The following is a 57,671-nucleotide window of genomic DNA, read 5'->3' on the forward strand; positions in this document are numbered from 1 at the left end:
TAGGCTAAATGAATAACAAGCTTTAAAATCAAAATAAAAGAGGTGAAAGATATGCTGAAGAAAATAATGAAAAAAATCAAACAGCTTTCCCAAGGCAGCAGTGAGCGAAGACATGGTCATTATCGCCGAGGCAGCAGTAGCAGCAGCCGCGGGTATAAAAGATATCCCATGAGCGGAAGTGACCGCTACAAGAGAAAGGGGCGTGGCAGCAGCAGCTAATTCCGTTTCATTGACTTCAATGCAGCCTGCAGGTCCATTGAAATTTCTTTGATATCTGAATAAGGTTCTTGGATGGTTAATAACCTTTTCAGTATATGCACGGTTTCTTTTTCTAACGAAAGCTCTTCTGTCCAAGGAAGAGCCTTTTTATTTTTGGAAGCGTACGTCGTATAAAGTACATATAAGAGCATTTCACCCAAGTCGTAAAAATCCTGCCTTTTCATCTGTAAAATAGAATCTTTTGCGAGATCACCCGAATCGATCATTTTAGACAAACCAAAGTCTATCAAAATGGGCTGATGGTTCTTAAGTAAAATATTTGGTATACGTATATCTTGATGGAAAATGTCATGGTCATGTAGATAGGATACTAAACCGACCAACTCATCAAGAAATAATAGAGACTCTTTCTCATTGAACGTTTTATGTTTCAAGAAAATATGGTCTTCTAAATTATCTCCTTCAATGAAATCCATCACAAAATAAACATTTCCGTCTTGTGAAAATTTCTCGTGAAATTTGGGGATGTTTTTGTGATTTAACATTTGTAATATCGAGATTTCATTTTCAAACTGTTTCAGCTCTTTTTTGCTGCGGTGTTTAGTTTTCCGGAGCTGCTTGATCACTATATTTTCATTCATTTTCAAATCATTGCAAAGATAAATGATACCGTAGCTTCCTGTTCCGATTACAGCTTTTACCTCGTAGCGGTAATTCAAAACCACTCCTTTTTTTATAGGAATATCCACAAAAAATTGGTAGATCTTTCTAAATGAACGCAAAATTGAAACTTCCCTCACCACTTTCATATATTCGAGTCAACCCAAAAGATCATTATTAATTAAGCTGGAAATATGAATGATCATGGATAGTTTAACACTGATTTTTGATAATACGGTAATGAAAGTCTTTTCTTCGGGGCGTTCTTTTATACGATGGTTCAAAGAGCTATTAAAAATTTTTCTTAAATTTCATATTATGAAATTATATGGATTTTTAAAATTATTAAGTTTACTATAATGAATTTTTATATATTCTGATCGCTTTTTTGGAGGTGCCTGTACAGTTGGCACGATGAATTTGGCCAATACGTATATATCCGAGTATTATCCGCGGGAGATAAGGACCACCGGATAGGATGGGCCTTGGCTTTTGGTAGAATTGGAGCGATTGTTGCTCCAACATTAATAGGATTATTGATGGCAGCAAACTATTCACCACAAACTGCATTCATGGCCTTAACAGTTCCGAGCATAATGGCTGCCTTGGCGTTACTCGTTGTGAAAGAGAGGTATGGCAGCTATGATAAACCACAGGTTGAGGAAAATATAAAACTAAAAGCAACATCGAATGTATAATATTGTTCTTTAGTAGATTGCCTATATGTCAGAGGCCGGTCATGCAGACTATTCACTGACATATAGGCAATTTTTTAGTAAATAAAAGAATTCACGAGTAAACATGTTGAATTCACGAGTAAACCGGCTAAACTCGCGAGTAAAGCTGCAGAACACGCGAGTAAAGCAGTTAAATTCACGAGTAAACCAATCAAATCACGTGTAACCATCCAAATTAATGAGTAAAACAGCCGAATTCACGAGTAAAACAATAAATAAACTCCCATTTTATAGTATTTGATTGGAAAGTTATGTATAGTTAGTATTATATTAAAATTGAATATTCTGAAAAAAAGGAGCGGTGTTATGAGTTTAACAATCACTGATTTGTTCATCGGCCAGGTTGCTAGTATGCAAAGGACATTTAATGAATCTGACGTAAAATTATGTAATGAATTAACAAAAGATTACAGTCCGATTTATCAAGTGAATAAAGAAGCATGGAAAAGTAATTTCAGCAAGCCGGTAGTACCTGGTTTGTTAACGGAAGGCCTTATCACTCAAGTGATCAGTGAAAAACTCCCTGGTAGTGCCTGTATACTTTTACAAAAGGAATTGGTCTTTTATCATCCAGTACATGTAGGCGATATGATTTCAGCGGAACTGGAGGTCATTGATATTAATTTGAATAGAGATTGGGTTACGCAAAAGGTGACTTGCTTTAATCAGGAAGGAATTGAAGTCATTAAGGGTCAAGTTGTAATCTTTGTTTTAAGTAATCAAGGTATTAGGTGATGTGAATGGAAAATGTTAAAAACGTAATAAGGAATTGGGGATCAATTGAAGTTGATGAAAATGGAACAATTATAGACGCCACTGCTGATTTTTATGAGTATTTTATGATGATGCCGACTGATTTGATAGGAAAGTCCATTACGAGAGTCATTCACACTTCTTCCACCTTTTCTTTGAAAGGTCTGGCCCACAAACATGTGTTTGCTGGTGTGATCAGCGGACACTCTTGTTTTATAAGGGTATTTCGACGAGAAGCTGATACCATCTATACCATAATAATCCGCCAAGACGAACTGGAATACAATGATTTAGTGTATTTTGCCAACACTTTGGAGAAGAATAAAGCCAAGAAAAATTCCGTGGTTCAAAGTCGATATAGCTTCGAAGAGATTGTTGGAAAGAGTAAGGAGATAGAGAGGGTAAAAGAGCTGGCCGCCAGAATAGCTACTAGCAGTTCAACAGTACTGCTTACAGGGGAAACGGGAACGGGAAAGGAACTTTTTGCCCAAGCGATCCATAGTTTGAGTACAAGAAAAGCACAGCCTTTTGTGCCGGTAAATTGTGCCGCGATTCCAGATGAATTATTTGAATCGGAGATTTTTGGTTATGAAGCTGGCGCTTTTAGCGGGGCGAAAAAAGAAGGTAAGCCTGGAAAAATAGAATTAGCCCAAAATGGTACGTTGTTTTTAGATGAGATTTCTGAATTGCCTTATCAGGCTCAAGGAAAGCTATTACGAGTTTTACAGGAAAGGGAAGTGGAAAGACTAGGCGGGACGGGGACTAAAAATGTTGATATACGTATTATCGCAGCGACGAACAGGGATTTAAGAACCCTTATTCAAGAAGGGAAATTCCGCCAAGATTTATATTATCGACTTTATGTTTTTGAATTGAAAATTCCTTCTTTAAGGGAGCGGCACGAGGATATTCTTCCTCTGGCATATCATTTCATCGAGTATTTCAATAACAAGTTAGGGTCCAATGTGAAAGAAATTGATCCTAAACTCCAAGATTGGCTTATCCAATATGAATGGCCTGGTAACATCCGTGAAATCAAAGCGATAATCGAACGCGGAATGAATATCGTAGATGGAGGGACTCTAACTCTGGATTCTTTATATTTTACACCTAATTTCATATTGGAGGTTCCCTCATCTATGGATAATTCTATGTCCGGTACGTTGGATGAAGTTGTAGGTAATGCTGAAAAATCCGCCATTCAGCGAGCATTAAAAGATTCTGAAGGGGATCGTTCTTTAGCAGCTCAAAAGCTGAAAATTCATGTTGCTAGTTTATATAGGAAAATTGCCAAATACAAATTGAAATAGTAGAGCAACCAATGAAATGTAAATAGGGTAACCATTAGGGCACACTTATAAAGTGTGTATTTTTTTTGTGATGTTTCGCAAATTTAATTTGCAGAATTGCGAAAAAATGCAAACTTGCAAAAGCTTAATTAAACTATAGCCAAATTTGTAGCCAATGCAAGTTGGCACACAACTTGCAATAATAGTTTGTCATGTAAGAGATTTCATGTTTCGTAGAATGTCCAAAATATAGGTATCGGATAATTAAGTAATTAAACAAGGAGGTAATGATATGCTGAATTTTTCTTTTACGGAAGAGCAAGATTATTTTCGTAAAATATTGAAAGAATTTGCGAAGGAAGAGTTGCTTCCACATTATACAAAATGGGATCGCGAAGAGATTACTCCAAAACATTTGTGGAAAAAGCTGGGGGAACTTGGCGTGAATGGTCTTCGGATTCCAGTGGAATATGGCGGAAGCGGTGCGGACTGTGTGACAACGGGGATAGCTGCTGAGGAGATAGGTCGTGGTGATTTCAATCTCACTTACGCGGTGATGTTGAATGCATTAATCGGTGAAATTATCAATAATCACGCTAGCGAGGAACTGAAAAAGGAGTGGCTTCCCAAAATTTCAAGTGGTGAAAAAATTGTTGGCATTGCGATTACGGAGCCATCCGCCGGTACGGATGCAGGCGGAATTAAAACAACAGCAGTACATAAAGGAAATAAGTATGTGCTTAATGGAGAAAAGTCTGGAATTAGTGTAGCCATGTGTGGAGATGCCTTTGTTTTATTTGCAAAGACGGAACCTGAATGGGGAAATCGAGGGATAAGTGCCTTCATGGTTCCTGCCGATATTCCAGGAGTTGAATGTAGAGGGTACAAAGACATGGGGAATATCCCCATTGGAAGAGGTTCGATATATTTAACCGATGTAGAGATTCCGGAAGAGTATATGATCGGTCTTCAAAATAAAGGGTTTTCCCAAGTGATGAATGGGTTTGATTTAAGTCGGCTGTTAATAGGGCTGCAATGTGTGGGCACCGCATCACAAAGTATCGATGAAACCATCGAACATGTGAAAATCAGACATTCATTTGGTAAACCGTTGGCGACATATCAAGGGGTCTCCTTCCCCATTGTGACGCACTATACCCAATTAGAACTGGTGAAGTGGCAAGCCTATCGAGGACTTTGGCTTCGTGACCAAGGGCTGAATCATAGTAAAGAATCGGCTTCCGTTAAGTGGTTAGGTCCCAAATATAGTGTAGAAGCTATCCATGAATGTTTACTGTTGAATGGTCATTATGCATATACGAAGGAAATGCCTCTTGAGCAACGTTTGCGTGACGTGATTGGGTTGGAAATTGGTGATGGTACTGCACAAGCTAATATGATGGTCATTGCAAAGGACATTATAGGAAAGGAGTTCCGTTCTCATTAATCCAATTAATTAATAATTTTACATTCAGTTGAAACCGAATTGATTACAGAAGAGATAGAAATCACATAAAGTCGTATTGGGTACCGAATAAGTTCGTAATGAACAGAGGATTGATGTGATACAAGGCAAATGATCTTTAATAGACTAGGACAATGAAGGGAATGAAAACGATGGAATTAACAGATGTAATCTTTGAAAAAAAAGGTGGAATTGCAAAGATAACAATGAACAGACCTAAAGTTTACAATGCCTTTCGTGCCAGAACCATTCAGGAATTAATATGGGCCTTCCGGGACGCTTGGGATGATAATCGTGTTGGTATAGTGATTCTGACTGGTGCAGGTGAGAAGGCATTTTGTGTAGGTGGAGATCAAAAAGAAAAGGGAGAAGAAGGAGGATATAATCATTCGGGTGGTTTAGGTGGTGGAATGGGACTGGAAATCGAAACGCTGCACCAAACAATCCGCAACATTCCTAAGCCGGTCATTGCAGCTGTTAATGGGTTTGCCATCGGAGGCGGGCACGTCCTTCATGTTATATGTGACCTAACAATTGCATCTGACACGGCAAAATTTGGCCAGAGCGGGCCAAAGGTCGGTAGTTATGATGCTGGTTTTGGTTCAGCTTATTTAGCACGAATTGTCGGAGAAAAGAAAGCAAGGGAAATCTGGTATTTGTGTGAACAATATTCTGCACAAGAAGCAAAAGAAATGGGACTTGTGAATAAAATCGTTGCCCCAGAACAACTGCACGAGGCAGCAGAAGATTGGGCAAGAAAGATCCTTGATAAGAGTCCTACTGCGCTAAAAATGCTCAAATATTCCTTTAATGCAGATAGTGCCAACATTCAAGGGATTTCACAACTTTCGATGGGCAGTTTAGCGATGTTTTACAATACACAAGAATCGGAAGAAGGAAAAAATGCCTTCCTAGAAAAGAGGCCTGTAGATTTTAAAAAATTCAGAGGTTGAAGAGGGGGATGAAAATTAGTGAAAATGGAGACGATTTTGACTCAGGAATATGTGGGGAAATATCAAGGCGTTTGGCCAAACCGAACGATCTTGGATTATTTGAATGATGCTATAGTAAAGCATCCAGATAAGATAGCGATTATCGATAAAAAAAGTAGTTTTACTTACAAGCAGCTTGGTAAGTTGGTCGATCGAATCGCATTGGGTCTCTTGCATATAGGATTGGGTAAGGGGGATGTTGTCTCTTTTCAACTGCCTAACTGGAATGAATTTATAATCTTACACTATGCTGTTACAAGAATCGGTGCCATTAGCAATCCCTTGATACCGATTTATCGTGATAGGGAAATTGGCTATATGGTTGGGATGGCAGAATCTAAAATGATTGTTGTACCAGATTATTTCCGTGGGTTTTATTACCCTGACATGATTGAGAGACTAAGGCATCAATGGCCATCAATGAAACATATATATGTGATTGGGGACAATGCTCCGAATGGGATGAAACTGTTCTCCTCCTTATTTGAGGAACCTTGGGAAGATCGGATGGATTCATCCATTTTGGATGAAATCACACATGACCCCAATGATGTGACTGAAATTATCTTTACCTCGGGAACCACAGGAAGTCCAAAAGGAGTTATGCATACACATAATACTCTTTGCATATCTACGGATTATTGGATTGACCGCTTACATTTAACATCCAATGACGTTCTTTTCATGGCATCAACGTTCGCTCATCAAACAGGTTTTGGTTATGGAGTTAGGCTCCCTACACATATTGGAGGTACGGGAGTCTATCAAGACATTTGGAATCCGAGAGAGTTTATTGAATGGGTTGAGAAGGAAAAGATAACGTTTACGGCGGGAGCCACTCCTTTTCTGCAAGATACGGTTCAAATAGAAGGGATAGAAAGGTATGACCTCAATTCGCTACGAGTCTTCGTAGCTTTAGGTGCCCCGATTCCCAGGCATTTAGTAAAGGAAGCCGTGAAAAAAGTACCGTTCAAGATATTGTCAGGATGGGGGCAAACGGAAGATGGCTTGGTAACCTTGACGAGACTTGAAGATCCAGAAGAAAAACTGACGAATACCGACGGAATTCCGTTTCCGGGAATGGAGTTAAAGGTAGTGGATTTTGAAGGGGAGATCTGTGCCCCGAATATAGAAGGCTCTTTATTAGTAAGGGGTCCGGCTCTTTTTGTCGGCTATTTTAAACGGATTGATGATACTTTAGCTGAGCATAATGACGGATGGTTTATTACCGGTGATCGAGGATTCATTGATGAAGACGGATATATCCGGATTTCTGGAAGAAACAAAGACATAATCATACGTGGCGGTGAAAATATTCCAGTCGCTTATGTAGAAAATGTATTGTATGAACACCCGGATATTTCTAGCGCTCAGGTTATTGCGGTTCCAGATTCTCGTCTTCAGGAAAAAGCATGTGCATGTATCAGCATGAAAACGGGGAAGAGCCCGATAACGATGGATTCCATGCAGGAATTTCTCTCGGAAAAGGGTTTGGCCAAACAATATTGGCCTGAATTTCTTGAGATAATGGATGACTTTCCTCGAACGGCTAGCGGGAAAATTCAGAAATTCCGGCTCCGGGAAATGATAAATGAAAAGGTAATCGACAATATTTAAGCAGTTTATATAAATCCATATTGACTAAATGGTGAAAGTGGAGGGGAATATGATGAATAAAAGAATGGCATTTATCACAGGTGCCGGAAGTGGAATCGGCAGAGAGATTGCAAAAAAATTGGCTTCTCGTAATTTTAACATCATCGTGGCTGATATTAATCTTAAAAATGCAGAGGAAACGGTTTCTTTAATCGAAAAGTCGGGCTTTGAAGCCAGAGCGGTCCATTGTGATGTAACGAAATTAGAAAGTGTTAAAAAAGCCGTTGAAGAATCAGTGAAGCTTTATCATAGAATAGATATATTGGTTAATAATGCAGGGTGGGATAAGGTGGAACCTTTTTTAAAAAGTGATCCCAGCACTTGGAAAAGGATTATCGATATTAATTTACTTGGGCAGATCCATACTTGCAAGGAAATTTTACCTCTAATGATTGAAAACGGTTACGGAAAGGTAGTAAATATTGCATCCGATGCAGCTAGAGTCGGATCAAGTGGAGAGGCAGTTTATTCGGCTGCTAAGGGAGGGGTGATTGCCTTCACAAAAACGATAGCAAGAGAAATGGCACGTCACAAACTCAACATCAATTGTATTGCGCCAGGTCCTGCTGATACGCCCCTATTTCAAGAAATAGGCTCTTATAATGAAGGTATAGCAGGCGCCTTGGAAAAAGCGATTCCATTCCGCCGGCTAGCACAACCAGAGGACATTGCCAGTGCTGTTGCCTATTTCGTTTCGGAAGATGCAGGGTATATTACGGGGCAAACTCTTTCCGTAAATGGTGGATTAACAATGGTTTAAGCGATCATGGTAAGGTGGTAATGCAAGATTGAAAGGCTAGTAATCCTAAAGCATTGGGTCGAAAACTTTTTCTAATACGTTTGACAATTGGATTTATCGTGTTAATATAAAGGCAAATGAAATTTAATATACAATTTGTACCACTAGGGGTGCTTTATAGGTAAAAGTTGATTTTGCCGCAGAAGCTGAGATTAAAGTATGACTTTAAGACCCTTAGAACCTGATCTGGTTTATACCAGCGTAGGGAAGTGGGGTCTGGAACAATACGTTTTTGTATTATTTCAAGTACAACCACTTTCTTTACGTTTAAGAAAGTGGTTTTTTGTTTGCAAAAAAAGGGGTGATAAAAGGTTTTTTTCCGTAACATTCATTGAAAAATAGAATTTGGAGGTAATGGACATGAAGTTTTCAGAGGAACTTCGTCAGGAAGTTGATCACATTTGGGAAGCTAGTTTTAATCACCCGTTTGTTACAGGTATAGGAGATGGCACATTGCCATTGGAGTGTTTTCGTTTTTATGTCATGCAAGATGCCTATTATTTATCTCATTTTGCTAGAGTTCAAGCCTTAGGGGCAGTCAAAGCTACAGATTTACATACAACAAGCAGGCTTGCCGGCCATGCACAAGGAACATATGAAGCGGAGTTGAAGCTTCATGAGAATTTTTCTGAGAGATTAGGCATCACAAAAGAAGAAAGGGGAAATTTCAAACCTGCCCCGACCGCTTATGCTTATACTTCCCATATGTATCGTGCGGCTTATTCGGGACATTTAGGAGATGTTATTGCAGTTATCTTGCCGTGTTACTGGCTCTATTATGAAATAGGTGAAAAGCTGCAAGGGTGCTTACCCGATGAGCCGATTTATCAAGAATGGATAGCGGCTTACGGAGGAGATTGGTTCCGCACTTTGGTGGAAGAACAAATTGCGAGGCTTGATGAGATTGCTGAAAAAGTAACAGAAGAGGATAAGGAGAGAATGAAAGAGCATTTTATCCTTAGCAGCCAATATGAATACTCATTTTGGGAAATGGCTTATCGTTTAGAGACATGGCCTGTGCATAAGGAAACACTAGAAGTATAAAGGAGAATGAAACAATGAAAAAAGGATTGAAATTAACGGATATATTAGTCACGATCGTGATTGCGGTAGCATTTGGAATCGTTTATATCCTTTGGGGTTCGATTTATTATTCCGTTAAACCATTAGGATTACATCTGGATCAACTTATTTATGGAATGTGGTTTATAGCTGGCCCCGTCGCCTTTTTAATTTTACGGAAACCGGGTGTGGCACTTTTGGCAGAGATAGCTGCAGCTTCCGGAGAATTCTTTCTAGGTTCACCATGGGGGCTGACCGTACTGTTATATGGGGTGGTCCAAGGTTTGTTCGCGGAACTGGTGTTCATGGCGTTCAAATATAAAAAATTCAATATGTCGGTGGCCGTTTTAGCTGCGATAGCTTCCTGCCTGGCATCAGTCATCATGGATTTTGCTTATGGGGAAATAGGTGCTCTCTCTCTTTGGAATTTATCGTTATTCATGATAGCGAGGTTTGTGGGGTCCATATTCTTTGCAGGTGTGACTGCCTATTATTTAGTTAAAGTACTGGAAGCAACAGGAGTAACTAATCTTGTTCGTCCGGTTTCAAGTAAAGATTTTGCAGAACTGGATCAAAAGTAGAGGTTGAGGGCCATGGAACCAATCGTTTCAGTTGAGAAGTTAAGAATGAAATTTCCCGGTGATGAATCTCTGATATTCAAGGACCTTTCCATATCGTTTGATAAAGGAGAAAAAGTGCTATTGTTGGGACCATCAGGATGTGGTAAGTCCACTCTATTGCAAGTGTTAAGCGGATTGATTCCGAATTCCTTCGAAGTCCCGATGAAAGCGGAGGAATTGAAATGCCCTTCTTCATGGGGATATGTTTTTCAAGACCCAGATAGTCAGTTTTGCATGCCATTTGCCGATGAGGAAATTGCCTTCGTCCTTGAGAATCTTTCCGTCCCTAAGGAAGAAATGAAAGAGAAGATCCAAAATCATATCCGTAATGTAGGATTGAACCTTGGCCATACAAGTATAGAAACATTATCAGGCGGGATGAAACAGCGTTTGGCAATCGCTTCAGTATTAGCCCTTGAACCAGAAGTACTATTTTTAGATGAACCAACCGCCATGCTTGATCCGGAAGGTACAAAAGAAATCTGGAACTTGTTGAAGGAAGTCGGACGTGACAAAACTGTTATTATCGTCGAGCATAAAATTGACCATGTTTTAGAATTCATCGAACGAATCGTGCTTTTTAACGGTGAAGGTCAAATTATAGCTGATGGTCCAAGAGACACCATTCTTTCACTATATAAAAATGAAATGAAAGAACATGGAATTTGGTTCCCTGGTGTTTGGGATGAATATATACATGAGAATGCACCCATTCGGGAACACCAATTTACAGATGGTTTACCCCTTATGCATGTGCAAGGATTTAGCGGTTTTCGGAATAAAGAGGAAAAAATCAAGGTTGAAGAGCTGAAGGTCCGTTCAGGGGAATGGATTGTAATCAGGGGAGAAAATGGCGCGGGGAAGAGTACACTTTTGCATGCACTGATGCAGTTCATAAAAACGAATGGTAAGTATGAATTAATGGGGACCCCCATTAAAAAGGTGAAAAATCCAACGGATCATATGACGTTTGTCTTTCAAAATCCCGAGTTTCAGTTCGTTGCAAATACTGTATATGAAGAGATTGCTTATTCATTGCGAATTGACAAAAGGCCGCAACAAGAAATAGATGAAAGAGTCCGCTCATTGCTTAAAGTGTTCCGCCTGGAGGCACATCGTGATAAACATCCATTTCAATTATCTATGGGTCAAAAGCGACGCTTAAGCGTAGCCGCCTCAATCGTAATAGACAAAAAAATCATTCTCCTGGATGAGCCAACCTTTGGCCAAGATTCGAAAAATACCTTTGCATTACTGGAATGGTTTGAGGAATATCGAAGGCGCGGAATAACAGTGATCATGGTAACTCATGACGATCATATTTCAAAAAACTTTGCAACCAGGATATGGACGGTTAAGAACGGAAATGTAATAAGTGATGAGAACATCACGCAAGCCGGATTTTTGGAGACACAAGTTTTATCACTATAAAAGGAGTGTCATGTAGATGAATGTTTCAAATGCAGAAACATGGCTCCATAGAATTAATCCAAGTCTTAAACTTGGTGTACTGATTGTATTATGCATCGTGGCGTTATTCATTCATGACCTGAATTATATGATGAATATCACTATTGGCGTATTACTTTTATTTTTGTTTTTTACCGGGCATTCGATAAAACGCATCTTACTTTTGTCGATTCCCTTTTGTTTCATTTTTATATCGACCTCTTCCGCAATGATATTATTCGGGCAAGGTGAGACGCTTTGGTTTGAGTGGGGCCTAATATCGATTACGGAGGAAAGTTTCATGAGGGGATTACTGGTAGGCTTTCGAGCTTTGTTCTTTGCGGCCCTTGGTTTAACTTTTTCCTTAACGACTAGACCAGTGAACTTGTTTTATTCCTTAATGCAGCAAGTTAAGCTTAAACCGAAATATGCCTATAGTTTCATGGCGGCATTAAGGCTGATTCCCATCATGATGGAGGAGTTCCAAACGATACGAAACGCGATGAAGGTACGCGGCTTCGAAAGGGGAAAAGGGATAAGATCGGTATATTTTAAAATGAAAGCCTATTCCATCCCGTTGTTATCCGGAAGTATCAGACGTGCTCACCGAATCGCGGTTGCGATGGAGGCAAAGCGATTTACAGACACTCGGGATCGAACATACTATTATGAATTTGGTTTTTCAAAAATGGACCATGGTTTCATTCTGTATTTTATCATTTTGCTGTTGGCCGGCTTTTATCTATCGATTCAATTCCCGTTTGTTTCTATTTAATTTTATGAGATTGTAACTTTACTAGTTAGGGGTTCTTAGTATGAATGCACATGAATTGCATATTATTTCTACTGGGAAACAGCCAATTGAAAAGTTTGTGGAAATCGCTTCAAACATTCAGGAACATGTTGATTTCTTTTATCTAAGGGAAAAGCATATGAGTGCATCGGAACTCTATCAAGCAGTGACCCTATTACATGATAAAAAGATTCCGCTTTCTAAGATCATCATTAATGACCGGGTGGATGTAGCCTGGGTACACAAAGTATTTGGTGTGCAATTGGCTTTCCATAGTTTAGATGCGGGAGTCGTAAAAGGAGCTTTTCCAGGGATGAATGTTGGCTGTTCGATCCATTCCATGGATGAAGCGAAAACCGCATTTAGCAAAGGGGCCAATTACGCGATTTATGGACATGTTTTTGAAACGGATTCAAAAATCGGCCTTCCTCCTAAGGGAGTTGAGGAGCTTCATGCAATTACAAGAAATGTCAATCTTCCGATAATTGCGATAGGCGGAATAACACCTTTCAATTGCCAAGTCGTGCTGGATGCGGGAGCACGTGGAATTGCCGTCATGTCAGGTGTGCTTGAAGCTGAAAATCCAATTAGAGCTGTTAAAGAATATTCGAAGTCTTTGGGAAAGGAGATATAAGATGAATTCCATATATGATGCAATCATTGTTGGGGGAGGAGTAATAGGTGGATCCATTGCTTTTCAATTAGCAAAACGAGGTAAAAAGGTCCTTTTATTGGAAAAAGATAGACTTGCCAGTAAAGCATCCAGTGCTGCAGCCGGGATGTTGGGGGCACAAGCCGAGTTAGATGCTGATAACCCGCTTTTTACATTGGCAAGCCGAAGCAGGGGGATGTTTCCTGCACTGTCGGAAGAATTAAAAGACATAAGTGGAATAGACATCGAATTAGTGAACAAGGGCATGTTTAAGGTGGCGCTAACGAATGATCAGGTAGCCGAGCTGAAGAACAAGATCAGAGTCCAGCAAGATGCGGGACTTGAGGCTGAATGGCTATCGACTGCCGAAATAAGGAAAACGGAACCGCTTCTATCGGATGAGATTATGGGAGCCATGTTCATTCCGAAGGATGGACAAGTTTCAGCCACTAGGCTTTCGCTCGCTTTTACTAAATCTGCAGCTGCCCTTGGTGTAGATATAAAGGAATTTGTTCATGTCACCGATTTAGTTACGGAAAACGGATGTGTAACGGGAGTGGTCACGAACATTGGTGGATTTTCAAGTGAAAATGTCATCGTAGCAGGTGGGGCATGGAGTGCTTTCCTCCTTGAAAAATCAGGGATGAAACACGACAGTTATCCTGTAAAGGGAGAGTGCTTTTCCGTCCTGACCGATCGTCCATTGCTTGAAAAGACAATCTTCTCACATGGCTGCTATCTAGTGCCCAAAGTTGGCGGAAGAATCATTGTCGGGGCAACGGTTAAAGCGAACACTTTCGATCAAAAGGTAAGTCTTGACGGGATTTCTACGTTAATTGAAAAGGCAACGCAATTGCTTCCGGCGATTAAAGGAACCGAATTGGAAAAGACATGGGCAGGTATACGCCCTCAAACTGGGGACGGCTTGCCGTACTTTGGTGAACATCCAGCATGCAAAGGACTTTTCGTTGCAACAGGGCACTTCAGGAATGGCATCCTGCTTTCTCCAATTACAGGTGTACTTATAGCGGATATTGTAGAAAGGAAGACAAATCCCGAATGGTCTGCTTTTCGATTGGATCGTTCGATACAGACCCTTTTTTCTTAATGGAGGTGGATGAATTGGAATTGATTATTAACGGGGAAAAAATACAGATTCCTGCTGATGAATCAACAGTTACAGGGCTTTTGCAACACTTTAATTTACATCAAAAAGTAGTGATTGTTGAACTAAATGATGAAATATTAGCAAAAGAAAGTCTAAGTGAAACACTTTTGTCAAATGGAGACAAGGTAGAGATTGTACATTTTGTAGGAGGCGGATGATATGTTAAAGATTGGTTCTTATGAATTTTCTTCAAGATTATTATTAGGTACTGGAAAATATCCAAACTTCGATGTTCAAAAGCAATCAGTGGAGGTTTCGGAGACGGAAATTTTAACATTTGCGGTCCGGAGAATGAACATTTTTGAAGCCAGTCAGCCCAATTTTTTAGAAAAGCTGGATTTGAAAAAATACACACTCCTTCCCAATACAGCAGGAGCTAAAACAGCCAAAGAAGCAGTGCGTATAGCCCATCTTGCAAAGGCATCTGGCTTATGTGACATGATTAAGGTAGAAGTCATTGGCTGTCAAAAAACACTGCTGCCTGATCCGATTGAAACATTGAAAGCTGCTGAAGAATTAGTGAAACTGGGATTCATCGTATTACCCTATACTTCGGATGATGTGTTGCTCGCTAAACGCCTGGAAGAAGTGGGGTGCCATGCAATCATGCCTGGAGCTTCACCAATTGGCTCTGGTCAAGGCATTATAAACCCACTGAACCTACGATTCATCATGGAACAATCAGAGGTTCCAGTAATTGTTGATGCAGGGATTGGAACGCCTTCTGATGCGGCAATCGCCATGGAATTAGGGGCGGATGGCGTGTTGCTTAACACTGCTGTTTCCGGAGCGAAAGACCCGGTCAAAATGGCGAAAGCAATGAAACTTGCCATTGAGGCAGGTCGATTAGGGTATGAAGCAGGAAGAATCGAAAAAAATGATTACGCGATAGCAAGCAGCCCAGTTGAAGGATTGAGCATTGGATGAATGAACGTTATTCACGTCAAGAACTTTTTGGCCCTATAGGGGAAGAAGGGCAATTGAAAATTCGCAAAAAACACGTTTTGGTGATTGGAGCGGGTGCTCTTGGTACGGGCAGTGCGGAAGGACTTGTACGAGCAGGAATTGGGAAACTCACCATTGTGGACAGAGATTATGTAGAGTGGAGCAACCTTCAAAGACAACAGCTTTATAGTGAAGAAGATGCACTAAAAAGAATACCGAAAGCAGTGGCGGCTAAGAATCGTTTGAATGCACTGAATTCGGACGTTATCGTAAAATCGCATGTGGCGGATGTTTCAGTTGATGAACTGGCGAAGCTTGTTGAAGGCGTGGATTTAATATTGGATGCCACTGATAATTTCGATACCAGGATGCTTATTAATGATACTGCGCAAAAATATAGCATACCCTGGATTTACGGGGCCTGTGTTGGGAGTTATGGGATAAGTTACACGGTGATCCCAGAGGTGACACCATGTTTGAATTGTTTGCTAGAAACGGTTCCAATGGGAGGATTGACATGTGATACGGCGGGAATCATCAGCCCTGCTGTTCAAACGGTCGTTGCCCATCAAATGGCGGAAGCATTAAAAATCCTTGTAGAAGATTATGAGTCACTAAGAAACAAAATCATTTCATTTGATCTTTGGAAAAATGAACATTCATCCATAAATGTAGCTCAATTAAAAAAAGCTACTTGTTTGTCATGTGGGTCAAATCGAACGTATCCACACCTCTCCTATTCAAATCGAACAAAGACAGCCGTTTTATGCGGAAGGGATTCTGTTCAGATTCGGCCGGCATTGAATCTTGAAAGAGACTTAGCGGAACTCGAAAACAATCTTCTCGCACAAGGTGGTAAGATTGTTAGGAATCCTTATTTACTTTCATTTACTATCGGAACCCATCGGTTGGTCGTTTTTAAAGATGGGCGGGCGTTGATTCATGGAACAAAAGATATTGCAGAAGCAAAAACGTTATATCATCGTTATTTTGGCTGAACTGTATTGAAAAAGGGAATGGCACGGACTTGAAACGTTTAAACCCGTGAAAGGCTGCCAAAAAAGATGCCCATATAATAGGAAGGTATCGAATCCTTCATGTGACTTATTTGTTTCACAAATATAAAACGAAAGCGGTGTCTGCCTTTTCAGGGCGGCACCGCTTTGTTATGGAACAATTATTTAAGCAGCTTACATATCATGACTGCTATTATGCTTCTGACGGGTGTGCTGTCTGTTTTTCACCTTATGAGAACCGCTTAACGGTGCAGGTTGACCTGGGTTATTTCCTTTAGGAGCATTTTTTCGAATATCTTTACCATCGTTTTTGTTCATGTGCTATCCCTCCTATCTCTTAAGATAATCAGTCCGAGAAATTTTATTCACATACATATATTTGCAAACCTCGTACATGCTATTGATGGACACTAATTAAGGAGCTGAACCAAAATGCAGGATAAACAAGATAAGCGAAGGACTTTCCAGGAAGCCCAGCAAAGTTATCAACAGGTATTTGATGTATATTCATCCATTGAGAAGAACGCACCGGATTACGGAACGGAATTGAAACATGTGAAGCAGGAAGTGAACGAGGCCTATCAGCAAATACAGTCTGCTTTAGTCACGGCTTCCGAACATCAGAAAGAACAATTGAAAAAATTCGAACAGGATATTCAGGCAATCGTCAATGAGGTCAATTCAGAGAACTATTGAGTGACAGGTTCTATCGTCGTGAGTTCATGCGCTTTACTAATGAGTTTTGCGCGTTTACTTGTGCATTTCCTGATTTTAGAACGGAATAGGCTTTTTGAAAAATGCAGTACAACTGCCATTTCAAAAAGCCTATCCTATTTAACGCCTAGAAATGAGGGAAATCATTGGTTTTTCTTTCTTTTTTTATTATTTTGCCTTTGCATTTCAGATAATGGCGGTTCATTTCCCAGTTCATCATTGAATCCAGCTCCATTACCTTGCGCTTTTGCAGCATTCATACCTGGTATAACATGATTTGCCTTTTGTTTTGTCATTTCGACACCTCCACCCATAGAATGCGATAATGTCGAATGATTATGTATGAAGTGCTAATATGTTTTGCTGGAATAATTTATCTGGCCACAAATAGGGGGATTTTCAATAAAATGGATATCAGCAAGGCTTCCTAAATGCACTTTAATATGTAGGGGATTTTTTTCTATAAGAGAAACTTATCAAAAACAATAACTTTCTTGTTATTTACTTATACTCATTTCTATATTAGTATTAAGTTGAAGGAAGAGTTAGGGTGGGAGAACAGAGAGAAAATTCGACAAACTAACTTTTTATTTATATTTATGGTAAACATGGTTTCAGTGAACCAGGTTTTACTTTCATGTGCAGAATAAGTTCTGACAGTTTAATAGGGGGTAATATTCATGACGAAAAATGACGTATACCAAGCGCGTAAGTCCTTTGAAATTGAAGGGAAACGCTACAACTACTACAGCCTAGACGCTATTGAAAAAGCAGGGGACGGCAAAGTATCACGCCTTCCATATTCCATTAAAGTTTTACTTGAAGCGGTACTTCGCCAAGTAGACGGAAGAGTAATCACAAAAGAACACGTTGCGAACCTTGCTAAATGGGGAACAAGTGAGCAACAAGATATAGATGTACCGTTCAAGCCATCTCGTGTAATCCTACAAGATTTCACTGGTGTTCCAGTTGTTGTTGATTTAGCTTCTTTACGTAATGCTTTCGCAGCACTTGGTGGAGATCCTGACAAAATCAACCCGGAAATCCCGGTTGACCTTGTAATTGACCACTCTGTACAAGTTGATAAAGCAGGTACAATGGATTCCCTTGATGCCAATATGGATCTTGAATTCGAACGTAATGCAGAGCGTTACCAGTTCCTAAGCTGGGCTCAAAAATCATTCAACAACTATCGTGCAGTTCCACCGGCAACTGGTATCGTTCACCAAGTTAACCTAGAGTACCTTGCGAACGTGGTTCATGCTGTTGAAACTCCAAACGGCGACTTCGAAGTATTCCCTGATTCTGTTTTCGGTACAGATTCACATACTACAATGATCAACGGTATTGGTGTTCTTGGTTGGGGTGTCGGCGGTATCGAAGCAGAAGCAGGTATGCTTGGACAGCCTTCTTACTTCCCAGTTCCAAAAGTGGTTGGTGTTAAACTGACTGGCCAACTTCCTAAAGGTACAACAGCTACTGACCTTGCATTGAAAGTAACACAAGTTCTTCGTGCACACGGCGTAGTTGGTAAATTTGTTGAGTTCTACGGCCCTGGAGTAGGATACCTTCCACTTGCTGACCGTGCAACAATCGCTAATATGGCTCCTGAATACGGTGCTACAGTTGGTTTCTTCCCTGTTGATGCAGAAGCGATCGATTACATGCGCTTAACAGGCCGTGATGAAAAACAAATTAAAGTGGTTGAATCATACTGTAAAGAAAATGGACTGTTCTACTCTCCTGAAAACGAAGATCCAGCATACAATGATGTTGTGGAAATCGACCTTTCAGCAATTGAACCAAACCTTTCAGGCCCTAAACGCCCGCAAGATTTGATTCCACTTTCTCAAATGAAATCATCTTTCCATGACGCTATCAATGCACCTATGGGCAACCAAGGTTTTGGCATGGACAATTCTGAATTGGATAAAGAAGTAACTGTTAAATTTGCCGACGGTAAAGAAACAGTAATGAAAACAGGTGCGATTGCAATTGCTGCAATCACAAGCTGTACGAACACTTCTAACCCGTATGTAATGCTTGGAGCAGGTCTTATTGCTAAAAAAGCAGTTGAAAAAGGTTTGACTGTTCCGGATTATGTAAAAACATCATTGGCACCAGGTTCTAAAGTTGTTACTGGTTACCTTCGTGATGCAGGTCTTCAACCATACCTTGATCAATTAGGATTCAACGTAGTTGGTTACGGCTGTACAACATGTATCGGTAACTCAGGTCCATTAGCGGACGAAATTGAAGCAGCAGTTGCTGAAGCAGATCTTCTAGTAACTTCAGTACTTTCTGGTAACCGTAACTTTGAAGGTCGTATTCATCCACTAGTGAAAGCAAACTATCTTGCTTCTCCAACTTTGGTTGTTGCATATGCACTTGCTGGTACTGTGGACTTCGATCTTAACAATGATTCACTTGGTAAAGATAAAGATGGTAACGATGTATATCTTGCTGATATCTGGCCATCACAAGAAGAAGTTAACGCTGCTGTTAAAGCGACAGTTACACCGGAATTATTCCGTAAAGAATACGAAACAGTATTCAACGATAACAAACGTTGGAATGAAATCCAAACAAGCAACGAAGCAATTTATGCTTTCGATTCTAAATCAACATATATTCAAAATCCTCCATTCTTTGAAGGATTATCACCAGAACCAGGTTCAGTTAACCCACTTTCTGGTTTGCGCGTAGTAGGTAAATTCGGTGACTCAGTAACAACTGACCACATTTCTCCTGCAGGTGCAATCGGTAAAGATACACCAGCTGGTATCTACCTTCGTGAAAACGGTGTGAAACCGCGTGACTTTAACTCTTACGGTTCTCGTCGTGGTAACCATGAAGCGATGATGCGCGGAACGTTCGCAAACATCCGTATCCGTAACCAAGTTGCTCCAGGTACAGAAGGTGGATACACAACTTACTGGCCAACAGGCGATGTAATGGCTATCTATGATGCTTGTATGAAATACAAAGCTGATGGAACAGGTCTTGCAGTCATCGCTGGTAAAGACTATGGTATGGGAAGCTCTCGTGACTGGGCTGCAAAAGGTACTAACCTTCTTGGCATCAAAACAGTCATCGCTGAAAGCTTTGAACGTATTCACCGTTCTAACCTTGCATTAATGGGTGTTCTTCCACTTCAATTTAAAGAAGGCGAAAACGCTGAAACGCTTGGATTGACTGGTAAAGAAGCGATCGCAGTTAAAATCGACGAAACAGTTAAACCGCGTGATATCGTAACAGTTACAGCTACTGATGAAGCTGGAAACGTAAAAGAATTTGATGTACTTGTTCGTTTCGATTCCGAAATCGAAATCGACTACTACCGTCACGGTGGTATCCTTCAAATGGTATTACGTAATAAATTAAAAGGCTAATTTCAGCTAGGAAGCGGTAAACCTACTTGTCAGGTTTACCGCTTTTTTTGTGTCAAGTTTATGAAACAAAGTGATATCATGATATGATTTAAAGAAATTCACTTTTCCGGAGGTCCTTTTATTGTTAAGATGGAATAGGGAAGTTGTTCTATTTCTGGAAATGGACTAATATTTTTATTGTAATGGGACTAGGGGGACGAGTATGCTTAAAAAAATTATTGCTTCGGTGGCCTTACTGTCACTTATTACAGTAGCGATCGTGCAGGCTATGGATAATGAATCAAAGAAAAATGACGAAAAAGATGCTTTGGGCGGATTGAAAATTGGAGCTAACGCACCGAATTTCTCCCTGAAAACTTTGGATGGGAAACAAGTTGAATTATCTGATTATAAGGGTAAAAAGGTAATGCTGAATTTTTGGGCTACGTGGTGTCCGCCTTGCAAGAAGGAAATGCCGGATATGGAGAAATATGCACAGCAAGCGGGTGATGATGTCGTCGTACTTGCTGTCAATATTGACCCGGAAAATGATGTACAATCCTTTGTAGACGATAATGGAATTACTTTTACCATTCCGCTGGACAGTCAAAGTGCAGAAAATCCAGTGAATGAGCGCTACAAGATTCTTAGCATACCAACAACTTACTTCATCGACAAAGAAGGCATTATCAGGAATAAGGTAATTTCAGCCATGCAACTAAAAGATATGGAGCGAAATATAAATAGTATGCAGTAGGGCAACCTTTATGAAGTTCCATCGGTATTGAAGAAATTAGCCGACACTCCTTGCGAATAACTGGCTAGTCGAGATCCTGGAGACGCTTTCGGCGAGGAGGCTTGGCAGACAGTCGGCGGAAAGGGAGCGGATTTCTGCAAACAACGGGATCGTATTTTAAGACCAAAACGGTAGGTAAATTGGCTTATCTGCGAAATTTGACTACAGTCCGACGGAACCTTTATGAGGTTCCGTTTTATTGTATGTTAACAAAGTTGTCATAATTTAATAGAAAAATCAAAAAATTTAAAAGATTATGGTTAATGTTAATGAAAAAAGGGTTAAAGTAGAGAGAGTGGCGAAATGAAATTTTTATCAGGTTAAAAATCTGATAATTACGACAATTATAGGGATGGAAACCATATAGTCATAATTTTACGTTAATTTGGCAATACTGAATAGTATATTAAAAATAAGTAGGTGAAAAGCATGAAAAAAAGAAAAAGGACATTTGAAGAATTAATTAAAGAAAACAAAAGAGAATTATTGATGGATGTTAAACAAATGGAAAGACTTGAGGAACGTCTTGAAAAAAAACATATGCAAAAAGCTGAATAGGTTTTGCAAAAGATTTTTTCAAAAGAGCCAGTGCTATGAAGGTCCCTTCAAAGCGCTGGCTCTTTTTTCATGACTTTTTCAAAAACTGGCATTCATGAATTTCGTCTTTTATATCCATGATAAGAGGAGGAGGCGATAGAATGGGTAATCCAAAAAAAGATTCCAAACACTTTAGACCGAGCCATCTGGGGACACAACCAATTGCAGCAGGTGGGAATAACGGGAAGAAAATGCAGGACAAATCAGGGAAACATCCTCAAGTCATTCAAACTAAAGGTGAGTAATCAAGGGGTTTAATAAAGTGATCGTAATAATATTATGTAAACAAAAAAACATGAGGTGAAATTAATGGGCTCTTATAAACACAATCAGGATAACCGTTTGGATAATGTTGAAAAAATTCAGGATGCGATTCAAAATACAGAAGAAAACATATCCGCTGCAAATGAAACGTTATCATTCTCTTCAGGTGAGGAGAAACAGGCAATTGAGGCCAAAAATGACCGAAGAAGAAAGAGCATCGAAGGAATGAAGGAAGAAATGCAAGATGAGCAAGAAGCACGGGAAAGCGGTTATAGAAACGATAATATTTAATCAACTAAGTAAAGGGGAGAAAGAGGAGCAAAATCTTTCTCCTCTTTTCTTTTAGTTTTTCATGGCAGGGAAGCAGTCAATCAAGACAGCTTAAATGAAATTTGCACATTTGTTATGGTAGAATGTTTATTGCAATAGAAATGAAAGTGGGGAAACATAATGTTCATAGCTGAAAACGAAATTGAAGTGCGGTATGCAGAGACAGATCAAATGGGTGTTGTTTACCATGCGAATTATTTTATATGGATGGAATTAGGCAGGACAAAATTGATAAATGATTTAGGATTTTATTATGCTGATATGGAATCGGATGGCATCCTTTCACCTGTTATGGATATTCAGGCTTCGTATAAAACCCCTGTTAGATATGGTGATAAGGTAAAAGTTAAAACCTGGATTGAAAAATATGACGGCTTAAGGGTCGTTTATGGGTATGAGATCGTTAATGGAAAAAATGAAGTGGCGGCTACAGGTCATTCTTCCCACGTTTGCGTTAAAAAGGATAGCTTCCGCCCGATATCCATTAAACGGTTGTATCCTGAATGGCATGAGGCCTATGAGAAAAATAAAAAGCAGGATGAATTGGTTTAATTACAAACATTGAGGTGAATAAGAAATGGCTTTTGGGATTAAACGGGTAGACGTAGTAGCCTGGAAGCAGAAAATCGATCAAGGCCAAATAGCTTTTTTAACGCATTATTGGCTGGATGACCGATTTCCTGGATGCAAGACGGTTACAAAAGTGGGGTGTAATGATTTACGGCGTTTATCGGAGTGGGGTATGAAATACGGGCTTAAAAAAGAGTGGATTCATCACAGGAAGGATGGATATTCTCATTTCGATCTTTTAGGGGATAAGCAAGCGGAAATTCTTAGGGCGGAAGATATTAAAGAGCGCCTGCTTGATTGAACAAGAAAAACAGCAGTTTACACCGCTGCTGCATGGGTCAAGCACTCTTTTCGTAGTGAAATTCAGGTTCAGTCAGTTTTTCATTAAAAGTAATAAGTAAATCGTGACCATCAAAGTACCATAAATCCTTTTCTTCTACATAAAAATTAATTTCATTCATAGTGGTTACGACTGCTGCAGTTTCAGGTTCTTCTTGCATGATACCTAATGAAAAGCCGCTTTGGACGGTACTATGCCCGCCATATCTTACGAAAAAGCGCAAATGAGTGCCTTCTTGAAGCCCCAGCTCATTAACATACCACTTAGCTGCTTGATCGGAAATGGTCAGTTTCATACTAATTCTCCTTCCTAGAGGTTCGTTATTTAAGTATAAAGTAATTATGAAGTAGATGCGAATAATGTGCGTTTAAGAAAGGAAACAAACATGGATATTATATATAATATTTGTTTCATAACTCGAAAAAGATCCAACGAAAATGAAGTGTTGATGCTATTTCGCCAAAAGAATCCCAATAGGCATAAATGGAATGGTATAGGGGGGAAAATAGAACAAGGTGAAACCATCGGTGAATCGATGGAACGCGAAATTCTTGAAGAAACTGGATTGAAGGTAAAGGGGATGGCCTTTCGAGGGATTGTGACATGGAATCAAACGGGTGGAATGTATGTTTACCGAGCTGAAGAGGCAGGTGGCGGGCTATCCGCCTGTGATGAAGGGGAACTTGCCTGGAAGCCATATCAATGGGTTATGGAGGCAAATGAAGTTGTGTCCAACATAAAGTATTATCTAAAAGATATATTACAGGATGAACCACCACAAGAATTTGCCTGTACCTATGAAAATGAACATTTAATATCAGTCAAAAAGAAGCCGTTGCCTGATTTTGCAAAAGAATGGACTTTAACCAATTGAAAACCGCCCATGTGCGGTTTTTTTGCCTATTTTGATTCCTAAGCTAAATATTACAAAGTGGTAGAAGAATATTCGGAATATTGGTATATTTGATGGGGTAAGCAAGATTCTGAAAAATTATATATGTGATGATAAAACGAAATGCCATCTTATTTATTTCCTTATAAAGAGGGGGATGATGCTGATTTGCGGAAAACGGAGCTGTTAAAAGGGAGTACGGAAATGGTGTTGCTTTCATTATTGGCTCAAAAGGATATGTATGGGTATGAGATGATCGAACAGCTCAAACAGTTAAGTGATGGTTATTTACATTATAAAGAAGGCATGTTATATCCAGCTTTAAAAAGGCTGGAAGAGAAAGAGTATTTAAATAGTTACTGGCAGGATTCCATAGAAGGACCGAAAAGGAAATATTATTATGCGACGAAAGTGGGTATTGCTCAGTTTCAAGATCAATGGGAAGAATGGAACGCCTTTCAAGATTTAATTCGTAAGGTCGTTTCGCACACATATGAGCACACACAAAAATAGCTGCAGATTCCTGCAGCTATTTTGTATTTTCTTTTTCTTTTGCTTCAGCCTCGGCAAGCTTTCTCAGCAAGACGGGTGTAGGCATATGCATGATTTGCTCTAAAGGCAAATTTAGTGACTTGGATAACTTTAATGCGGTTTCCGGTGATATTTGCAATGGCTTCATGGCACTTTCTCCTATCGTTATTTAATAACTAGTTCCAGTGTAGCCTCTGTTTTACATTTATTCAATCCTTACTTGACCATTTCTCCATTAAATGAAATTAATACTATTCTTTTGATGGGAAGTTAATCTAGAAATAATCTAGGTCCTTTTAACTTGACAAAAGAATTGCAATGAGGCCACAATAAAGATGTTAGTAGTCTTAAAGAATCATTTGTTTTATATTATATCTAATTTATTTCGACATAATGGATATAAAGACTCATCTTGGATTGGTGGTATATCTTGGATTAGCTTTAACGTGAATTACAAAATCAGGGGGAGTGGGATATGGTGATTTTCATAAAAGGGAGGCCGGAAAAAGCAATCTGGTTTCAAAAAGCAAAAGAAACAGATGGCATATTAGATGTAAGTAGTGAACAGGTGAAACTTCAGGTGAATATCATCGATTTAACCGAATTCGATTTAAAGCTGATCCATGCATTTAGAGAGGCTATCGAACCTCAGGTAGAGAGAGTTGTTGATGCCTTTTATCAAACGATTCTGCAGGTACCTGAATTGAAAGGGATAATCACGGAGCACAGCACAGTGGGAAAATTGAGGAAAACGTTAATTACTCATATGCTATCTTTATTCAATGGTGTGATTGACGATGATTTTGTTGAATTACGGACGAAGGTGGCGAAGACCCATTATCGAATTGGATTACAGCCCCGGTGGTATTCATCCGGTTTTCAAAATGTACAGAATTACTTGCAAAGAATTGTCTTTGAACAAAGCAGAAATGAAGAAGAGCAGAGGGCATTAATATCAGCGATAGGAAAAATACTCAATCTCGAACAGCAGTTAGTCCTTGAGGCATATGAAGTGGAAAATTTAAAAGCTAGGGAAAATCATTATTTGGAAATAAAAGAGGAAGTGAGAAGAAAAATCTCGTTAGTTAGTGAAGAAGTCCTGAATTTAAGTGAAGAAACGGAGGCTTCCGTTAAGCAATTGATAGAAAACGGGCAATATGTCAAAACGCAGATCGCAACGCGCGCTGAACAATCCCTTCGTTCAAAAACATTGGCTGAAGAAGGGCAGAATCGTATGCAGATCTTAACGGAAAAGATACAAAACCTTGTTATTTTCATGAAAAATGTTGATGAAAAGATCGTTTTATTAAACCAATCCTTCTTAAGCATTACCGAGTTTGTTAAGCTTGTACAAGGAATAGCCGACCAGACAAATTTACTATCATTGAACTCAGCCATCGAGGCTGCACGTGCAGGTGAACATGGTAATGGATTTGCAGTTGTTTCGAATGAGGTAAGGAAACTTGCTGAACAGACTAAAAAGTCGATAGCTGAAATAGATGCAATCGTGTATACATCAAATGAATATATGAAAGATGTTGTTGATTCTGTCCTAAGGGTCAAGGAAGTGGTTCAAGCAGGTGAGAAAGAATCGGAGTTAACAGAAAATTCCTTTAATGAAATAATCGGAGTGATTAAAGGGAATATAACGGATTCTACAGAAATGGAAATGACAATTCAGGGATTAGTGTCAATCATCAAGGAAATCGGAAACGCTACTGAAAAGGTTTCGAGGCATGCAGGTATCCTGAATAACACGGCAAATGAATTGTAGAATGGAAAATAGGCCCATGCATACAGGCCTATTTTCACTTGGTTATGCGTATGATCTTACAACCACTTTACTTTCGGTTCAGTTTTATCGATAATCCGCTTGATGTTTGCGCGATGCCGGTAAAAAATGAAAATCGTTAATATACCGATTACAATAATGAGCGGCAAGTCACCAGTATGAAACACTAAACTATAGATGAGAGCTAGAAGACAAGCAATCATGGAAGAAAGCGAGACATATTTGGATATGTATAAGGTTATGAAGAATATGAAAATGGCAAAAACAAAAAATAATGGTTCGTATGCAAGAATGACACCAGCAGAAGTTGCGACAGCTTTACCACCCCGAAAGTTTGCGAAAATGGGAAACATATGACCAATGACCGCAAAAACTCCGGCTAGCAATAAATTCATTTCCACGTCTAGCATATACGGTAGATAAGTCGCTAGGGTACCCTTTAGTATATCCATGGTAGTAACGGTAAGCCCTGCCTTGAAACCAAGTGTCCTGAAGGTATTTGTTCCGCCTAGGTTTTTACTGCCATGCTCCCGAATGTCGATTTTGTAAAAGGTTTTACCAATTATTAAACCGGAAGGAATCGAACCGATCAGGTAGGCAGCCAGTATAGTGATAAATGTAAGCATTCTATTACCCTTTCTTTAAAGAAAAATCTTCTTTTTTTTACACGTTTTAAGGGATGATTATTCCCTTTTTCAAAAATAAGCGTGTAGAAATAGCTTAAAACAGCCTTAAAATACCTGTTAAGCTTCTCTTATTGTAACATTTTCGTGACAAAATGGTACGGCTGTCCCAAAAAAAAACCACTGAAAAGATGAATTTTCCTTGATGAACTTACATCTTTTGATATACGTTAAGTTCATAGAGGATAAAAGGTTTAGGTTTCCTTATTTTCGTAAATATAAAATGAAGGATGCCTCTTTGTATAAATTGTTACAATACGTGGTAGTCTGTATGAACATAAAGGCAGTTAAGTGAGTCTTGCCTTTTCGAAACTTATTCTTTCTTGTATAATGGTTTTTCTTAATAATGGTAATAAACAGTTGTTCTCTGTAAAATACCCTTGTTAGGGAATACTCTTTAATTAAATATTACATTTTATTATAAAGGGGATAGAAAAGAATGATAGAAAATCCAAGCAGGGAAGAAATGGGAAAGATGTTGAAAAAATCGAAGCGCATCGCTGTCGTTGGTTTATCTAATAACCCTGAACGCACTTCTTATATGGTATCTAAGGCAATGCAGGAAAGCGGTTATGAAATCATCCCGGTAAACCCTGCTGTATCTGAAGTGCTGGGTGTCAAAGCAGTTAAAGCACTGAAAGATATTGAAGGGCACGTCGATATCGTCAATGTTTTCCGCCGCTCAGAGTTCCTTCCTGAGATAGCCAAGGAATTTGCAGAAATCGATGCAGATATCTTTTGGGCGCAGCTAGGGGTGGAAAATGAAGAAGCCTATAATTTTTTGAAAGAAAAAGGATATACTGTCATCATGAATCGATGTATAAAAGTCGAACACGCCCTTACTAAGTAAAATGAAGAGCGGAACTTCCGCTCTTTTTTTAAGGTATCACTATATCTCAACCCGGAGAAAACTAAAATGCAGCCAAAGCGGGCATTGAGCGGTCGGGCAAATTTAAGCCATTAAAGCTTAATTTGATTAAAATAATAAAAGTATATTTGCCAAATGAAAATTTACCGCTACAATTAGAATGGTAGCTATGATACGTTTTCATGTTCCAATCCAAGGTGCTAACGCTAATAAAAGGGACGAAAAAAATAGAACACTTGTTCTTTGTTCGTGAAAGTATTATACTTTTTATATGATATTAACGTATGAATGTATTTGTTAAGCTAGTGAGTCATTTCATTGCAGTATGATTTGGCCCGGAAATTGTGTTTAGTAAGGAAAGGGGAATTTCTGTGGCAAAGAAAGTAAAAACAATCGAGTACAATGATGATGCAATTCAGGTACTGGAAGGACTCGAAGCGGTCAGAAAACGTCCCGGTATGTATATCGGCAGTACTGATGCACGCGGACTTCATCATTTAGTGTACGAGATTGTAGATAACTCCGTAGATGAGGCTTTGGCTGGATATGGAGACCAAATTAGTGTGAAAATACATAAGGATAACAGTGTAAGTGTGTCAGATAAAGGGCGTGGAATGCCTATTGGCATGCATAAATTGGGTAAACCGACGCCTGAAGTCATTTTGACGATTCTTCATGCTGGAGGTAAATTTGGACAAGGCGGATATAAAACGAGTGGAGGCCTTCATGGAGTCGGTGCTTCGGTCGTTAACGCGTTGTCTGAATGGCTTGTCGTGACAATCAAAAGGGACGGATTCATTTACGAACAACGTTTTTTCAATGGCGGAAAGCCAGAAACCACTCTGGAGAAAATCGGTAAAACCAATCAAGCTGGGACCAAAATCCACTTCAAGCCGGATCCGAAAATATTTTCGGTGACGACTTTTAATTATGATATCCTATGTGAACGTCTTCGCGAATCAGCTTTTCTTTTAAAAGGCATGAAGATAGAATTGACGGATGAACGTAACGACCATAACGAAACTTTTCACTATGAAAATGGAATTGAGGCGTTTGTGGATTACTTGAATGAAGAAAAAGAGACCCTTCATAGCGTAGTCAGCTTGGAAGGGGAACAAAATGGGATAGAAGTAGATCTCGCCTTTCAATTCAATGATGGTTATTCAGAAAATATTTTAAGCTTTGTAAATAATGTTAGAACGAAAGACGGAGGCACCCATGAGATTGGCGCAAAAACGGCCATGACACGGGCATTTAATGATTATGCCAGAAAAATGGGGCTATTGAAGGAAAAAGATAAAAACCTCGAAGGTACCGATATACGTGAAGGCTTGTCTTCAATCATTTCTGTACGTATCCCTGAAGAACTTCTTCAATTCGAAGGACAAACCAAGAGCAAGCTTGGAACCAGTGAAGCCCGTTCTGCAGTCGATTCCATCGTATCAGAGCACTTAGCCTACTTTTTTGAAGAAGATCCGACCACGAGTACCCTATTGGTTAAAAAAGCGATTAAAGCTTTCCAAGCAAGGGAAGCTGCGCGCAAAGCCCGTGAAGATGCAAGAAGCGGGAAGAAACGGAAGAAATCCGATGCCATCCTTTCTGGGAAATTAACACCGGCTCAATCGAAAAATCCCGAACGGAATGAATTGTATCTTGTAGAAGGGGACTCTGCTGGGGGATCCGCTAAACAAGGGCGTGATCGCCGTTTCCAAGCAGTCCTGCCATTACGGGGTAAAGTTATCAATACGGAAAAGGCAAAACTGGCGGATATTTTTAAAAATGAGGAAATAAATACGATCATCCATGCCATCGGCGGAGGTGTCGGGGCGGAGTTCAATACGCCGGACACCAACTATGATAAAGTGATTATCATGACAGATGCCGATACGGATGGGGCGCATATCCAAGTGCTGCTGCTGACTTTCTTTTATCGCTATATGAAGCCGTTAATAGAGTCAGGAAAGGTTTATATTGCCTTGCCCCCTTTATATAAAGTGAGTAAAGGGACCGGGAAGAAAGAAGTCATTGAATATGCTTGGAGCGACGAGGAACTTCAGGGAGCGATAGACAAGGTGGGGAAAGGCTATATGATTCAGCGCTATAAAGGGCTGGGTGAGATGAATGCCGATCAATTATGGGATACCACCATGAACCCGGAAACAAGGACATTGATACGTGTGAAGATCGATGACGGTGCCCGTGCTGAAAGACGTGTGACAACGTTGATGGGAGATAAGGTTGAACCGCGTCGTAAGTGGATTGAAGCCAATGTCGCTTTTGGTCTCGAAGAGGAATCGAATATTTTAGATAATGAAAATATGTCGATTGAAGAGGAGGTCAATAACGATGGTATTTGAAGAAACATTTCGAGATTTGCCGCTTGAAGAGGTAATTGGTGACCGTTTCGGGCGTTATAGTAAATATATAATCCAAGATCGGGCACTACCTGATGCAAGGGACGGTTTAAAACCGGTACAGCGCAGGATATTGTATGCGATGCATGTCGAAGGAAATACTCAGGAAAAAGGATTTAGGAAATCCGCAAAAACGGTCGGTAATGTAATTGGTAACTATCACCCTCACGGAGATTCATCCGTTTATGAGGCAATGGTTAGGATGAGCCAAGATTGGAAGCTGCGGAAGGTCATGGTCCAAATGCATGGAAACAATGGTAGTATTGATGGTGATCCGCCTGCTGCGATGCGTTATACAGAAGCAAGGCTTTCATCGATTGCCTCCGAGATGCTGCGGGATATTGAAAAAAGGACGGTCGATTTTGTACCGAACTTTGATGATACTTCAGAAGAACCCATTGTATTGCCTGCAATGTTCCCTAACCTGCTTGTAAACGGCTCTACAGGAATTTCAGCCGGCTATGCCACTGAAATCCCGCCACATCAACTAGGTGAAGTCATTGATGCTGCCATTATGCGAATCGATAAGCCGGAAGCGACAGTCGCTGATTTAATGACGGTCATTAAAGGACCGGATTTTCCTACTGGCGGTATAATTCAAGGAATTGAAGGCATTCGTAAGGCCTATGAAACAGGTAAAGGGAAAATAATCATTCGCGGGTTGGCGGAAGTGGAAACGATTCGGGGCGGCAAACAGCAAATCGTCATCACTGAAATCCCATATGAAGTCAATAAAGCCAACCTTGTTAAGAAAATGGATGAGTTCCGTCTAGACCGGAAAGTGGAAGGTATTGCCGAAGTAAGGGATGAAACCGACCGTACAGGACTGCGCATTGTAATCGAACTGAAAAAAGAAGCAGATGCAAATGGAGTCCTCCATTATTTATACAAAAATTCTGATCTCCAAATTGCATACAATTTCAATATGGTCGCGATTTATAAAAAACGGCCAACATTGATGAGCTTGCCAAAAATGCTCGATGCATATATAGAACACCGGAAAGAGGTAATCTTGAACCGTTCACGTTATGAGTTGCAAAAAGCTCATGACAGGGCACATATCGTCGATGGTTTAGTGAAGGCTTTGTCCATATTAGATGAAGTCATCGCTGTCATCCGGGCATCTAAAGACAAACGGAATGCTAAAGATAACCTTATTGCTAAATTCGCTTTTACAGAAGCGCAGGCTGAAGCGATTGTCTCCTTGCAGTTATATAGGCTGACAAATACGGATATTACAGCACTTGAAGCAGAGGCAGCGGAATTGAAGAACAAAATTGAGGAATTGACAAAGATTCTTGGCAGTGAAAAAGTTCTTCTTCAAGTAATTAAAAAAGAACTTCGATTCATTAAAAAGGGCTTTGATGACGGACGCCGTTCCAAAATCGAAAAAGAAATTGAAGAAATCAAAATCAATCTTGAAGTCTTGATTGCGAGTGAAGACGTGATGGTGACCGTGACGAAAGAAGGCTATGTCAAACGGACTTCGTTACGATCTTATGCTGCATCAGGCGGTCTTGATTTTGGTATGAAGGATTCCGATCGCCTGCTCCAGAGGCTGGAGATGAATACAACAGATGTCCTGTTGCTATTCACATCCAAAGGAAACTACCTCTATTGTCCAGTTCATCAGCTTCCTGATATTCGCTGGAAGGAAACCGGTCAGCATATCGCGAACATCATTCCAATCGACAGGGAAGAACAAATCATAAAAGCGATTCCAATCAAAGATTTTACCCTGCCGGAATTCTTAGTGTTCATCACGAAAAATGGTATGGTGAAAAAGACAGAATTAGCTTCCTATAAAGCTCAGCGTCATTCAAAACCGCTGGTTGGTGTTAATTTAAAAGGTGACGATGAATTGGTCGATGTCCATCATACCGATGGACGGGCTGACCTTTTCCTAGTCACTCATAACGGATATGGTTTATGGTTTGATGAAGAAGAAGTAAGTGTTGTCGGTGTCCGGGCAGCAGGAGTCAAAGGGATTAATTTGAAAGAAGATGACTATGTCATTGGCGGAAAGGTTTTGGCCAAGGATAGTAAAGAATCGATCTTTATCGTTACACAGCGCGGGGCCATAAAGAAAATGAAATTAACCGAGTTTGAAAAAACGAGCCGGGCAAAACGAGGTGTCGTGGTCTTGAGGGAATTGAAATCGAATCCTCATAGGGTCATTGGTTTCGATATTATTAACAAAACCGACAGTTTATTCATTCTTTCTGAAAAGGGAACCATTGAAACGATTCATGCCGCTTCATTAAAAAATCATGATCGATATACGAATGGATCATTTGTTTTTGATGAAACGGTTAGTGGAAAAGCGAAAGAATTATGGAAAATATCATTGGAAGATGACTCCGCCATAGAGCGGTGAATCATTTTTTGAACGGGATGCTGATCTTGATCAGCATCCCGTTTTATTTTCCTATAAATGACCAGTTATATCCTTCAAGAACATAATCCCCACATGCCCCGCACTACAAGTTGAGTCGTTTTACGAAAACAATCTCTCAATTCAAAAATGACTTATTGAGTCAAATTTAAATCCTAGTATTATGAGTCTAATATTATTAAGAACGCAGCAAATAATTCAATTTTGAATTTCACCATTAATTGAATCAACGTAATATAACGATTTATTTTTGGCACACTCCTTGCATATTGTTAGTATGACTTCTTTATTTTTTTGAATGAAGAAAGGGGAGGACCAATGGATAGACCTTGGAAAAAGCATATCCCGAAAGGAAATCCAATAGAGATTGATATTCCTGAAATGTCTTTGACAGAATTATTTTATCAATCAGTCGAACAATATTCGGATAAAACAGCGGTTACGTTCATGAAGAAAAGGTATACATATTCAGAGCTGGGGAAGTTAGTGAAAAGATGTGCCTGCTTGCTTGCTGATGAAGGTATTAGAAAGGGAGATCGTGTGGCTCTTATGCTTCCTAATTGTCCCCAATATCCAATTGGGTTTTTTGGAACTCTTTTGAATGGAGCCATTGTTGTCCAAATCAATCCAATGTATAAGGCGAATGAATTAATACATGTCCTGAAAGATTCAGGTGCAAGGTACATCATTGTGCTCGACGATTTATTGCCAATAGTTGAAGCCGTTATAGCTGAAACCGATGTTGAAAAGGTGTTAAGCGTGTCGCTGGAAAAGGGCAAATGTGAAATGACAAAAAAGCTACTATCAGTAACAGAGGCGGATTACACAGTGGAGATTGAACCTGCCGAAGATGTTGCAGTCCTCCAATATACAGGAGGAACGACAGGACGTTCTAAAGGGGCGATGCTAACCCATCGTAATATCGTAGCCAATACGCTGCAAAGTGCAGCCACTTCAAGAATCAATACTCAAAAGGGGAAGGAAAGGGTACTTGGCGTTTCCCCATTATTTCATGTTTACGGCATGACTTCAGGGATGAACCTGACGTTTTATAATGGAGGGGAATTAATTCTTGTATCCCGGTTTGAGGTGACGGAGATAGTCGATTTAATCAAAAATATTAAACCGACTATTTTTCCGGGGGTCCCGACGATGTATATTGCTTTATTACAATATTACCAGTCCCATCCATTTGATTTGCATATATTGAAATCTTGCGTTTCGGGTTCGTCACCATTGCCATTGAATGTATTGTCAAGGTTTAACGAATTGAGTGGAACAAAGATTGCAGAGGGCTATGGCCTGTCCGAGGCGTCACCAGTCACGCACCGGAATCCAGTTAGCGGCCTGCAAAAACCAGGAAGTATCGGGATTCCTATACAAAATACTGATGCCGCCATAATTGACAGTATTACAGGAGAGCCAGCCCTCTTGGTTGATACACCAGGTGAATTGGTCATAAAGGGACCACAGGTAATGAAAGGTTATTGGGGCATGCCTGAAGAGACGCAGCAGACGATTCAAAACGGATGGCTGCATACTGGTGATATTGCCAAGATGGATGAAGATGGCTTCTTTTACATTGTGGGACGGAAGAAAGAGATGATCATCGCAGGTGGATTCAATATTTATCCAATTGAAATTGAAGATATTCTATACAGCCATCCTAAGGTTCTGGAAGCTGCCGTCTTTGGCGTTCCCGATCAATATCGCGGTGAAACGGTACATGCAGCGGTAGTTCTAAAACCAAGTGAAAGGATAACTGAAAACGAATTGAAGGATTATTGCCGAAAGCAGCTCGCTGCATTTAAAGTCCCAAAAGCAATCACATTTGAAAGTGAATTTCCGAAGACGGCGGTCGGTAAAATCCTAAAACGCAAACTTCAAGAAAAACATATCGCTTATTCGGATAAAATATGAAAGCGTTAACAACTAATTCGCAGATAAAGGGGAATGCAAATGGACTTTCGCTTAGATGAAGACATCCTGCTATTAAAAGAAAATATACGCCAGTTTATCGAAGAGCAAATCGATCCATTTTCCATGCAGATAGAGGATGAAGATCATATCCCAGAATCCATTATAAATTTATCGAAGGAAATCGGGCTATTCGGGCTTAGTATCCCGGAAAGGTATGGAGGGCTCGGAATTGGGATGGTGGGAAAATGTGCTTTATATGAGGAAATAGGCAAAACACATAATGGATATACCACTCTGATAGGGGCCCACACCGGTATAGGGACGGTAGGGATAGTTGAAATGGGCAATGAAATGCAAAAGGAAAAGTATCTACCAGATATGGCAAGCGGTAATAGAATTGGCGCTTTTGCTTTAACTGAGCCTGCAGCTGGATCCCATGCTACGAATCTCAAAATGACCGCTGTCAAAAATGGCGATAAATATATTTTAAATGGGACTAAGCATTATATAACCAATGCAGATGTAGCAGATATTTTTACAGTTATGGCCGTAACGGACAAAGATAAAGGGGCAAAAGGAATCACCTCATTCATAGTAGAAAAGGATTTTCCGGGTTTTAGAGTTGGTAGCATGGAAAGGAAGATGGGTCTTCGAGGCTCACATTCGGCCGAATTGGTATTTGAAGATTGCGAAGTTCCGGCTGAAAATGTACTGGGGGACGTCGGCCAAGGGTATGTAAATGCATTGAAGATCCTTGCAAATGGCCGGGCAGGCCTTGCTGCACGTAATTTGGGGTCCTGTCAATACCTGCTCGATCTATCTACTAAATATGCAACAGAACGTGAACAATTCAATGTCCCGATCATTGATCATCAAGCCGTATCCCATATGATTGCTGAGATGGCAATGGAAATAGAAGCACTTCGCTCATTCACATACCGGGTTGCATGGATGGTCGATCAGAAAGAAAAAATCATTAAAGAAGCGGCAATGCTTAAGTTGTATGGTTCGGAAGTATATAATCGTGTCGCTGATAAGGCAGTTCAGATTCATGGCGGGATGGGATACATGAAGGATTATCCAGTTGAACGTTTCTATCGGGATGCCAGAATCACTAGAATATATGAAGGCACGTCCGAAATCCAAAAAAATATCATTACCGGACAATTGAAGAGAAAATATCAAAACTAGTCTAATTGGAAAGCGGAGGGATTAAAATGGATTTACGACTATCAGATGAACAAAAAATGGTACAAAAAACAATACGCAAATTCGTGGAAAATGAATTGATACCTTTAGAAAATGAAGTGCTTCGCAATGAAATGGCAGGAAAACCTAGTTTGCCAGAGGGTACATTGAAAGATTTACAGGAAAAAGCAAAAAATGCTGGGTTTTGGGGCATCAATACTCCGGAGGAATTTGGCGGGGCAGACTTAGGGCAGCTTATGATGGCAATTGTCTTGATGGAAGTATCAAAAACGTTTGTACCATTCAGTTTTGGAGGTTCGGCTGATAACATACTTTATTATGCAAATGAAGAACAGAAACAGAAATATCTGATCCCTACGATTAATGGTGAGAAAAAGTCCTGTTTTGCCATGACGGAGCCGGGGGCTGGGTCCGATACGCGAAATATTAAAATGACGGCAGTAAAAGAAGGGAACGAATGGGTGCTTAACGGTGAAAAAACTTTCATTACAGGAGGAAATGATGCCGATTTCGTCATGGTCATTGCTGTAACCGACAAAGAACGTCATCAAGCAACCGGAACGGAAGGGGTAACCTGTTTCATTGTAGACCGTGATATGGGCTGGAGATCAGAGTATATCAATACGATGGGAGAATGGGGACCGGCCGGTTTAGTTTTTGATAATGTCCGGGTACCCGAAGAAAACATATTAGGGGAAGTGCATGGCGGTTACAAACTAGGATTGGAATGGATTGGTTTTGCAAGATGGATCGTGGGTGCACGCGCTGTCGGTTCTGCAGAAAGATTGCTGCAAATGGCTATAGAATACGCTAAAGAACGAGTCACATTCGGTAAACCGATCGCTGAGCGCCAGGCCATTCAATGGCAGATAGCGGATTCGGCTGTAGAGATCGAAGCTGCAAGATGGCTTGTATTGAATGCGGCATTTACACTTGATAATGGAGAAGACAATCGCCATTTAGCTTCAATGGCTAAACTCTTTGGAGCCAATATGGGGAATCGGGTCGTTGATCGCGTATTGCAGATACACGGTGGCATGGGCTATACGAAGGAGCTTCCCATCGAACGTTGGTACCGCGAGGCTAGGCTTTGGAGGATTTATGATGGTACGGATGAAATACAGCGTATGATCATTTCCCGAAATTTGATTAAGGGGCATGTTAAATTAGGACAATTCTTATAATAGATTAGGAGGAAACGATTATGACAGGGAGATTTTTAGGGAAAACGGCTTTAGTTACAGGTGGAAGCAGAGGGATTGGCCGGGCGATCGTCGAACTATTTGCCAGTGAAGGCGCAAACGTAGCGATTATCGATATCAACGAAGAGGTTTTGACATCAACTGGAAATGAATTAAGGGATAAGGGTTATACCATTTTCACCAAAGTGGCGAATGTGGTCAATTCCGAAGAGGTGGAAGCATCCATAAAAGAAATAGCCGACACATTCGGATCGCTCGATATTCTCGTGAATAATGCTGGGGTCATCCGAGATAATCTACTTTTTAAAATGACCGATTCAGATTGGCAGACGGTAATGGATGTGCATTTAAAAGGTACTTTCAATGCAGTACGTGCCGCCCAGAAGCATATGGTGGCAAATAAATACGGAAGAATCATCAATATATCATCCACTTCGGCTCTCGGGAACCGCGGTCAGGCTAATTATTCAGCTGCTAAAGCTGGGCTTCAAGGGTTAACAAAAACACTAGCGATTGAACTTGGAAAATATGGGATAACGGCTAATTCGGTCGCACCAGGTTTTATCGAAACCGAAATGACGAAAGAAACAGCTAGGCGGGTAGGAGTGAGTTTTGAGCAATTCATCCAGGATAGGGCAAATAGTATTCCTGTTGCCAGAAGCGGTTTGCCAAGTGATATTGCTCATGCTGTTGCATTCTTTGCCGATGAAGCTTCCTCATTCATTAGTGGGCAGGTTTTATATGTTGCGGGCGGTCCAAAAAATTAAGGGAAAAGGCGGGATGTTATGTTCAACGAAAGTATTGGAAAACGATCCACCCCCGTTAAAAATATAGTTGAACGGGGAGCCGTTAAAAAATTCGCATTATCTATTGGTGATCCCCACCCGATTTTCCTTGATGAAGAAATAGGCAGGCAATCAAGGTTCGGAACGAATATCGCTCCACCAACTTTCCCAAGGGTCTTTGATTTTGGGACGATTGAAAGCTTAAATCTCCCGAATAAAGGGTTGATTCACGGTGAGCAGATATATCGCTATAACAGGCCGCTGAAGGTAGGGGAAGAAATCACCTGTTATACGGAAGTGAAAGACTATTATGAGAAAAAAGGGAAACAAGGGGAAATGGGATTTCTAGCTTTTAAAAATTATGGGGCGGATGCAAATGGGGAAATTGTCTTCACTGCTGAACAGCTTGTCATTATAAATGAAACGATCAGAAGGATGGTGATGAGTAAGTGACGACATTAACCGAACTTCATATTGGTGACTCGTTACATTCAATCGAGCTTGCACCTGTAACGCGATTGGACCTCATAAAATATGCCGGCGCATCAGGTGATTTCAATCCCATTCATACGATTGATGAGGAAGCAAAAAATGCTGGTCTTCCCGGTATCATTGCACATGGAATGTGGACGATGGGAAACCTCGCAAAGCTTTTCAGTAATCTTTATGAAATTGGATTTATCGAAGAATACAAGATTCGTTTCAAAGGTATGGTTTTCTTGAATGATGTCATAACTCTTCAAGCGGATCTAAAAGAAAAAACTGGGAATAGATATTTTTTCAATGTAGCGGCCACTAACCAGTCAGGTAAGGAAGCGATCAGTGGAGAGGTTATTTTTAAGACTTACTGATGGTCTCATCCCGAACCATGAATTTAAAACAAGTTTTTTTACTGTTCTATGAAACCCTCACTAGATTGAAGAAATTCGCGACGTATAACTGGCTAGCCAAGACCCCACAGACGCTTGCTTTGATGCGGCTTGGCAGAAAGTCCGCGGAAAGGGAGAGGATTTCTGAAATCAACTCGAATTTTTTAAGGAAAAAAACTGTATGCAAACTGATTTTCTTTTAATTTGTCTAAAGTCTGTAGTGATGAAAATTATTTCATCACTACTTTTTTTAGGAGCGAAATTCGACAATTTTAAAGGATTTTCGAAATTTATCCAGAATTGTACTTAAAAAGAATTCTTTTTGCGGCGGTGAATAGTAATGAATCAAGTGAAACAGGATTCTCAGATTAATTTGCTCAAAGAGTGTACCTTTCCTGCACTAGTCGTGGATTCTGCAAATCGGATAAAGGATTGGGGCAACTATTTTAATCAATTGTTAAGTCAGGATGGTAATAATACACTAACCGAACATTTCGATGAGTGGCAATTTCTCGATAATAAAAGGCTTGCAGCTGCAAGGCTGCATGATAAACGGTATTTATTTTTATTAATGAAACAAATGGATACTGACAATATTCTATATATAGGCAGTGAAACACAATTTTTGGATGAGTTATTGATTGATGCTCATGAAACGGATAAATTGAATCGCGCACTGGATGCCATTATCGAAAATTCCTATGATGGGATATACATCACCGATCAAAATGGAATCACGCTTTATACCAATTCGGCAATTGAACGGATCACTGGAATTCCAAAAGAGTATTATATCGGCAAATCGGTGGACCAATTGATTAAACGAGGCATCCTGAATGCTTCGGTGACACATAAGGTAGTGAAGCTGAGACGAACGGTATCAGTCGTACAGGATAATTTTGCTGGAAAGGAAACATTGATTACTGGAAGTCCCGTTTTTAATGCAGAAGGAGAAATAGAGCAAGTCGTTACGAATATTAGGGATTTATCTGATTTAAATGAACTGATGCATGAGTTGACGAAAGTTAATGAACTGAATAATCAATATAAGCAGGAAATTGAAAAACTGCGTAAGATAACAAGTAAGGATGGAGTCGTATTTGTCAGTGATAAAATGAAAATGATTTATGAGATTGCTGAAAGAATATCGGATATTGATGCGACCGTACTTATTCTGGGAGAAACGGGTGTTGGAAAGGATGTCCTTGCCCGCAATATTTATAACCGGAGCATCCGATCTAAAAAAGGAGATTTCATCAAAATAAATTGTGGGGCAATTCCCGCTGATTTATTGGAATCCGAGCTCTTTGGATATGAAGGAGGGGCATTTACCGGAGCCAATCAAAAAGGCAAACCAGGGATGTTTGAGCTGGCAGAGAGTGGTATCTTATTCTTGGATGAAGTCGGTGAGCTTCCCCTGCAACTTCAAGTGAAGCTGCTTCGGGCCCTTCAGGAAAGGGAGATTCAAAGAATCGGAGGTACAAAGCCAAAGAAAATCGATGTTCGCATAATAGCAGCCACGAACCGAAATCTATCGGAAATGGTCAAATCTGGTGATTTTCGTGAAGACCTATTTTATAGGCTGAATGTCATTCCGATTACGATTCCTCCTCTAAGGGAAAGAAGAGAGGATATCTTGGCATTGACTGACTTATTTTTAACAAAGGCAAATGAACAATATAAATTTTCAAAAGAAATAGATTCGAGGTTAAAGGAATATTTTTATCAACATGATTGGCCAGGAAATGTCCGTGAATTGATTAATATAGTGGAAAGGCTCGTCGTGCTGACGGATAATCAAATATTATCGATTAATGACCTGCCGGAAGAATATCAGCCGGAAAATCGGAATCAGCCGAACCTCAATGCTACCCAAACTTTAAAAGAAGCAGTGGAAAGAGCCGAAAAGGAAATCTTGACGAAAGCGGCTCAAACCTACCACACTACATATGAAATCGCAGAGGCCCTTGATTCCAGTCAGGCAACAATAGTGAGGAAACTTAAAAAATATCGATTAAAGGTCAGTGGAAAAGAATAGGTAAGATAGGGGGATTACCGTTTATTGGTAATCCCCTTACTTTTGCTTATGTCTTTATTAGTCCATTGTAACTTTATGTTAAATCAAATTCTTTATTAATTCAGAAATGATTTTTTCAGTCAATAGTGAATGAAGGACATCCCGTATGGAACCGATGCTTTTGTTTTTTATAATTCAATAATGAATTCACAGACGGGTGAATAGCCTTATTAACGGTGATTTGATGTTTGGCACGGCACTTGCATTTATAAACAGGAAATTAATCTACGGAATAAATCTCCTATAGAAGGTGCGAGGTGAAAGGGGTGAACGAACCAGAAGATTACCATAGGTAAACCGTTATAAAGAGAAGATGAATCATTGGCTATCCCTAAAAACAGCATATGCTTGTCAACACACGACTTAATCCTTAAGTAGAGTCAATGAAACTATGATGATATCCAATTGAATTAAGTGGTCATTGAAATGAAAGCGCTAACAACAAACCGAGGGTTTATCAGCTCCTCCTTTGCTATCTCTGTGAGGGGAATATAGGGACATAAAACAAACAGTTCCTATTTAATTGATCGACTAAATTACTGTTCCTCCCGAGAGGTTGAGCCTGTGAGGAAATAATTGAAAGTGTTTTTCATCGCAGTTTCAAATATGGACAGGATTGTAGGACAGTGAAAGAAAAGCAAAGTGAAATTCAATAATTTTCAAGGAGGAAGTAAATGGAAATTTTGATCCAGCAGCTTTTTAATGGTTTGACGATTGGCAGCGTATATAGTCTTGTTGCCCTGGGATTGACGCTAGTATATGGAATTTTGCATATCCCGAACTTTGCCCACGGTGCCCTATATATGTTGGGTGGATATATCACGTTGTCAATGATGACATTATATGGGGTCAATTACTGGATTGCCATGTTCGTATCCATTATCGTTGTTGGTTTGTTGGGAGTCCTTTTGGAGCGTTTCGTGTTCCGCCTGTTAAGGGAGGCACCTCCATTGCATGATAAGATCGCCGCAATCGGAATTCTCCTTTTTCTTGAAGCTTTTGCCCAATTTGTCTGGGGTGCCGACTTCCATACAATGACTTCTCCATACGGCCAAGTGGTCAATATCATGGGCCTGACGTTCACACTTCAGCGATTATTGATCATCGTGTCAGCTATCGCAGTGATGGTTTTACTTTACCTTTTCCTAAAGAAAACTTATACCGGTTCAACGATAATAGCGATGTCTCAAAGCCGTGAAGGTGCGTCATTAGTGGGAATCAACATTAATAAAGTAGCAATGCTTACCTTCATGATATCGGGTGGATTAGCAGCCATCGCTTCATCCCTTGCATCACCGATTAACCTTGTTTTTCCCGGCATGGGGCATTTAGTCATCCTAAAAGCATTCGTCATTATCATATTGGGCGGGATGGGGAGCATTCCGGGGGCGATCGTAGGCGGATATATCCTAGGTTTCAGTGAGAGCCTGGGCGCGACTTATATTTCAAATGATTATAAAGACATCATTGCATTCATTCTTTTAGTCGTAATATTAACAGTGAAACCAACAGGTCTTTTTGCCAAGGGGGAGAGGTAGCGTGAGGATATTAACGAAAAGAAATGCGATTATTGCTCTTATCATCTTTGCTTTTTCATTCCCCTTTATCGCGCAAAACGACTATTATCTCCATATGCTGACACTTTCGTTCATCTGGGCGATAGCTGTTTATGGAATCAATTTATTATCAGGGTATACTGGATATCTCTCGCTTGCACATGCCGGATTTTTTGCAATTGGAGCATATTCACTTGGGCTGCTGACGGTAAAAGCGGGAATGAACTTTTGGCTGGCACTTGTATGTGCATGTTTAATTACATGTGCAATTGGGTTTTTAATCGGATTGATCGCGCTGAGGACAAAGGAACACTTTTTCGCGATTTATACGCTATGTGTGGGGTACATCATATATCTGGTCATCGATAAATGGGAGGGTCTTACAGAGGGGGTTAGGGGATTGATCGGTATCCCTGCTCCTGGGAATATAGGCCCGATTACATTCGATACGGCAGCATCCCAATATTATCTAGTTCTCATTTTCCTGCTTGCAGTGATTTTAATCGTGTATCGAATTATCCGCTCATTGACCGGCAGGACGTATATGGCCATCAGGAACAGCGAGGACCTTGCACAAACGATAGGTATATCCACAATGAAGAATAAGTTAACAGCATTTGTCCTATCTACATTCTTTGCAGGTCTGGCAGGTGCCTTGTATGCGTCATTCATACGTTTCATTGGACCTGATATCGGATCAACTGCCATAATGTTTGATCTATTGATGTATTTATTGGTTGGAGGAATCGGGACACTTTCAGGTCCGTTGGTAGGAACATTACTGTTAGTAATCCTTTCGCAGAATCTGCAATTCCTTCAAGAATACCGAATGTTGATATTCGGACCATTGCTTACGGTGATCATCATCTTTTATCCGCGAGGAATCGCAGGGGCCTTCTTTGATTGGCAAAGAAAGCGAAAAGATAATGAGCTGTCCGGGGTGAGAAATGAAATGCACATAAAAGCGGAGGAGGGATGAATTTGCTTATCGAAACAAAGAATTTGACAAAGCGGTTTGGTGGATTGGCGGCAGTCAATAATGTGGATTTTACGATTGAAAAAGGTAGAATCAATGCAATTATCGGACCAAATGGCGCAGGGAAATCCACTTTCTTCAACTTGATCAGTGGCTTTCATCGACCAACTTCAGGGACGGTCCTTTTTAAAGGGATTGATATCACCAAGCTGCCTGCCAATGAAATAGCGGGGCTTGGAATTTCAAGAACCTTTCAAACGACAAGCCTTTTTGATCAATCGACCGTGTTGGATAATGTCATTGTTGGACATAGACTGCGAACCAAATCCAATTTGGTGGATGCCATTCTAAGGACAAAACGTTTAAAACGGGAGGAAGCGGCATGCAGGGATAAGGCGATGGAGGTGCTTGAAATAGTTGGATTGACGGAATCGGCTGACAGAATGGTCTCCAGCATCTCGCAGGAGGAAAAGAAACGGACAGCCATTGCCCTTGCCCTTGCGACGGAACCGGAAATTATCTTTCTTGATGAACCTGCTGCAGGAATCAACCCGGATGAAACGGAAGGCTTGACAGAACTGATTAAAAAATTAAATCGATCGGGACTGACCGTTTGTTTAATCGAACACAAAATGCATATGATCATGAACTTGGCGGATCATATCATGGTCCTTAATTACGGAGAAAAAATTGCCGAGGGCACACCTAAGGAAATCCGCGGAAATGAAGCCGTGATTAAAGCCTATTTGGGAGGTAGTGCCAGTGCTTAAGTTAACCAATGTCGCAGTAAATTATGGGAGTTTCACTGCGATAAAACATGTGAATATCGAAGTTGCCAAGGGAGAAATCGTTGTATTGTTAGGAGCTAATGGGGCAGGAAAAAGCACAACTTTTCGTTCCATAAGCGGAATCAGTAAGCTGTCCAAGGGGGAAATTCATTTTCTGGGCATGCCCATAGGGGGCCGTGCCCCGGATAAGAATGTTCAGGAGGGAATAGTTCAGTGTGCCGAAGGACGTAAATTGTTTCCACAGATGACCGTCCAGGAAAATCTGAGGATGGGTGCTTATGTGCATCGAAAGAAGAAAGCGGAGATCAAGGATTCCTTGGAATACGTCTATCACTTATTCCCGATTTTAAAGGAAAAGCATCATGATGAAGCGGGAAGCCTGAGCGGTGGCCAACAGCAAATGCTCGCAATTGGAAGGGCTTTGATGTCAAAACCGAAATTGTTGATGCTTGATGAGCCTTCGGTGGGACTCGCTCCACTCATTGTCGAACAAATGTTTCAAGTTATTGAAGAAATAAACCGCGAAGGTATCACTGTCCTGCTTGCTGAACAAAACGCGAATGCTGCCCTCAGCATTGCAGATAAAGGATATGTTTTTGAAAATGGGGAAATTGTCGTTCAAGGGACAGCAAGTGAGTTATTAGCCAATGATGAAGTAAGGAAAGCGTATATTGGGGCCTGAAAAAATTGAATGGGGGATTTTTATGAAAAAACTGAAAGTATTATTTGTCTTTCTCCTGCTAATCATCACTGTCTTGACCGGGTGCAATAAAGGGGAGAGCCCTGTGTCAAGCAGTGGCAGTAAAGGAAAAAGTGAAAATGTCGTTAACATCGGTTTTAGCGGTCCTTTAAGTGGGGCAGCAGCGTTATATGGGAAACGGACATTGAATGGTGTCGAAATGGCCGTCAATGAAATTAACGATGCTGGTGGGTTTGAAGTAGATGGTAAGAATTACACGCTGAATTTAGTATCGTTGGATGATAAATACTTACCTAATGAAACAGGGTCGAATGCTAAACGATTAATTCAGGAATATGATACGCCGATCATTTTCACTCCCCATAGCGGAGGTGTGCTGGCACTTCAGGTTTTTAATGAACAAGAGGAATTCATCATTGGTGCATATACGAGTGAACCGGCAGTGACCGAGAGCGGAAATTCATTAACCGTTCGAATTCCACCGAATTACGAGGGGTATATCGAACCTTTTACAACATATGCAATGGAACATTTCGGGAAGAAAATTGCCGCTTTGCCAACATCTTCGCAATACGGTAAAGACTGGACGGAAGCGGTGCTCCCACATTGGAAAAAGCAAGGCGGAAAAGTCGTTTATAATTCCTCGATTGATTTCGCCAAAGAAACCGATTTCTTTACGATTGTCACAAATGCCTTGAAAAAAGATCCTGATGTGCTATTTATCGGTGGTGCTTCGGAACCTACGGCAAAAGTAGCGAAGCAAGCTCGGGAGCTAGGATTTAAAGGCGGTTTCATCATCATGGATCAAGCAAAGCTGGATCAAATGAAGCCGATTGCAGGGTCATATGAAACATTGGAAGGCTCGATTGGCGTTCTGCCACTGATGGACTCAGATGAAGAAGCAGTGCCTGCTTTCGTTGAGAAATATCAAAAAAACTATAAGGAAGATCCAAGCTCCGAAGTAGGTTTGAATTATATCGCCATGTATGCGTTTGTGGAAGCGATGAAATCTGCAGGCAGCGTTGATGATGCCAAGGCCATCCGTAAACATATGCAAGATGGACTTTCAAATATAGGGCCAGACCAAAAAATATACGATATTCCCTCGATTGATGAAAATGGAGGATTTGCATCAACTATTGTCGTCGGTGCAGTAGAAGACGGGAAAGTAGTCCCTGTCCGTTAACTGGGTAAAGGGTTGCAGGTGTTCCGGGTGTGGTGTGGCGTAATATACTAGTTTAGCATTTTGATAAATTACTTGTTCGTGTATCGTTCCTAATCATAGGTGACGATACACGTTTTTTATTGTTTAAAAAAATCTACACCAAAAATAGTAGGCTCCTATGGGTAAAATATTGGCACACGCAGAAAGCAGCTATGGATGTAAATTTAATTTAATTTCGGCATTGGGGTTTTAAGGAAAGAAAAATGCTAATTAACAAATCTTACAAAAATATCTTGTATCCGAGTAATGAAAACGCTATCATTGAATATAATATGAAATATAATTTCATTAATTTCTACTAAAAAATGAAATTATATTTAAGTGATTGATATAGGAGGATTTAATTGTCTATGGAAGAACATTTGCGTTCATTAACGACTGAATTACGGAACGAAAAGACGATGAATATCGACAGTGTAAATACGATAGAAATCATTTCTGCAATCAATAGGGAAGATTTTAAAGTGGCAGCAGCAGTTCAGGAGGTATTGCCAGAGATTGAAACGGTAGTTGAATGGGCTTGCGAATCGTTAAAAAAAGGAGGGAGACTCATATACATCGGAGCAGGAACGAGCGGAAGACTCGGTGTTCTGGATGCAGTGGAATGTCCCCCGACTTTCAGCACACCACCTGATAGGGTGCTGGGAATAATCGCAGGAGGGGAAAAGGCGTTTGTTAGGGCTGTTGAAGGAGCAGAGGATAAAGAAGAGTATGGGGAATTTGATTTAATTGACGTGGACCTTACAGCAAATGATACGGTAATAGGCATTGCGGCAAGCGGCCGCACCCCTTATGTGAGGGGCGCTTTACGTTATGCAAGAAAAGTTGGGGCTAAAGCTGTGGCTTTATCATGCAATAAAAACGCGAGCATCACGGAAGCAGCTGATATAGGGATTGAAGTGGTGGTCGGACCGGAAGTGTTAACAGGATCCACGAGAATGAAAGCGGCAACCGCACATAAAATGGTACTCAATATGATCTCAACGGCAACCATGATCCGGTTGGGAAAAGTCTATGAAAATCTGATGGTTGATGTAAATGTCAGTAATCAAAAACTGAAGGACCGTGCAATTAGCATCATAGAAACTGTAACGAATGCTGACTATGATCAAGCTTTGAATACGCTTGGTAAGGCAAATAATCAAGTGAAACCAGCGATTGTCATGCTAAAAACGGCAACAGATTATGAAAAAGCAATGGAGTTACTGGAAAATGCGGATGGAGATGTCAGAAAAGCCATCTCGATCTATGAAGATTAAGGAGGGAAGCAATGGCTACAGGAGGATTATCCATCATACAGACGATGTTGAGCAAGCTACCGCAATCGGAACAAAAACTAGCAGAATATATTCTTCAGAATCCTCATGAAGTTGTGAACAGCACTGTACAGGAATTAAGTACGTCTGCCCAAACAAGCGGGGCTGCTGTTATTAGGTTGTGTAAATCGCTTGGAATAAAAGGTTTTCAAGACCTGAAAATAAGGATTGCTGGAGATTTGATGAAGACCGTCGAACAGGGCTACCGGGATATCGAGCCGTCCGAATCACTGTATCGGATTGTGGAAAAAACAACGAGTAATTCGATTCAGACCATCCGGGACACATCTGAAATAATTGATCACGATAATCTCAAACATGCAATAAGGCTGATGCTGAATGCTAAAACCGTCCACTTTTGCGGTGTGGGTGCTTCGAATATAGTTGCTGCGGATGCTCAGCAAAAATTACTTCGCATCAATAAAGGGGCAACGGCTTTTACAGATATGCATTTAGTTGCAACCCTGATTGCAAATGCAGATGAAAATGACATCGTTTTTGCCATTTCATTCTCCGGGGAAACACCAGAAGTTGTCAATATACTGAAGCTGGCAAAAGAACGTGGGGTAAAAACAATCGGGCTGACTCATTATGGTCAAACAACGGTATCTTCTTTGTGTGATGCCACACTGTATACATCCTTTTCGAACGAAGCACCGTTTCGAAGTGCAGCAACATCCTCACGATTGGCGCAATTATATTTGATTGATATTTTGTTTTTGGGGATGGCTTCAGAGCAATATGAAGAGACTGTCCAATATATTGATAACACCAGGTCTGCCATTAAATCGATGACAGATCGATATAAATGATTAATACGAGATTTGACAAAGGGGGCTTTTGAATGGGTAAGGGGGATAAGTACGCCAGTTTAGCAGAAGAGTTAATGGGGAAATTGGGTGGGGCATCCAATGTTGCCGATGCTGCACATTGTATGACCAGACTAAGGGTATTGCCAATCGATCGTTCAAAAGTAAAAATGGAAGATATAAAAAATACGGAAGGCGTTTTTGGCGTCATTGAAGAGGAAACGATACAAATCGTCCTCGGGCCAGGCGTGGTGAACAAGGTTCATACAGAATTTGAAAAGCTTCTGGAGGAATCTTCTGGCGATTTGAACTTAAAAGAAGTAGCTTCGAAGAATAAATCAGATATTGATAGGAAAAACGCAAAACCGTTTAAACTTTTTTTACGCAGGATTGCAAGTATTTTCATTCCTTTAATTCCCGCCTTAGTGGCATCAGGTTTGATTACCGGTATTACAAAAGCAATCGTTCAAGCGGGTTGGCTTGCAGCAGAGTCGCAATTAGCCATCATTTTAACCGTTATCGGGTCAGGGCTCTTTGCCTATTTGGGGATTTTGGTTGGGACCAATGCGGCAAAGGAATACGGCGGATCACCTGCACTTGGTGCAGTAGCGGGTATCTTGGTCATCAATCCGGCCGTCGGCGACATTTCATTGTTCGGTGAAAATTTGCTCCCTGGCCGCGGTGGGTTGATAGGAGTCCTCTTTGCAGCTATTTTCATAGCATTGGTGGAAAAACAGGTCAGGAAATTCATTCCTCAATCACTGGATATCATTTTGACGCCAACCATCGCTTTACTCATTACCGGGATTGTCACTTACATTGTATTTATGCCGGTAGGAGGGTTTTTATCGGATGCCATTACGACTGGGTTATTGAATGTATTGGATTTCGGAGGTGTTGTAGCTGGATTCGTGCTTGGTGCGGCCTTCCTCCCTCTCGTCATTACTGGTTTACATCAAGGTTTAACGCCTGTCCATCTAGAATTGATCAATTCGATTGGTGATGATCCACTGCTTCCAATTTTGGCGATGGGTGGTGCGGGCCAAGTGGGAGCGGCATTTGCCATCTATATGAAAACGAAGAAAGCAAGTTTGAAGAGAGCTATCGGAGGAGGCCTTCCTTCCGGGATGCTTGGTATTGGTGAACCCCTTATATTTGGAGTGACCCTGCCATTAGGCCGGCCTTTCTTAACTGCATGTTTAGGTGCAGGAGTAGGTGGAGCATTTCAAGCTCAATTCGGAATCGCAACGTCGTCCATCGGTGTGTCCGGTCTGCCGCTTACCTTTTTAGTTCATCCAAACCAAATCGGACTGTTCCTCGCTGGGTTGTTCATTTCCTATATAGCAGGATTTATTTTTACGTATTTGTTTGGATTCAAAGATGAAATGGCGGTTGAATTCAAGTGATCGGAATCTCTTTTTATCTACAAGACCCGCATGCGGAGTCACAAATCATCCATGCTGCTAACCTGGGAGTGAAGAAAGCATTCACCTCGCTTCATATTCCTGAAGAAAAGGGTGATCTCGTGAAGAGGATGATCACGCTTTTAAAGCTTACAGAGGCCTATGGAATGGAAATCCATGCAGATGTCTCATTAAATACGCTTGATCATTTGGGGATTAGCAATTTTACGGATTTATGGCCATTAGGTATTAAAGGTATACGCCTGGATGATGGGTTCGATAAAGAAATGATCATATCTTTATCGAAGGTGTTTACACTCTCACTAAATGCAAGTACGTTAAATGAAGATGAACTTTTAGCCGTGCTTGGGGGCGGTGTGGAACCGGAAAGGTTGATAGCTTGGCACAACTTTTATCCAAGGCTTGAAACGGGACTTGAGGAAGAATTCTTTCATGAACAAAATCGAATGTTCAAGAAATACAGCATACCAATCTTTGCTTTCATCCCGGGTGCAGGAAGTAAACGCGGTCCTCTGCATGTGGGTCTTCCAACGCTTGAAAAACACAGGTTGATGAATCCTTACGCTGCCGGTATTGAGCTATTTCAGCATGTGGAAGGAGTTTACGTTGGAGATCAAGGAACGGAGAATAATCTGCTTGAAAATCTGACTGCTTATAAAAATCTAAATATTCTAACTATCAGAATGGAATCCAACCTCTTACAAAGCGGTCAGTATAAATTGAGGCCAGATGTTTCTCAAGATGTTTTCCGGCTGCAGAATACAAGGGTTACAGAAAATGTTGAGCCGAGTAATACAATTGCACGCAGCCTTGGATCCATAACGATGGATAATGATGCTTACGGAAGATATCGGGGAGAGGTTCAAATTTGCAAGAGAGACCTAGGTGCAAATCACCGAGTTAATGTGATAGGGCGAGTTATAGAAGAAGATATTCCCTTGCTGTCACTTCTAAAGCCTGGTCAAACGATAAAACTTATAATTGAATGACCAATTAGGCTCATTGAATCAATTATACAGGGATAAATGGAAATATTACATGAAGGCTTGTAAAAAGAGGCGGCTGCTGGGATTCCCAATGCTGCCTTGATTTCTTTATAGGATCTATATAGTTCATTTCCATACATTTTTACCCCTTCATGGAAGTGGGTATGGAATTGTTGCTAACAGAACTAAAAAGTATACAAGGGAGGAAGCCTAAATGATAAAAAGGATATGTGCCCCTGCTGGAATCGCAGTATTCTTGATTTTATCCATTCTGGGAGGTAATGCGACAGCAAAGGAATCAGAGAATGAAAAAACAGTATCGGATATTCAGGAGATCGTGGAAAATATGACAATCGAAGAAAAAGTCGGTCAAATGCTCATGCCGGATTTTCGTAATTGGCAAAAACAAGGAGAAGCGAAGGCGACCGGGTTTATTGAAATGAACTCAGAAGTTGCAAGCATCATCAAAAAATATCATCTTGGCGGTGTGATTCTGTTTGCTGAGAATGTAGTCGATACCGAACAAACGGTTCGGCTCACCGAGGGTTTGCAGATGGCAAGCCCGAACCTTCCTCTGTTCATAACGATTGATCAGGAAGGAGGAATCGTAACTCGCCTTCAAACTGGAACGAACCTTCCTGGTAATATGGCACTTGGTGCAGCCAGAAATGAGAGTTACGCTTATCAATCTGGAGAAATCATAGGCAAGGAACTGTCGTCACTTGGCATAAATGTCAATTTCGGGCCGTCTGTCGATGTCAATAATAATCCCGGAAATCCTGTCATTGGCGTTCGTTCCTTCAGTTCTGATCCGGAACTTGTATCAAAGCTTGGCATTCAGACGATAAAAGGATTGCAAAATCAGAACATGATAGCGACGACCAAGCATTTCCCAGGCCACGGAGATACAGCAGTCGATAGTCATTATGGTCTCCCCCTTGTTTCTCATGATAAAGAACGTTTGCGTTCCATCGAGTTGGTTCCGTTCCAAAGGGCCATCGATGCTGGAGTTGATATGATGATGACTGCACATGTTCAATTTCCTGCATTCGATGACACTACGTATATCAGTAAAAAAGATGGTCAAGAAATTATGGTTCCTGCAACGTTGTCACATAAGGTCATCACGGGTCTATTACGTGAAGAAATGGGTTTTGACGGTGTTGTGGTTACAGATGCTTTGAATATGCAAGCAATAGCGGACAACTTCGGACAGGAAGAAGCTGTGGTCCTTGCCTTGAAATCTGGTGTTGATATTGCATTGATGCCTGCACAGATTAATTCGCTTCAAATGGAAAAGAATATAACCTCTGTATTCAATGCAGTGAAGGAAGCAGTGGAAAGCGGGGAAATTCCTCTAGGTCAAGTCAATCAATCTGTAACGAGGATACTTGAACTGAAGGGGAAAAGTGGGATATTAAACCCTGATGTTACTCCGATCGATAAAAAAATCGAAACCGCGCTTCAAGTAGTCGGCAATGAAGATCATTTGAAAAAAGAAAAGAAAATCGCGGAAGATGCCATCACTCTATTGAAAAATGAAGACAAAACATTGCCATTCAAACCTAAGAAAAATGATAAAGTTCTAATTCTTGCTCCTTTTGATGACCAAGTTGAATCCATGTCCAGGAGCATCAGTGATTTAGCTGATAAAAAGAAAATAAAGAAAGTCCAAATAACGGGTATGAGTTTTTCAGGAAAGTCATTTACAGATCAAGTGGCCAGACTCATTGATGAAACGGACTTTGTCATAACTGGATCCTATATTGTCAAAAACGATCCGGCTGTCAATGATGGAGTGATAGATGATAGCATTCAAGATTCATCGAAGTGGGCAACAGCCTTCCCTAGGGCAGTCATGAATCATGCTAAGAAGAAAGATAAAGAATTTGTTTTAATGAGTTTAAGAAACCCTTATGATGTTGCAAACTTTGAAGAAGCGAAAGCGGTTCTTGCTGTTTACGGGTTCAAAGGGTATTCGAATGGGCGCTATAGACAGCCAAATATCCCGGCAGGCATCTCGACCATTTTTGGAGAATCAAAACCAAAAGGCACGTTGCCGGTCGATATACCATCAGTAACTAAGCCCAATGAAAGTCTTTATAAATTTGGATATGGATTAGATATTAAATCAGGAAGACCCATTAAAAAATAGGGAGGGAAGCAATTTGAAAAGAATGATAATCCTATTTACCATTTGTCTTTTGACTTTCGGAATCGTTTCCTCAAAAAATGTAACCGCTGTTAAAGAGAAGAAAAAACAAAAGGTCAGTCCCGGTATTGAAGTTCTATTAAAAGATGAAAAGAACGTGTTAAGCGGAAAGAAAGTCGGCTTGATTACGAATCCAACTGGCATCGATTCAAAATTAACCAGCATCGTCGATCTACTTAATGATGACCCGGATATTAATTTGACAGCGTTATTCGGTCCTGAACATGGAGTGCGTGGAGATGCGCAAGCTGGTGCAAGCGTCGAATATTATATTGATGAAAAAACAGGGTTGCCCGTTTATAGCTTATATGGCAAAACGAAAAAACCGACGCCAGAAATGTTAAAGGATGTTGAGGTCCTTGTTTTTGATATCCAGGATGTCGGAACACGTTATTACACTTATATCTACACGATGGCTTATGCAATGGAAGCAGCCAAAGAAAATGATATTCCCTTTATCGTGCTGGACCGGCCAAACCCACAAGGCGGGGAGTCGGTAGAAGGGCCGGTACTTGAACCTGAATTCTCATCGTTTGTTGGTTTGTACCCAATACCGCTTAAGCATGGGATGACTGTTGGGGAACTCGCGACTTTGTTCAATAAGGAATTTAAAATCGGTGCGGATCTAAGAGTCATCAAGATGAAAGGCTGGAAGCGAGATATGGATTATGACGATACTGGTCTCCCGTTTGTCTTGCCGTCACCGAATATGCCGACAGTTTCCACTACGTTCGTTTATCCAGCTACAGGCTTGATCGAAGGAACGAATGTCTCGGAAGGCAGAGGAACGACTAAACCATTCGAGTTGATTGGTGCTCCTTATATAAACAGTGATGAGCTTGCTGGGAAATTAAATGCATTAAGGTTACCTGGTGTAAAGTTCAGGGCAGCCTCGTTTACCCCTACATTTTCAAAACATGCAGGTAAACTTAGCCACGGAGTGGAAATCTATATAACGGATAGAGAGGAGTTCAAGGCTGTCCCAACTGGACTTCATATCATCAAGACCATTCAGGACCTATATCCTGGTGATTTCGAATTCCTTGCAGCCAATAATTTCAATTTATTGATTGGAAATGGCTGGGTAATGTCAAGAATTGAAGAAGGTTCATCTGTAAATGAAATCATGAAAGAATATCAAGTAAAGCAGGATTCTTTTAAAAAGGTACGCAAAAATTACCTACTCTATAAATAAGTGAAAAAAGAAAAGTCCGGATGGACTTTTCTTTTTTTTATGAACTTTCGAAGGAGGAGAAAATCGCTAAGACTTTATTCCTGAATATAGCCAAATTTATAAATGAAATGAAGTTCTAAAATGGAAGGAACCGTTGTCTAATAGAATATGGGGTTTGCCCTAAATCAGTAATTGTCAGGAGGAAAGCGGAATGAAAAAATATCTTCAAAAAATTGGACGTTCCTTGATGCTGCCAGTAGCCGTATTGCCGGCAGCCGCCATTTTAATGGGGATCGGTTATTGGATAGATCCAGCAGGATGGGGAGCGGGAAGTCCGTTAGCAGCTTTCTTAATAAAAGCAGGTTCTTCGATCATTGACAATATGGCTATCTTGTTTGCTGTTGGAGTGGCGTTGGGGATGTCGAAAGGTAAAGATGGAGCCGCCGCTTTGAGCGGGCTGGTAGCCTATCTAGTCGTAACGACATTGCTTTCCACGGACTCGGTAGCGATGCTGCAGGGAATTGATGCAAAAGATGTAAATCCGGCATTTGAGAAAATAGAAAATGCATTTGTCGGAATCCTCTCGGGTCTTATAGCTGCAGCAATGTATAATCGGTTCAGTAAGGTCGAACTGCCGGATGCATTCGCTTTCTTTAGCGGTAAACGCCTTGTTCCGATTCTTACTGCGGTTGTCATGTTACTGGTTTCTCTTATATTATTCTTCGTATGGCCACTCATCTACTCCTGGTTAGTTATATTTGGGGAAGGAATAAGTGAATTAGGTGCTGTTGGAGCAGGACTCTATGGATTCTTCAATCGGCTTTTGATACCAACAGGACTACATCATGCGTTAAACTCTGTATTCTGGTTCGATGTAATAGGACTTAACGATATCGGTAAATTCTGGGCTGGAACAGGAATAAAAGGAACCACAGGCATGTATCAAGCCGGATTCTTTCCCGTCATGATGTTCGGTTTACCGGCTGCGGCTCTTGCCATGTACCATTCTGCAAAATCACGGAAGAAAAAACAAGTGGCCTCATTAATGCTCGCAGCCGGTTTCGCTTCATTTTTCACAGGCGTTACTGAACCGTTGGAGTTTGCTTTCATGTTTGTTGCACCAGCTCTATTTGTTGTGCATGCCTTATTAACAGGAATATCGTTAGCTATTGCTGCGACTTTCCAATGGACAGCAGGGTTTGGTTTTAGTGCAGGATTCATTGACTTTGTTTTAAGTTCAAGATTGCCATTGGCAAATGAACCTTATATGCTACTTCTTCAAGGACTGGCTTTTGCTGTCATCTACTATTTCTTATTCCGATTCTTAATAACAAGGTTCAATTTAATGACTCCCGGCAGAGAAGATGATACAGAAGATGAACTTGATGGTGGAGGAGCGATTTCGGAAGCAGACAACACACAAGGCGGGAATAATGAGAGTAAATTCTTTGGAATGGCTTCCGCTATTTATGAGGGATTAGGCGGAGACGCTAACGTAACATCTGTAGATAACTGCGTTACCCGATTAAGGGTTGAGGTGGAGAATATGGGAGCTGTCGATCAGAATAAAATCAAATCAACAGGGGTTGCTGGAATCAATATCGTGGGTCCCCAAAGTATTCAAGTTATTGTAGGGACACAGGTACAATTCATAGCTGATGAAATTGAAAAGATCCGGCGGCAATAGGTCTGGATAAACTGCATTTTGCCTTTTTAATGCAACTAATACACTAAAATTCTACGATCAGAATTATATTTTCTGATCGTAGAGATTTTTATGATAAAGTATTGATTTTAAACGCGCAAAAGATTTATCTTTATAAACTCTGCTCTTAAAATAGAATAAAACGAATCAATGTTCTATAATATATAAGGGTATTGAATGAAGGATTTGCCATGAAGCATGGAGAATTAGTAATGAAGTTCGTCCGCCAATCATTTGAATAGTTAGGAATTCAGCGATAATGAAGGCTGTATACATACACGTCAATCTTAAACACCATCATATTGTGTACTAAGTTTTGAGCAAGGGATATCTTTTGCATTTTTAAAACTTTTAGTATGGGAGGTTCCGGCCATGTATAAACAAAAAACCAAAGAAACTGACAGTAGTGTCATTGAGTTCATTGAGAACGTCGATAATCAAAAAAAGCGTGAAGATGCATATGAGTTGTTGGATGTTTTCACCAAAACGACAGGTTATGAGGCAAAGATGTGGGGACCGAGCATCATTGGGTTCGGTGTCTATCATTATAAATATGAATCAGGTCACGAAGGCGATGCCCCTTTGGTAGGCTTTTCCCCTCGAAAAGCTAAAATCAGTTTATATTTCACTCCAGGGGATAAAAAAAGGGAAGAATTGTTAAAGTCATTTGGAAAACACACTTCCGGAAAAGGGTGTGTGTATATCAACAAAGTGGCAGATATCGATATTAATGTATTGAAAGAATTGATTAATCAGTCTGTCAAGTTTTTGAGAGATATGTACCCGGACAATGAAATATAATAGAACGTATGATCAGTTTATAATTGTTTAAGAGGAACAAGAAAGCGAGTGGGAACGAAAATGAGAAAAATTAAAGTGGGCATAGTTGGGTACGGATTGTCAGGAGCTACTTTTCACGCGCCATTACTAAGTGTTTTAGGGCAGTTTCAAATAGCGAAAGTTGTCAGCTCCAATAAAGAAAAAGTCCAAAAAGATTTGAAAGATGTAGAAGTGGTAAGCAGCTTAGAGGAAATTCTAGAAGACGCATCAATTGATTTGGCTGTTATTACGACACCGAGTGGTTTGCATTATGAAATGGCCAAGCAAAGCTTGTTAGCCGGGAAGCATGTCATCCTCGAAAAGCCGATGGTAGTGGAAGCTTGGGAGGCAGAGGAGCTCATTAAGATTGCCGAGGAAAAGAATCTGCTATTAAGTGTCTATCATAATCGGAGATGGGATAATGACTTTTTGACTGTGAAAAAACTTATGGATGATGGAGTGCTTGGGGATATCAATACATACCAGGTCCATTATGATCGATACAGGCCTGTAGTCAGGGATAGATGGAGGGAAAAACCAGGCCCGGGATCAGGCATGCTTTATGATTTAGGATCACATCTCATCGATCAGGCACTGCATTTGTTTGGATTGCCGCAATTCGTTTGGGCAGATGTATTTTCCCAAAAAGAAAATGCAAAAACGGATGATTATTTCCATGTGATATTAGGATATGAAAAGCTGAGAGTTATCTTGCATTCAGGCTCAATCGTTCCGTATAATGGACCGCGGTATCAGGTGCATGGAAGTAAAGGATCATTTATTAAGTACGGTCTTGATTGCCAAGAGGCGGCCCTAAGTGAGGGTAAAAAACCGATGAATGATTCTTGGGGTGCAGATGATCCCGAATTCTATGGTAAGCTGGTTACGGTTGAAGGAGAAAATGAGATACATGAAACCATTGAAACACTGCATGGATCTTATTTAACGTATTACCAGGCGGTTGCCGATAGTATATTGAGCGGGAAAAAAGCTCCAGTCACTGCTCAAGAGGGGTTATCGGTCATTAAAATCATTGATGCGGCTTTTGAAAGTAGTAAAGGGAAAAAAGCCGTATATATTAAATGAA

At 40.5% G+C, this 57,671-nt stretch carries 58 protein-coding genes and 1 riboswitch; of the genes, 52 read left to right on the forward strand and 6 right to left on the reverse strand.

Translation table 11 applies throughout. The features are described from left to right. Positions 1 to 51 precede the first annotated feature (51 nt). Positions 52 to 219, forward strand: a complete 168-nt coding sequence (locus NYE63_RS12620; RefSeq protein WP_153246085.1) for a hypothetical protein — start codon at positions 52 to 54, stop codon at positions 217 to 219. Here NYE63_RS12620 and NYE63_RS12625 read toward each other — a convergent pair. Continuing rightward, positions 216 to 944 carry a protein kinase gene (locus tag NYE63_RS12625; RefSeq protein WP_342605745.1) on the reverse strand — a complete coding sequence of 243 codons (729 nt, stop codon included), beginning with the start codon at positions 942 to 944 and terminating at the stop codon, positions 216 to 218. The genes NYE63_RS12620 and NYE63_RS12625 overlap by 4 nt on opposite strands. 420 nt (positions 945 to 1,364) lie before the next feature. Here NYE63_RS12625 and NYE63_RS12630 point away from each other — a divergent pair, with 420 nt between their 5' ends. The 16 genes from NYE63_RS12630 (at position 1,365) to NYE63_RS12705 (ending at position 16,257) form a co-directional block, all read left to right on the forward strand. Beyond that, positions 1,365 to 1,577 carry a hypothetical protein gene (locus NYE63_RS12630; RefSeq protein WP_342605400.1) on the forward strand — a complete coding sequence of 71 codons (213 nt, stop codon included), beginning with the start codon at positions 1,365 to 1,367 and terminating at the stop codon, positions 1,575 to 1,577. A 345-nt stretch (positions 1,578 to 1,922) separates the two neighbouring features. Continuing rightward, positions 1,923 to 2,351 carry a MaoC/PaaZ C-terminal domain-containing protein gene (locus NYE63_RS12635; protein WP_342605401.1) on the forward strand — a complete coding sequence of 143 codons (429 nt, stop codon included), beginning with the start codon at positions 1,923 to 1,925 and terminating at the stop codon, positions 2,349 to 2,351. 5 nt (positions 2,352 to 2,356) lie between these two features. Then, positions 2,357 to 3,679, forward strand: a complete 1,323-nt coding sequence (locus NYE63_RS12640) for a sigma 54-interacting transcriptional regulator (RefSeq protein ID WP_342605402.1) — start codon at positions 2,357 to 2,359, stop codon at positions 3,677 to 3,679. Between the two features lie 271 nt (positions 3,680 to 3,950). Continuing rightward, positions 3,951 to 5,105, forward strand: coding sequence for an acyl-CoA dehydrogenase family protein (locus NYE63_RS12645; protein WP_342605403.1), 1,155 nt, complete (start codon positions 3,951 to 3,953; stop codon positions 5,103 to 5,105). Between the two features lie 170 nt (positions 5,106 to 5,275). Continuing rightward, positions 5,276 to 6,076, forward strand: coding sequence for a 1,4-dihydroxy-2-naphthoyl-CoA synthase (menB, locus tag NYE63_RS12650; protein WP_342605404.1), 801 nt, complete (start codon positions 5,276 to 5,278; stop codon positions 6,074 to 6,076). A 24-nt stretch (positions 6,077 to 6,100) separates the two neighbouring features. Beyond that, a complete protein-coding gene (locus tag NYE63_RS12655) occupies positions 6,101 to 7,732 on the forward strand; it encodes an AMP-binding protein (protein WP_342605746.1) in 1,632 nt (543 codons plus the stop codon). Positions 7,733 to 7,784: 52 nt separating this feature from the next. After that, positions 7,785 to 8,531 (forward strand): SDR family NAD(P)-dependent oxidoreductase, encoded by a 747-nt coding sequence (locus tag NYE63_RS12660; RefSeq protein WP_342605405.1) that lies wholly within the window; start codon positions 7,785 to 7,787, stop codon positions 8,529 to 8,531. 135 nt (positions 8,532 to 8,666) lie between these two features. Continuing rightward, a riboswitch (TPP riboswitch) is annotated at positions 8,667 to 8,795 on the forward strand. 135 nt (positions 8,796 to 8,930) lie between these two features. Beyond that, the gene (tenA, locus tag NYE63_RS12665) at positions 8,931 to 9,614 is read left to right on the forward strand and encodes a thiaminase II (RefSeq protein ID WP_342605406.1); all 684 of its coding nucleotides are present in this window, start codon (positions 8,931 to 8,933) and stop codon (positions 9,612 to 9,614) included. Positions 9,615 to 9,628: 14 nt separating this feature from the next. After that, the gene (locus NYE63_RS12670; RefSeq protein ID WP_342605407.1) at positions 9,629 to 10,213 is read left to right on the forward strand and encodes an ECF transporter S component; all 585 of its coding nucleotides are present in this window, start codon (positions 9,629 to 9,631) and stop codon (positions 10,211 to 10,213) included. Positions 10,214 to 10,225: 12 nt separating this feature from the next. Continuing rightward, the gene (locus tag NYE63_RS12675; RefSeq protein ID WP_342605408.1) at positions 10,226 to 11,683 is read left to right on the forward strand and encodes an ABC transporter ATP-binding protein; all 1,458 of its coding nucleotides are present in this window, start codon (positions 10,226 to 10,228) and stop codon (positions 11,681 to 11,683) included. Positions 11,684 to 11,699: 16 nt separating this feature from the next. After that, positions 11,700 to 12,476, forward strand: coding sequence for an energy-coupling factor transporter transmembrane component T (locus NYE63_RS12680; RefSeq protein WP_342605409.1), 777 nt, complete (start codon positions 11,700 to 11,702; stop codon positions 12,474 to 12,476). Positions 12,477 to 12,516: 40 nt separating this feature from the next. Further along, a complete protein-coding gene (locus NYE63_RS12685; protein ID WP_342605410.1) occupies positions 12,517 to 13,128 on the forward strand; it encodes a thiamine phosphate synthase in 612 nt (203 codons plus the stop codon). A gap of 1 nt (position 13,129) precedes the next feature. Beyond that, positions 13,130 to 14,254: a glycine oxidase ThiO gene (gene thiO, locus NYE63_RS12690; protein WP_342605411.1), complete on the forward strand. Its 1,125-nt coding sequence runs from the start codon at positions 13,130 to 13,132 to the stop codon at positions 14,252 to 14,254. A 14-nt stretch (positions 14,255 to 14,268) separates the two neighbouring features. Further along, positions 14,269 to 14,472 carry a sulfur carrier protein ThiS gene (thiS, locus tag NYE63_RS12695; protein WP_251431756.1) on the forward strand — a complete coding sequence of 68 codons (204 nt, stop codon included), beginning with the start codon at positions 14,269 to 14,271 and terminating at the stop codon, positions 14,470 to 14,472. A 1-nt stretch (position 14,473) separates the two neighbouring features. Then, positions 14,474 to 15,241, forward strand: coding sequence for a thiazole synthase (locus tag NYE63_RS12700; protein WP_342605412.1), 768 nt, complete (start codon positions 14,474 to 14,476; stop codon positions 15,239 to 15,241). Then, the gene (locus tag NYE63_RS12705; RefSeq protein WP_342605413.1) at positions 15,238 to 16,257 is read left to right on the forward strand and encodes a thiazole biosynthesis adenylyltransferase ThiF; all 1,020 of its coding nucleotides are present in this window, start codon (positions 15,238 to 15,240) and stop codon (positions 16,255 to 16,257) included. The genes NYE63_RS12700 and NYE63_RS12705 overlap by 4 nt, the downstream gene beginning before the upstream one ends. A 192-nt stretch (positions 16,258 to 16,449) precedes the next feature. Here NYE63_RS12705 and NYE63_RS12710 read toward each other — a convergent pair whose 3' ends face one another. Beyond that, positions 16,450 to 16,593, reverse strand: a complete 144-nt coding sequence (locus tag NYE63_RS12710) for a small acid-soluble spore protein P (RefSeq protein ID WP_063233544.1) — start codon at positions 16,591 to 16,593, stop codon at positions 16,450 to 16,452. 114 nt (positions 16,594 to 16,707) lie between these two features. Between NYE63_RS12710 and NYE63_RS12715 the strand changes: the two genes are divergently transcribed. Then, positions 16,708 to 16,971: a hypothetical protein gene (locus NYE63_RS12715; RefSeq protein ID WP_342605414.1), complete on the forward strand. Its 264-nt coding sequence runs from the start codon at positions 16,708 to 16,710 to the stop codon at positions 16,969 to 16,971. A 161-nt stretch (positions 16,972 to 17,132) separates the two neighbouring features. Here the strand turns inward: NYE63_RS12715 and sspO are convergent, their stop codons facing one another. Continuing rightward, a complete protein-coding gene (gene sspO, locus NYE63_RS12720; RefSeq protein WP_342605415.1) occupies positions 17,133 to 17,285 on the reverse strand; it encodes a small acid-soluble spore protein O in 153 nt (50 codons plus the stop codon). Positions 17,286 to 17,669: 384 nt separating this feature from the next. Here sspO and acnA point away from each other — a divergent pair, with 384 nt between their 5' ends. The 7 genes from acnA to NYE63_RS12755 all read left to right on the forward strand — a co-directional run bounded on the left by acnA (position 17,670) and on the right by NYE63_RS12755 (position 23,218). Further along, positions 17,670 to 20,381: an aconitate hydratase AcnA gene (acnA, locus tag NYE63_RS12725; RefSeq protein ID WP_342605416.1), complete on the forward strand. Its 2,712-nt coding sequence runs from the start codon at positions 17,670 to 17,672 to the stop codon at positions 20,379 to 20,381. 202 nt (positions 20,382 to 20,583) lie between these two features. Next, a complete protein-coding gene (locus tag NYE63_RS12730) occupies positions 20,584 to 21,117 on the forward strand; it encodes a TlpA disulfide reductase family protein (protein WP_342605417.1) in 534 nt (177 codons plus the stop codon). Between the two features lie 468 nt (positions 21,118 to 21,585). Next, entirely contained in the window at positions 21,586 to 21,714 is a 129-nt protein-coding gene (locus NYE63_RS12735; RefSeq protein ID WP_072272906.1) for an FbpB family small basic protein, read from the forward strand. 140 nt (positions 21,715 to 21,854) lie between these two features. After that, positions 21,855 to 21,998 carry an acid-soluble spore protein N gene (locus NYE63_RS12740; protein ID WP_057275900.1) on the forward strand — a complete coding sequence of 48 codons (144 nt, stop codon included), beginning with the start codon at positions 21,855 to 21,857 and terminating at the stop codon, positions 21,996 to 21,998. Positions 21,999 to 22,062: 64 nt separating this feature from the next. Next, positions 22,063 to 22,308: a small acid-soluble spore protein Tlp gene (gene tlp / locus NYE63_RS12745; protein ID WP_342605418.1), complete on the forward strand. Its 246-nt coding sequence runs from the start codon at positions 22,063 to 22,065 to the stop codon at positions 22,306 to 22,308. Between the two features lie 159 nt (positions 22,309 to 22,467). Next, positions 22,468 to 22,899, forward strand: a complete 432-nt coding sequence (locus tag NYE63_RS12750; protein ID WP_342605419.1) for a thioesterase family protein — start codon at positions 22,468 to 22,470, stop codon at positions 22,897 to 22,899. A 25-nt stretch (positions 22,900 to 22,924) separates the two neighbouring features. Beyond that, a complete protein-coding gene (locus NYE63_RS12755; protein WP_342605420.1) occupies positions 22,925 to 23,218 on the forward strand; it encodes a hypothetical protein in 294 nt (97 codons plus the stop codon). A gap of 37 nt (positions 23,219 to 23,255) precedes the next feature. Here the strand turns inward: NYE63_RS12755 and NYE63_RS12760 are convergent, their stop codons facing one another. After that, positions 23,256 to 23,552: a HesB/YadR/YfhF family protein gene (locus NYE63_RS12760; RefSeq protein WP_342605421.1), complete on the reverse strand. Its 297-nt coding sequence runs from the start codon at positions 23,550 to 23,552 to the stop codon at positions 23,256 to 23,258. A 90-nt stretch (positions 23,553 to 23,642) separates the two neighbouring features. On the opposite strand from NYE63_RS12760, the gene NYE63_RS12765 reads away from it, so the two are divergent. Both NYE63_RS12765 and NYE63_RS12770 read left to right on the forward strand, forming a co-directional pair. Next, a complete protein-coding gene (locus NYE63_RS12765) occupies positions 23,643 to 24,131 on the forward strand; it encodes an NUDIX domain-containing protein (protein ID WP_342605422.1) in 489 nt (162 codons plus the stop codon). A 141-nt stretch (positions 24,132 to 24,272) separates the two neighbouring features. Continuing rightward, positions 24,273 to 24,662 carry a PadR family transcriptional regulator gene (locus tag NYE63_RS12770; RefSeq protein WP_342605423.1) on the forward strand — a complete coding sequence of 130 codons (390 nt, stop codon included), beginning with the start codon at positions 24,273 to 24,275 and terminating at the stop codon, positions 24,660 to 24,662. 16 nt (positions 24,663 to 24,678) lie between these two features. Here NYE63_RS12770 and NYE63_RS12775 read toward each other — a convergent pair whose 3' ends face one another. Continuing rightward, positions 24,679 to 24,828 (reverse strand): YycC family protein, encoded by a 150-nt coding sequence (locus NYE63_RS12775; RefSeq protein ID WP_069981711.1) that lies wholly within the window; start codon positions 24,826 to 24,828, stop codon positions 24,679 to 24,681. 327 nt (positions 24,829 to 25,155) lie between these two features. Here NYE63_RS12775 and NYE63_RS12780 point away from each other — a divergent pair, with 327 nt between their 5' ends. Then, positions 25,156 to 26,454 carry a globin-coupled sensor protein gene (locus NYE63_RS12780; RefSeq protein WP_342605424.1) on the forward strand — a complete coding sequence of 433 codons (1,299 nt, stop codon included), beginning with the start codon at positions 25,156 to 25,158 and terminating at the stop codon, positions 26,452 to 26,454. A gap of 56 nt (positions 26,455 to 26,510) precedes the next feature. On the opposite strand, the gene plsY is transcribed toward NYE63_RS12780, so the two are convergent. Next, a complete protein-coding gene (gene plsY / locus NYE63_RS12785) occupies positions 26,511 to 27,098 on the reverse strand; it encodes a glycerol-3-phosphate 1-O-acyltransferase PlsY (protein ID WP_342605425.1) in 588 nt (195 codons plus the stop codon). Positions 27,099 to 27,594: 496 nt separating this feature from the next. Between plsY and NYE63_RS12790 the strand changes: the two genes are divergently transcribed. The 24 genes from NYE63_RS12790 to NYE63_RS12905 all read left to right on the forward strand — a co-directional run bounded on the left by NYE63_RS12790 (position 27,595) and on the right by NYE63_RS12905 (position 57,670). Further along, positions 27,595 to 28,005, forward strand: coding sequence for a CoA-binding protein (locus tag NYE63_RS12790; RefSeq protein WP_144480004.1), 411 nt, complete (start codon positions 27,595 to 27,597; stop codon positions 28,003 to 28,005). A 389-nt stretch (positions 28,006 to 28,394) separates the two neighbouring features. Then, on the forward strand, positions 28,395 to 30,380 hold the full coding sequence (parE, locus tag NYE63_RS12795; protein WP_063233557.1) for a DNA topoisomerase IV subunit B: 1,986 nt from the start codon (positions 28,395 to 28,397) through the stop codon (positions 30,378 to 30,380). Beyond that, positions 30,370 to 32,814 carry a DNA topoisomerase IV subunit A gene (gene parC / locus NYE63_RS12800; protein WP_342605426.1) on the forward strand — a complete coding sequence of 815 codons (2,445 nt, stop codon included), beginning with the start codon at positions 30,370 to 30,372 and terminating at the stop codon, positions 32,812 to 32,814. The genes parE and parC overlap by 11 nt, the downstream gene beginning before the upstream one ends. A 336-nt stretch (positions 32,815 to 33,150) precedes the next feature. Continuing rightward, positions 33,151 to 34,752: a long-chain fatty acid--CoA ligase gene (locus NYE63_RS12805; RefSeq protein ID WP_342605427.1), complete on the forward strand. Its 1,602-nt coding sequence runs from the start codon at positions 33,151 to 33,153 to the stop codon at positions 34,750 to 34,752. 39 nt (positions 34,753 to 34,791) lie between these two features. Further along, on the forward strand, positions 34,792 to 35,943 hold the full coding sequence (locus NYE63_RS12810; protein ID WP_342605428.1) for an acyl-CoA dehydrogenase family protein: 1,152 nt from the start codon (positions 34,792 to 34,794) through the stop codon (positions 35,941 to 35,943). Positions 35,944 to 35,969: 26 nt separating this feature from the next. Continuing rightward, positions 35,970 to 37,145 (forward strand): acyl-CoA dehydrogenase family protein, encoded by a 1,176-nt coding sequence (locus NYE63_RS12815; RefSeq protein WP_342605429.1) that lies wholly within the window; start codon positions 35,970 to 35,972, stop codon positions 37,143 to 37,145. A 20-nt stretch (positions 37,146 to 37,165) separates the two neighbouring features. Continuing rightward, positions 37,166 to 37,930 (forward strand): SDR family NAD(P)-dependent oxidoreductase, encoded by a 765-nt coding sequence (locus NYE63_RS12820; protein WP_342605430.1) that lies wholly within the window; start codon positions 37,166 to 37,168, stop codon positions 37,928 to 37,930. Between the two features lie 18 nt (positions 37,931 to 37,948). Continuing rightward, complete coding sequence (locus tag NYE63_RS12825; protein ID WP_342605431.1) at positions 37,949 to 38,401, forward strand: MaoC family dehydratase N-terminal domain-containing protein; 453 nt, start codon at positions 37,949 to 37,951, stop codon at positions 38,399 to 38,401. Beyond that, positions 38,398 to 38,799: a MaoC/PaaZ C-terminal domain-containing protein gene (locus NYE63_RS12830; protein ID WP_063233564.1), complete on the forward strand. Its 402-nt coding sequence runs from the start codon at positions 38,398 to 38,400 to the stop codon at positions 38,797 to 38,799. The genes NYE63_RS12825 and NYE63_RS12830 overlap by 4 nt, the downstream gene beginning before the upstream one ends. 358 nt (positions 38,800 to 39,157) lie before the next feature. Further along, positions 39,158 to 40,855 carry a sigma 54-interacting transcriptional regulator gene (locus tag NYE63_RS12835; protein WP_342605432.1) on the forward strand — a complete coding sequence of 566 codons (1,698 nt, stop codon included), beginning with the start codon at positions 39,158 to 39,160 and terminating at the stop codon, positions 40,853 to 40,855. A gap of 713 nt (positions 40,856 to 41,568) precedes the next feature. After that, on the forward strand, positions 41,569 to 42,432 hold the full coding sequence (locus tag NYE63_RS12840; protein WP_063233567.1) for a branched-chain amino acid ABC transporter permease: 864 nt from the start codon (positions 41,569 to 41,571) through the stop codon (positions 42,430 to 42,432). 28 nt (positions 42,433 to 42,460) lie between these two features. After that, positions 42,461 to 43,429: a branched-chain amino acid ABC transporter permease gene (locus tag NYE63_RS12845; protein ID WP_342605747.1), complete on the forward strand. Its 969-nt coding sequence runs from the start codon at positions 42,461 to 42,463 to the stop codon at positions 43,427 to 43,429. 2 nt (positions 43,430 to 43,431) lie between these two features. Next, positions 43,432 to 44,196: an ABC transporter ATP-binding protein gene (locus tag NYE63_RS12850; protein ID WP_342605433.1), complete on the forward strand. Its 765-nt coding sequence runs from the start codon at positions 43,432 to 43,434 to the stop codon at positions 44,194 to 44,196. Then, positions 44,189 to 44,896: an ABC transporter ATP-binding protein gene (locus NYE63_RS12855; protein WP_342605434.1), complete on the forward strand. Its 708-nt coding sequence runs from the start codon at positions 44,189 to 44,191 to the stop codon at positions 44,894 to 44,896. The genes NYE63_RS12850 and NYE63_RS12855 overlap by 8 nt, the downstream gene beginning before the upstream one ends. Before the next feature lie 22 nt (positions 44,897 to 44,918). Then, a complete protein-coding gene (locus NYE63_RS12860; protein WP_342605435.1) occupies positions 44,919 to 46,100 on the forward strand; it encodes an ABC transporter substrate-binding protein in 1,182 nt (393 codons plus the stop codon). Positions 46,101 to 46,489: 389 nt separating this feature from the next. Next, positions 46,490 to 47,398 (forward strand): N-acetylmuramic acid 6-phosphate etherase, encoded by a 909-nt coding sequence (gene murQ, locus NYE63_RS12865; RefSeq protein ID WP_342605748.1) that lies wholly within the window; start codon positions 46,490 to 46,492, stop codon positions 47,396 to 47,398. A gap of 11 nt (positions 47,399 to 47,409) precedes the next feature. Next, on the forward strand, positions 47,410 to 48,267 hold the full coding sequence (locus NYE63_RS12870) for a MurR/RpiR family transcriptional regulator (RefSeq protein ID WP_342605436.1): 858 nt from the start codon (positions 47,410 to 47,412) through the stop codon (positions 48,265 to 48,267). A 32-nt stretch (positions 48,268 to 48,299) separates the two neighbouring features. Continuing rightward, positions 48,300 to 49,670, forward strand: a complete 1,371-nt coding sequence (locus tag NYE63_RS12875; RefSeq protein WP_342605437.1) for a PTS transporter subunit EIIC — start codon at positions 48,300 to 48,302, stop codon at positions 49,668 to 49,670. Beyond that, positions 49,667 to 50,677, forward strand: coding sequence for a MupG family TIM beta-alpha barrel fold protein (locus NYE63_RS12880; RefSeq protein ID WP_342605438.1), 1,011 nt, complete (start codon positions 49,667 to 49,669; stop codon positions 50,675 to 50,677). The genes NYE63_RS12875 and NYE63_RS12880 overlap by 4 nt, the downstream gene beginning before the upstream one ends. Positions 50,678 to 50,888: 211 nt before the next feature. Next, on the forward strand, positions 50,889 to 52,829 hold the full coding sequence (locus tag NYE63_RS12885) for a glycoside hydrolase family 3 N-terminal domain-containing protein (RefSeq protein ID WP_342605439.1): 1,941 nt from the start codon (positions 50,889 to 50,891) through the stop codon (positions 52,827 to 52,829). A gap of 22 nt (positions 52,830 to 52,851) precedes the next feature. Further along, positions 52,852 to 54,081 (forward strand): DUF1343 domain-containing protein, encoded by a 1,230-nt coding sequence (locus NYE63_RS12890; RefSeq protein WP_342605749.1) that lies wholly within the window; start codon positions 52,852 to 52,854, stop codon positions 54,079 to 54,081. Between the two features lie 190 nt (positions 54,082 to 54,271). Continuing rightward, entirely contained in the window at positions 54,272 to 55,747 is a 1,476-nt protein-coding gene (nagE, locus tag NYE63_RS12895) for an N-acetylglucosamine-specific PTS transporter subunit IIBC (protein ID WP_342605440.1), read from the forward strand. 390 nt (positions 55,748 to 56,137) lie between these two features. Beyond that, a complete protein-coding gene (locus NYE63_RS12900; protein ID WP_342605441.1) occupies positions 56,138 to 56,566 on the forward strand; it encodes a DUF1801 domain-containing protein in 429 nt (142 codons plus the stop codon). Positions 56,567 to 56,626: 60 nt separating this feature from the next. Further along, entirely contained in the window at positions 56,627 to 57,670 is a 1,044-nt protein-coding gene (locus NYE63_RS12905; protein WP_342605442.1) for an oxidoreductase, read from the forward strand. Position 57,671: the final 1 nt, after the last annotated feature.

Origin of the sequence: Peribacillus sp. FSL E2-0159 (genome assembly GCF_038643155.1) — a bacterium.
In the GTDB taxonomy this organism is placed as follows: Bacteria; Bacillota; Bacilli; order Bacillales; family DSM-1321; genus Peribacillus; species Peribacillus simplex.

Bases quoted from the DNA above. Each gene is read 5' to 3' on its own strand.
- NYE63_RS12620 (WP_153246085.1), top strand. From the start codon at position 52: ATGCTGAAGAAAATAATGAAAAAAATCAAACAGCTTTCCCAAGGCAGC.
- NYE63_RS12635 (WP_342605401.1), top strand. From the start codon at position 1,923: ATGAGTTTAACAATCACTGATTTGTTCATCGGCCAGGTTGCTAGTATG.
- NYE63_RS12640 (WP_342605402.1), top strand. From the start codon at position 2,357: ATGGAAAATGTTAAAAACGTAATAAGGAATTGGGGATCAATTGAAGTT.
- NYE63_RS12645 (WP_342605403.1), top strand. From the start codon at position 3,951: ATGCTGAATTTTTCTTTTACGGAAGAGCAAGATTATTTTCGTAAAATA.
- menB (WP_342605404.1), top strand. From the start codon at position 5,276: ATGGAATTAACAGATGTAATCTTTGAAAAAAAAGGTGGAATTGCAAAG.
- NYE63_RS12655 (WP_342605746.1), top strand. From the start codon at position 6,101: ATGGAGACGATTTTGACTCAGGAATATGTGGGGAAATATCAAGGCGTT.
- NYE63_RS12660 (WP_342605405.1), top strand. From the start codon at position 7,785: ATGAATAAAAGAATGGCATTTATCACAGGTGCCGGAAGTGGAATCGGC.
- tenA (WP_342605406.1), top strand. From the start codon at position 8,931: ATGAAGTTTTCAGAGGAACTTCGTCAGGAAGTTGATCACATTTGGGAA.
- NYE63_RS12670 (WP_342605407.1), top strand. From the start codon at position 9,629: ATGAAAAAAGGATTGAAATTAACGGATATATTAGTCACGATCGTGATT.
- NYE63_RS12675 (WP_342605408.1), top strand. From the start codon at position 10,226: ATGGAACCAATCGTTTCAGTTGAGAAGTTAAGAATGAAATTTCCCGGT.
- NYE63_RS12680 (WP_342605409.1), top strand. From the start codon at position 11,700: ATGAATGTTTCAAATGCAGAAACATGGCTCCATAGAATTAATCCAAGT.
- NYE63_RS12685 (WP_342605410.1), top strand. From the start codon at position 12,517: ATGAATGCACATGAATTGCATATTATTTCTACTGGGAAACAGCCAATT.
- thiO (WP_342605411.1), top strand. From the start codon at position 13,130: ATGAATTCCATATATGATGCAATCATTGTTGGGGGAGGAGTAATAGGT.
- NYE63_RS12700 (WP_342605412.1), top strand. From the start codon at position 14,474: ATGTTAAAGATTGGTTCTTATGAATTTTCTTCAAGATTATTATTAGGT.
- NYE63_RS12705 (WP_342605413.1), top strand. From the start codon at position 15,238: ATGAATGAACGTTATTCACGTCAAGAACTTTTTGGCCCTATAGGGGAA.
- NYE63_RS12710 (WP_063233544.1), bottom strand. From the start codon at position 16,593: ATGAACAAAAACGATGGTAAAGATATTCGAAAAAATGCTCCTAAAGGA.
- NYE63_RS12715 (WP_342605414.1), top strand. From the start codon at position 16,708: ATGCAGGATAAACAAGATAAGCGAAGGACTTTCCAGGAAGCCCAGCAA.
- sspO (WP_342605415.1), bottom strand. From the start codon at position 17,285: ATGACAAAACAAAAGGCAAATCATGTTATACCAGGTATGAATGCTGCA.
- acnA (WP_342605416.1), top strand. From the start codon at position 17,670: ATGACGAAAAATGACGTATACCAAGCGCGTAAGTCCTTTGAAATTGAA.
- NYE63_RS12730 (WP_342605417.1), top strand. From the start codon at position 20,584: ATGCTTAAAAAAATTATTGCTTCGGTGGCCTTACTGTCACTTATTACA.
- NYE63_RS12735 (WP_072272906.1), top strand. From the start codon at position 21,586: ATGAAAAAAAGAAAAAGGACATTTGAAGAATTAATTAAAGAAAACAAA.
- NYE63_RS12740 (WP_057275900.1), top strand. From the start codon at position 21,855: ATGGGTAATCCAAAAAAAGATTCCAAACACTTTAGACCGAGCCATCTG.
- tlp (WP_342605418.1), top strand. From the start codon at position 22,063: ATGGGCTCTTATAAACACAATCAGGATAACCGTTTGGATAATGTTGAA.
- NYE63_RS12750 (WP_342605419.1), top strand. From the start codon at position 22,468: ATGTTCATAGCTGAAAACGAAATTGAAGTGCGGTATGCAGAGACAGAT.
- NYE63_RS12755 (WP_342605420.1), top strand. From the start codon at position 22,925: ATGGCTTTTGGGATTAAACGGGTAGACGTAGTAGCCTGGAAGCAGAAA.
- NYE63_RS12760 (WP_342605421.1), bottom strand. From the start codon at position 23,552: ATGAAACTGACCATTTCCGATCAAGCAGCTAAGTGGTATGTTAATGAG.
- NYE63_RS12765 (WP_342605422.1), top strand. From the start codon at position 23,643: ATGGATATTATATATAATATTTGTTTCATAACTCGAAAAAGATCCAAC.
- NYE63_RS12770 (WP_342605423.1), top strand. From the start codon at position 24,273: ATGCCATCTTATTTATTTCCTTATAAAGAGGGGGATGATGCTGATTTG.
- NYE63_RS12775 (WP_069981711.1), bottom strand. From the start codon at position 24,828: ATGAAGCCATTGCAAATATCACCGGAAACCGCATTAAAGTTATCCAAG.
- NYE63_RS12780 (WP_342605424.1), top strand. From the start codon at position 25,156: ATGGTGATTTTCATAAAAGGGAGGCCGGAAAAAGCAATCTGGTTTCAA.
- plsY (WP_342605425.1), bottom strand. From the start codon at position 27,098: ATGCTTACATTTATCACTATACTGGCTGCCTACCTGATCGGTTCGATT.
- NYE63_RS12790 (WP_144480004.1), top strand. From the start codon at position 27,595: ATGATAGAAAATCCAAGCAGGGAAGAAATGGGAAAGATGTTGAAAAAA.
- parC (WP_342605426.1), top strand. From the start codon at position 30,370: ATGGTATTTGAAGAAACATTTCGAGATTTGCCGCTTGAAGAGGTAATT.
- NYE63_RS12805 (WP_342605427.1), top strand. From the start codon at position 33,151: ATGGATAGACCTTGGAAAAAGCATATCCCGAAAGGAAATCCAATAGAG.
- NYE63_RS12810 (WP_342605428.1), top strand. From the start codon at position 34,792: ATGGACTTTCGCTTAGATGAAGACATCCTGCTATTAAAAGAAAATATA.
- NYE63_RS12815 (WP_342605429.1), top strand. From the start codon at position 35,970: ATGGATTTACGACTATCAGATGAACAAAAAATGGTACAAAAAACAATA.
- NYE63_RS12820 (WP_342605430.1), top strand. From the start codon at position 37,166: ATGACAGGGAGATTTTTAGGGAAAACGGCTTTAGTTACAGGTGGAAGC.
- NYE63_RS12825 (WP_342605431.1), top strand. From the start codon at position 37,949: ATGTTCAACGAAAGTATTGGAAAACGATCCACCCCCGTTAAAAATATA.
- NYE63_RS12835 (WP_342605432.1), top strand. From the start codon at position 39,158: ATGAATCAAGTGAAACAGGATTCTCAGATTAATTTGCTCAAAGAGTGT.
- NYE63_RS12840 (WP_063233567.1), top strand. From the start codon at position 41,569: ATGGAAATTTTGATCCAGCAGCTTTTTAATGGTTTGACGATTGGCAGC.
- NYE63_RS12860 (WP_342605435.1), top strand. From the start codon at position 44,919: ATGAAAAAACTGAAAGTATTATTTGTCTTTCTCCTGCTAATCATCACT.
- murQ (WP_342605748.1), top strand. From the start codon at position 46,490: ATGGAAGAACATTTGCGTTCATTAACGACTGAATTACGGAACGAAAAG.
- NYE63_RS12870 (WP_342605436.1), top strand. From the start codon at position 47,410: ATGGCTACAGGAGGATTATCCATCATACAGACGATGTTGAGCAAGCTA.
- NYE63_RS12875 (WP_342605437.1), top strand. From the start codon at position 48,300: ATGGGTAAGGGGGATAAGTACGCCAGTTTAGCAGAAGAGTTAATGGGG.
- NYE63_RS12885 (WP_342605439.1), top strand. From the start codon at position 50,889: ATGATAAAAAGGATATGTGCCCCTGCTGGAATCGCAGTATTCTTGATT.
- NYE63_RS12890 (WP_342605749.1), top strand. From the start codon at position 52,852: ATGATAATCCTATTTACCATTTGTCTTTTGACTTTCGGAATCGTTTCC.
- nagE (WP_342605440.1), top strand. From the start codon at position 54,272: ATGAAAAAATATCTTCAAAAAATTGGACGTTCCTTGATGCTGCCAGTA.
- NYE63_RS12900 (WP_342605441.1), top strand. From the start codon at position 56,138: ATGTATAAACAAAAAACCAAAGAAACTGACAGTAGTGTCATTGAGTTC.
- NYE63_RS12905 (WP_342605442.1), top strand. From the start codon at position 56,627: ATGAGAAAAATTAAAGTGGGCATAGTTGGGTACGGATTGTCAGGAGCT.